This is a genomic window from Mycobacterium genavense ATCC 51234 (genome assembly GCF_000526915.1).
Taxonomy (GTDB): domain Bacteria; phylum Actinomycetota; class Actinomycetes; order Mycobacteriales; family Mycobacteriaceae; genus Mycobacterium; species Mycobacterium genavense.
In genome coordinates, this window is the sequence record NZ_JAGZ01000014.1 from 1 (window position 1) to 57,671 (window position 57,671).

40 protein-coding genes, 3 tRNA genes and 18 pseudogenes (1 of these 61 running past the window's edge) are annotated in these 57,671 nt (G+C 65.6%); 26 read left to right on the forward strand and 35 right to left on the reverse strand.

What is annotated here, in order from left to right; translation table 11 throughout:
* The 7 genes from T428_RS36230 to T428_RS32980 form a co-directional block, all read left to right on the forward strand.
* The coding region (locus T428_RS36230; RefSeq protein WP_425412070.1) for a hypothetical protein at positions 1-92 on the forward strand (92 nt) is incomplete at its 5' end.
* Positions 93-120: 28 nt separating this feature from the next.
* Positions 121-2,634, forward strand: coding sequence for a DNA gyrase subunit A (gyrA, locus tag T428_RS0121940; protein WP_025738155.1), 2,514 nt, complete (start codon positions 121-123; stop codon positions 2,632-2,634).
* Between the two features lie 129 nt (positions 2,635-2,763).
* Complete coding sequence (locus tag T428_RS0121945; protein WP_025738156.1) at positions 2,764-3,585, forward strand: DUF3566 domain-containing protein; 822 nt, start codon at positions 2,764-2,766, stop codon at positions 3,583-3,585.
* A 61-nt stretch (positions 3,586-3,646) separates the two neighbouring features.
* A tRNA-Ile gene (locus tag T428_RS0121950) sits at positions 3,647-3,720 on the forward strand.
* A 139-nt stretch (positions 3,721-3,859) separates the two neighbouring features.
* Positions 3,860-3,932, forward strand: a tRNA-Ala gene (locus tag T428_RS0121955).
* A 940-nt stretch (positions 3,933-4,872) separates the two neighbouring features.
* Entirely contained in the window at positions 4,873-5,157 is a 285-nt protein-coding gene (locus tag T428_RS35040; RefSeq protein ID WP_245605036.1) for a PIN domain-containing protein, read from the forward strand.
* 58 nt (positions 5,158-5,215) lie between these two features.
* Entirely contained in the window at positions 5,216-5,725 is a 510-nt protein-coding gene (locus T428_RS32980; protein ID WP_169733691.1) for a hypothetical protein, read from the forward strand.
* Positions 5,726-6,339: 614 nt separating this feature from the next.
* Here the strand turns inward: T428_RS32980 and T428_RS32385 are convergent.
* Both T428_RS32385 and cwsA read right to left on the reverse strand, forming a co-directional pair.
* Positions 6,340-6,501, reverse strand: a pseudogene (locus tag T428_RS32385) (excalibur calcium-binding domain-containing protein); the annotation flags it as partial.
* Between the two features lie 244 nt (positions 6,502-6,745).
* Positions 6,746-7,165 (reverse strand): cell wall synthesis protein CwsA, encoded by a 420-nt coding sequence (cwsA, locus tag T428_RS0121975; RefSeq protein ID WP_025738159.1) that lies wholly within the window; start codon positions 7,163-7,165, stop codon positions 6,746-6,748.
* A 140-nt stretch (positions 7,166-7,305) separates the two neighbouring features.
* On the opposite strand from cwsA, the gene T428_RS0121980 reads away from it, so the two are divergent.
* Positions 7,306-7,854 (forward strand): peptidylprolyl isomerase, encoded by a 549-nt coding sequence (locus tag T428_RS0121980; protein WP_025738160.1) that lies wholly within the window; start codon positions 7,306-7,308, stop codon positions 7,852-7,854.
* 10 nt (positions 7,855-7,864) lie between these two features.
* Here the strand turns inward: T428_RS0121980 and T428_RS0121985 are convergent, their stop codons facing one another.
* Both T428_RS0121985 and crgA read right to left on the reverse strand, forming a co-directional pair.
* Positions 7,865-8,299, reverse strand: coding sequence for a PH domain-containing protein (locus tag T428_RS0121985; protein WP_025738161.1), 435 nt, complete (start codon positions 8,297-8,299; stop codon positions 7,865-7,867).
* A 155-nt stretch (positions 8,300-8,454) separates the two neighbouring features.
* On the reverse strand, positions 8,455-8,736 hold the full coding sequence (gene crgA, locus T428_RS0121990; protein ID WP_025738162.1) for a cell division protein CrgA: 282 nt from the start codon (positions 8,734-8,736) through the stop codon (positions 8,455-8,457).
* Positions 8,737-8,854: 118 nt separating this feature from the next.
* Between crgA and T428_RS0121995 the strand changes: the two genes are divergently transcribed.
* Together T428_RS0121995 and T428_RS0122000 are read left to right on the forward strand one after the other, a co-directional pair.
* Positions 8,855-9,598 carry a DUF881 domain-containing protein gene (locus T428_RS0121995; protein WP_025738163.1) on the forward strand — a complete coding sequence of 248 codons (744 nt, stop codon included), beginning with the start codon at positions 8,855-8,857 and terminating at the stop codon, positions 9,596-9,598.
* Between the two features lie 48 nt (positions 9,599-9,646).
* Positions 9,647-10,330, forward strand: a complete 684-nt coding sequence (locus tag T428_RS0122000; RefSeq protein ID WP_025738164.1) for an aminodeoxychorismate/anthranilate synthase component II — start codon at positions 9,647-9,649, stop codon at positions 10,328-10,330.
* On the opposite strand, the gene pknB is transcribed toward T428_RS0122000, so the two are convergent.
* The 7 genes from pknB to T428_RS0122035 form a co-directional block, all read right to left on the reverse strand.
* On the reverse strand, positions 10,308-12,185 hold the full coding sequence (gene pknB, locus T428_RS0122005; protein WP_025738224.1) for a Stk1 family PASTA domain-containing Ser/Thr kinase: 1,878 nt from the start codon (positions 12,183-12,185) through the stop codon (positions 10,308-10,310). The two genes, T428_RS0122000 and pknB, sit on opposite strands and share 23 nt — an antisense overlap.
* A complete protein-coding gene (locus T428_RS30175; RefSeq protein WP_084298838.1) occupies positions 12,182-13,507 on the reverse strand; it encodes a serine/threonine-protein kinase in 1,326 nt (441 codons plus the stop codon). Before T428_RS30175 ends, pknB begins: the two co-directional genes overlap by 4 nt.
* Before the next feature lie 73 nt (positions 13,508-13,580).
* Positions 13,581-15,059 carry a D,D-transpeptidase PbpA gene (gene pbpA / locus T428_RS0122015; protein WP_025738165.1) on the reverse strand — a complete coding sequence of 493 codons (1,479 nt, stop codon included), beginning with the start codon at positions 15,057-15,059 and terminating at the stop codon, positions 13,581-13,583.
* Complete coding sequence (locus tag T428_RS0122020; protein ID WP_025738166.1) at positions 15,056-16,465, reverse strand: FtsW/RodA/SpoVE family cell cycle protein; 1,410 nt, start codon at positions 16,463-16,465, stop codon at positions 15,056-15,058. Before T428_RS0122020 ends, pbpA begins: the two co-directional genes overlap by 4 nt.
* Complete coding sequence (locus tag T428_RS0122025) at positions 16,462-17,982, reverse strand: PP2C family protein-serine/threonine phosphatase (protein WP_025738167.1); 1,521 nt, start codon at positions 17,980-17,982, stop codon at positions 16,462-16,464. The genes T428_RS0122020 and T428_RS0122025 overlap by 4 nt, the downstream gene beginning before the upstream one ends.
* On the reverse strand, positions 17,979-18,446 hold the full coding sequence (locus tag T428_RS0122030; RefSeq protein ID WP_025738168.1) for an FHA domain-containing protein FhaB/FipA: 468 nt from the start codon (positions 18,444-18,446) through the stop codon (positions 17,979-17,981). Before T428_RS0122030 ends, T428_RS0122025 begins: the two co-directional genes overlap by 4 nt.
* A 108-nt stretch (positions 18,447-18,554) precedes the next feature.
* Positions 18,555-20,117, reverse strand: coding sequence for an FHA domain-containing protein (locus T428_RS0122035; RefSeq protein ID WP_025738169.1), 1,563 nt, complete (start codon positions 20,115-20,117; stop codon positions 18,555-18,557).
* 223 nt (positions 20,118-20,340) lie between these two features.
* On the opposite strand from T428_RS0122035, the gene T428_RS0122040 reads away from it, so the two are divergent.
* Positions 20,341-20,426 (forward strand) — tRNA-Leu (locus T428_RS0122040).
* A 194-nt stretch (positions 20,427-20,620) separates the two neighbouring features.
* Positions 20,621-21,514, forward strand: a pseudogene (locus tag T428_RS30180) (SCO6745 family protein).
* Between the two features lie 2 nt (positions 21,515-21,516).
* Here T428_RS30180 and T428_RS30185 read toward each other — a convergent pair.
* Positions 21,517-22,823 (reverse strand): annotated as a pseudogene (locus tag T428_RS30185) (PPE family protein, SVP subgroup).
* A gap of 333 nt (positions 22,824-23,156) precedes the next feature.
* Positions 23,157-23,498 carry a GNAT family N-acetyltransferase gene (locus T428_RS0122055; RefSeq protein WP_025738170.1) on the reverse strand — a complete coding sequence of 114 codons (342 nt, stop codon included), beginning with the start codon at positions 23,496-23,498 and terminating at the stop codon, positions 23,157-23,159.
* A gap of 299 nt (positions 23,499-23,797) precedes the next feature.
* On the opposite strand from T428_RS0122055, the gene T428_RS0122060 reads away from it, so the two are divergent.
* Together T428_RS0122060 and T428_RS30190 are read left to right on the forward strand one after the other, a co-directional pair.
* Positions 23,798-25,210, forward strand: a complete 1,413-nt coding sequence (locus T428_RS0122060) for a PAS domain-containing sensor histidine kinase (RefSeq protein WP_025738171.1) — start codon at positions 23,798-23,800, stop codon at positions 25,208-25,210.
* 179 nt (positions 25,211-25,389) lie between these two features.
* Positions 25,390-25,657: pseudogene (locus T428_RS30190) on the forward strand (DUF1918 domain-containing protein).
* Between the two features lie 19 nt (positions 25,658-25,676).
* Here the strand turns inward: T428_RS30190 and T428_RS0122070 are convergent.
* The 19 genes and pseudogenes from T428_RS0122070 to T428_RS0122165 form a co-directional block, all read right to left on the reverse strand.
* A complete protein-coding gene (locus T428_RS0122070; RefSeq protein WP_025738172.1) occupies positions 25,677-27,140 on the reverse strand; it encodes a WS/DGAT/MGAT family O-acyltransferase in 1,464 nt (487 codons plus the stop codon).
* Positions 27,128-28,079, reverse strand: a pseudogene (locus T428_RS30195) (3-oxoacyl-ACP synthase). Before T428_RS30195 ends, T428_RS0122070 begins: the two are co-directional and overlap by 13 nt.
* Positions 28,063-29,166 (reverse strand): annotated as a pseudogene (locus T428_RS30200) (3-oxoacyl-ACP synthase III family protein). Before T428_RS30200 ends, T428_RS30195 begins: the two co-directional pseudogenes overlap by 17 nt.
* Positions 29,167-29,441: 275 nt before the next feature.
* Positions 29,442-31,723: pseudogene (ppsA, locus tag T428_RS30205) on the reverse strand (phosphoenolpyruvate synthase).
* A 211-nt stretch (positions 31,724-31,934) separates the two neighbouring features.
* Positions 31,935-32,069: a hypothetical protein gene (locus T428_RS35565; protein ID WP_281173989.1), complete on the reverse strand. Its 135-nt coding sequence runs from the start codon at positions 32,067-32,069 to the stop codon at positions 31,935-31,937.
* 154 nt (positions 32,070-32,223) lie between these two features.
* Positions 32,224-32,880, reverse strand: coding sequence for a hypoxia response regulator transcription factor DosR/DevR (gene dosR, locus T428_RS0122095; RefSeq protein WP_025738174.1), 657 nt, complete (start codon positions 32,878-32,880; stop codon positions 32,224-32,226).
* Between the two features lie 81 nt (positions 32,881-32,961).
* Positions 32,962-33,369 (reverse strand): universal stress protein, encoded by a 408-nt coding sequence (locus tag T428_RS35045; RefSeq protein ID WP_245605037.1) that lies wholly within the window; start codon positions 33,367-33,369, stop codon positions 32,962-32,964.
* Positions 33,370-33,374: 5 nt separating this feature from the next.
* A pseudogene (locus T428_RS30210) lies at positions 33,375-34,026 on the reverse strand (1-phosphofructokinase family hexose kinase); the annotation flags it as partial.
* A gap of 172 nt (positions 34,027-34,198) precedes the next feature.
* Positions 34,199-34,666, reverse strand: a complete 468-nt coding sequence (locus tag T428_RS35050) for an AMP-binding enzyme (RefSeq protein ID WP_025738176.1) — start codon at positions 34,664-34,666, stop codon at positions 34,199-34,201.
* A 103-nt stretch (positions 34,667-34,769) separates the two neighbouring features.
* Positions 34,770-35,744: pseudogene (locus T428_RS35055) on the reverse strand (AMP-binding protein); the annotation flags it as partial.
* A 301-nt stretch (positions 35,745-36,045) separates the two neighbouring features.
* Positions 36,046-37,272, reverse strand: coding sequence for an enolase C-terminal domain-like protein (locus T428_RS0122125; protein ID WP_156943030.1), 1,227 nt, complete (start codon positions 37,270-37,272; stop codon positions 36,046-36,048).
* A gap of 87 nt (positions 37,273-37,359) precedes the next feature.
* Positions 37,360-37,815 (reverse strand): annotated as a pseudogene (locus T428_RS30220) (DUF5709 domain-containing protein).
* A gap of 148 nt (positions 37,816-37,963) precedes the next feature.
* Positions 37,964-38,497, reverse strand: a complete 534-nt coding sequence (locus T428_RS0122135; RefSeq protein WP_051465325.1) for a hydrogenase maturation protease — start codon at positions 38,495-38,497, stop codon at positions 37,964-37,966.
* Positions 38,455-39,746: pseudogene (locus tag T428_RS30225) on the reverse strand (Ni/Fe hydrogenase subunit alpha). Before T428_RS30225 ends, T428_RS0122135 begins: the two are co-directional and overlap by 43 nt.
* Entirely contained in the window at positions 39,743-40,501 is a 759-nt protein-coding gene (locus T428_RS0122145) for an NADH-quinone oxidoreductase subunit B family protein (protein ID WP_025738180.1), read from the reverse strand. The pseudogene T428_RS30225 and the gene T428_RS0122145 overlap by 4 nt, the downstream one beginning before the upstream one ends.
* A complete protein-coding gene (locus T428_RS0122150) occupies positions 40,502-41,359 on the reverse strand; it encodes an FAD/NAD(P)-binding protein (RefSeq protein ID WP_025738181.1) in 858 nt (285 codons plus the stop codon).
* Positions 41,352-42,474 (reverse strand): annotated as a pseudogene (locus tag T428_RS30230) (4Fe-4S dicluster domain-containing protein). The gene T428_RS0122150 and the pseudogene T428_RS30230 overlap by 8 nt, the downstream one beginning before the upstream one ends.
* A 163-nt stretch (positions 42,475-42,637) precedes the next feature.
* Positions 42,638-44,019, reverse strand: a pseudogene (locus T428_RS30235) (acyl-CoA dehydrogenase family protein).
* 90 nt (positions 44,020-44,109) lie between these two features.
* Positions 44,110-44,526: a WhiB family transcriptional regulator gene (locus tag T428_RS0122165; RefSeq protein WP_025738182.1), complete on the reverse strand. Its 417-nt coding sequence runs from the start codon at positions 44,524-44,526 to the stop codon at positions 44,110-44,112.
* Between the two features lie 144 nt (positions 44,527-44,670).
* On the opposite strand from T428_RS0122165, the pseudogene T428_RS0122170 reads away from it, so the two are divergent.
* The 3 pseudogenes from T428_RS0122170 to T428_RS30245 form a co-directional block, all read left to right on the forward strand.
* A pseudogene (locus tag T428_RS0122170) lies at positions 44,671-45,438 on the forward strand (helix-turn-helix domain-containing protein); the annotation flags it as partial.
* Between the two features lie 178 nt (positions 45,439-45,616).
* A pseudogene (locus T428_RS30240) lies at positions 45,617-46,261 on the forward strand (C40 family peptidase); the annotation flags it as partial.
* Positions 46,262-46,276: 15 nt separating this feature from the next.
* A pseudogene (locus T428_RS30245) lies at positions 46,277-46,628 on the forward strand (DUF4226 domain-containing protein).
* 235 nt (positions 46,629-46,863) lie between these two features.
* Here the strand turns inward: T428_RS30245 and T428_RS36235 are convergent.
* Positions 46,864-47,037, reverse strand: a complete 174-nt coding sequence (locus tag T428_RS36235) for a DUF4226 domain-containing protein (protein ID WP_425412069.1) — start codon at positions 47,035-47,037, stop codon at positions 46,864-46,866.
* A 163-nt stretch (positions 47,038-47,200) separates the two neighbouring features.
* On the opposite strand from T428_RS36235, the pseudogene T428_RS36240 reads away from it, so the two are divergent.
* The 4 genes and pseudogenes from T428_RS36240 to T428_RS0122195 form a co-directional block, all read left to right on the forward strand.
* Positions 47,201-47,281 (forward strand): annotated as a pseudogene (locus T428_RS36240) (hypothetical protein); the annotation flags it as partial.
* Positions 47,281-48,204 (forward strand): hypothetical protein, encoded by a 924-nt coding sequence (locus T428_RS30250; protein WP_051465326.1) that lies wholly within the window; start codon positions 47,281-47,283, stop codon positions 48,202-48,204. The pseudogene T428_RS36240 and the gene T428_RS30250, both read left to right, overlap by 1 nt.
* Positions 48,197-48,481: an ESX-1 secretion-associated protein gene (locus T428_RS30255; RefSeq protein WP_245605040.1), complete on the forward strand. Its 285-nt coding sequence runs from the start codon at positions 48,197-48,199 to the stop codon at positions 48,479-48,481. The genes T428_RS30250 and T428_RS30255 overlap by 8 nt, the downstream gene beginning before the upstream one ends.
* The gene (locus T428_RS0122195; RefSeq protein ID WP_025738184.1) at positions 48,478-48,783 is read left to right on the forward strand and encodes a DUF2694 family protein; all 306 of its coding nucleotides are present in this window, start codon (positions 48,478-48,480) and stop codon (positions 48,781-48,783) included. The genes T428_RS30255 and T428_RS0122195 overlap by 4 nt, the downstream gene beginning before the upstream one ends.
* Positions 48,784-48,793: 10 nt before the next feature.
* Here the strand turns inward: T428_RS0122195 and T428_RS33330 are convergent, their stop codons facing one another.
* Positions 48,794-48,937, reverse strand: coding sequence for a hypothetical protein (locus T428_RS33330; protein WP_169733694.1), 144 nt, complete (start codon positions 48,935-48,937; stop codon positions 48,794-48,796).
* 82 nt (positions 48,938-49,019) lie between these two features.
* Here T428_RS33330 and T428_RS33335 point away from each other — a divergent pair, with 82 nt between their 5' ends.
* From T428_RS33335 to T428_RS0122215, 3 genes are all read left to right on the forward strand, one after another.
* Positions 49,020-50,486 (forward strand): DUF5631 domain-containing protein, encoded by a 1,467-nt coding sequence (locus T428_RS33335; RefSeq protein WP_025738185.1) that lies wholly within the window; start codon positions 49,020-49,022, stop codon positions 50,484-50,486.
* 187 nt (positions 50,487-50,673) lie between these two features.
* Positions 50,674-50,880 (forward strand): hypothetical protein, encoded by a 207-nt coding sequence (locus T428_RS0122210; RefSeq protein ID WP_025738186.1) that lies wholly within the window; start codon positions 50,674-50,676, stop codon positions 50,878-50,880.
* 207 nt (positions 50,881-51,087) lie between these two features.
* Entirely contained in the window at positions 51,088-51,885 is a 798-nt protein-coding gene (locus tag T428_RS0122215) for a hypothetical protein (protein WP_156943033.1), read from the forward strand.
* A gap of 333 nt (positions 51,886-52,218) precedes the next feature.
* Here T428_RS0122215 and T428_RS0122225 read toward each other — a convergent pair whose 3' ends face one another.
* Positions 52,219-52,716: a hypothetical protein gene (locus T428_RS0122225; protein WP_025738188.1), complete on the reverse strand. Its 498-nt coding sequence runs from the start codon at positions 52,714-52,716 to the stop codon at positions 52,219-52,221.
* Positions 52,717-52,973: 257 nt separating this feature from the next.
* Between T428_RS0122225 and eccB the strand changes: the two genes are divergently transcribed.
* Positions 52,974-54,743, forward strand: a complete 1,770-nt coding sequence (eccB, locus tag T428_RS35570; RefSeq protein WP_025738190.1) for a type VII secretion protein EccB — start codon at positions 52,974-52,976, stop codon at positions 54,741-54,743.
* Between the two features lie 6 nt (positions 54,744-54,749).
* Positions 54,750-57,671, forward strand: a pseudogene (eccCa, locus tag T428_RS30265) (type VII secretion protein EccCa); it runs 1,076 nt beyond the window's last position.

Here is a 57,671-nt window from a genome sequence, read left to right on the forward strand (position 1 = left end):
AACTGTTCTCCATCCTGATGGGCGAGGACGTCGACGCACGCCGCAGCTTCATCACCCGCAACGCCAAAGACGTTCGCTTCCTGGACATCTGAGCACGTCTGAGACACCAACGAGGACTACATGACTGACACCACGCTGCCGCCGGGCGACGACTCGGTCGACCGGATCGAACCGGTCGACATCCAGCAGGAGATGCAGCGCAGCTACATCGATTACGCGATGAGCGTGATCGTGGGCCGCGCGCTGCCGGAGGTCCGCGACGGCCTCAAGCCGGTGCACCGCCGGGTGCTCTACGCGATGTTCGACTCGGGATTCCGCCCGGACCGCAGCCACGCGAAGTCGGCGCGGTCGGTCGCCGAGACGATGGGTAACTACCACCCGCACGGTGACGCGTCGATCTACGACACCCTGGTCCGGATGGCGCAGCCGTGGTCGCTGCGCTACCCGCTGGTCGACGGGCAGGGCAACTTCGGTTCGCCGGGCAACGACCCGCCGGCCGCCATGCGGTACACCGAAGCCCGGCTGACGCCGTTGGCCATGGAGATGCTGCGCGAAATCGACGAGGAGACAGTCGATTTCATCCCCAACTACGACGGCCGGGTGCAAGAACCGACCGTGCTGCCCAGCCGGTTCCCCAACCTGCTGGCCAACGGTTCGGGTGGCATCGCGGTCGGCATGGCCACCAACATCCCGCCGCACAACCTCGGCGAGCTCGCCGAGGCGGTGTTCTGGTGCCTGGACAATCACGAGGCCGACGAAGAGGCCACCCTCGCCGCGGTGTGCGAACGGGTGAAGGGCCCGGACTTCCCCACCCACGGTCTGATCGTCGGATCGCAGGGGATCCACGACGCCTACACCACCGGCCGCGGTTCCATTCGGATGCGCGGAGTTGTTGAGGTAGAAGAGGATTCGCGTGGCCGGACCTCGCTGGTCATCACCGAGCTGCCGTATCAGGTCAACCACGACAACTTCATCACCTCGATCGCTGAGCAGGTCCGCGACGGCAAGCTCGCCGGGATCTCCAACATCGAGGACCAGTCCAGCGACCGGGTGGGTCTGCGGATCGTCGTCGAGGTCAAGCGGGACGCCGTCGCGAAGGTGGTGCTGAACAACCTCTACAAGCACACCCAACTGCAGACCAGCTTCGGCGCCAACATGCTGTCCATCGTCGACGGCGTGCCGCGCACGCTGCGCCTGGACCAGATGATCCGGCTCTACGTCGAACACCAACTCGACGTGATCATTCGCCGGACCACCTACCGGCTGCGGAAAGCCAACGAGCGGGCCCGCATTCTGCGCGGTCTGGTCAAAGCGCTGGACGCGCTGGACGAAGTCATCGCGTTGATCCGGGCTTCGGAAACCGTCGACATCGCCCGGGCCGGCTTGATCGAGCTGCTCGATATCGACGAGATCCAGGCCCAGGCGATCCTGGACATGCAGTTGCGCCGGCTGGCGGCCCTGGAGCGCCAGCGCATCATCGACGACCTGGCCAAGATCGAAGCCGAGATCGCCGACCTGGAAGACATCCTGGCCAAGCCGGAGCGGCAGCGCGGCATCGTGCGCGACGAGCTCGCCGAGATCGTCGAGAAGCACGGCGACGCCCGGCGGACCCGCATCGTCGCGGCCGACGGCGACGTCAACGACGAGGACCTGATCGCGCGCGAGGACGTCGTTGTCACGATCACCGAAACCGGCTACGCCAAACGCACCAAGACCGACCTGTACCGCAGCCAGAAGCGCGGCGGGAAGGGCGTGCAGGGGGCTGGTCTCAAACAGGACGACATCGTCGCGCACTTCTTCGTGTCGTCAACGCACGACTGGATTCTGTTCTTCACCACGCAGGGGCGGGTGTATCGGGCCAAGGCCTACGAGCTGCCGGAGGCGTCCCGCACGGCACGCGGCCAGCACGTCGCCAACCTGTTGGCCTTCCAGCCCGAGGAACGCATCGCGCAGGTCATCCAGATCCGCAGCTACGAAGATGCGCCATATCTGGTGTTGGCCACCAAGAACGGTCTGGTGAAGAAGTCCAAGCTGACCGACTTCGACTCCAACCGCTCCGGCGGGATCGTCGCGATCAACCTGCGTGATGGCGACGAGCTGGTCGGGGCCGTGCTGTGCTCGGCCGAGGACGATCTGCTGCTGGTCTCGGCCAACGGGCAGTCCATCCGGTTCTCGGCGACCGACGAGGCGCTGCGACCGATGGGCCGCGCCACCTCCGGTGTGCAGGGCATGCGTTTCAACGAGGACGACCGGCTGCTGTCGCTGAATGTGGTGCAGGAAGGCATGTTCCTGTTGGTCGCTACGGCCGGGGGTTACGCCAAACGCACCGCGATCGAGGAGTACCCGGTGCAGGGCCGCGGCGGCAAGGGCGTCTTGACCGTCCAGTACGACCGCCGCCGTGGCAGTCTGGTGGGGGCGTTGATTGTCGACGACGACAGCGAGTTGTACGCGATCACCTCGGGTGGTGATGTCATCCGTACCGTAGCGCGCCAGGTCCGTAAGGCCGGCCGGCAGACCAAGGGCGTTCGGTTGATGAACCTGGGTGAGGGCGACACGCTGTTGGCCATTGCCCGCAACGCCGAGGAAAGTGCGGACGAGGACGGCGAGGAACGCGTCGACGAGCCGCAGAGCTAGCCCGCCAGGGCCGCGGCCCGGGCAGTCGCCTGCCAAGGGACTGTCACCGGACAGGGGCAACTAGACTCAGCCCGACCAGAGACAGTGCACGGGCCACCGACCGGGCGGCCGCAAAGGTAAGGAGTTCCGGTGACCTCACCGAGCGAGCCGGGTGCCCCCAAGAAGGGCGACAGCCAGAACGGGGACGTTTCGGCCGAGCGGACCGGTGCCCACCCGCGCGGGACGCCCTCCCAGGCAGGCCGTAGTCCGGACGGGGGCGACTCGCCGCCGTGGCATCGCGGCGTTGCCCGGGCCGCCAACCCCGGGAATCGTCAAAGCGAACCGCCGGGCGAGGCGCGGCCGCCGGGCCCGCCCTCCGGCGTCGACGCGCGGGTCAACCGCTTCATCTCGGGCGGCAACGCGCCCGGCCGCGGCGACGGCCCCACGCACGAGGCTTACGCCAGCGAGTTGCCCGACCTGTCCGGCGGGATTCAGCGCGGCACCGCCCCGGAGCGCGGCTCGGAATCGCCGCAGCCGGCCGGGCGCTCGACGGTGACGGAATCTCGGGAGAACCGGGACAGCCTGGTTCAGGTTTCGCGGCGGCGAGGAGGCCCGGTGCGGGCCAGCATGCAGATCCGGCGCATTGATCCGTGGAGCACCTTGAAGGTGTCCCTGATGCTTTCGGTGGCATTGTTCTTCGTCTGGATGATCGCGGTGGCGTTCCTGTATCTGGTGCTCGGCGGCATGGGCGTGTGGGCCAAGCTCAACAGCAACGTCGGTGACCTGCTGAACAACACCAGCGGCAGCAGCGGGGAACTGGTCTCGAGCGGGACCATCTTCGGTGGAGCCGTGCTGATCGGATTGGTCAACATCGTGTTGTTGACGGCGATGGCCACGATCGGCGCGTTCGTCTACAACCTGACCACCGACTTGATTGGCGGCGTCGAAGTCACGTTGGCGGACCGCGATTAGTGCAGGTGTTGGGGTGGGGCGGCGATTGCGGTAATCTCGTCGCTCGGCCGTACGCGTGTACGGGCCTATAGCTCAGGCGGTTAGAGCGCTTCGCTGATAACGAAGAGGTCGGAGGTTCGAGTCCTCCTAGGCCCACAACCATGTACCCGTCTAGACGTTGTGTGAGACTTGCATTGCCGTTGGCGCTGATCGTCTTGGTGACGGCGGTGCTGCGGTCACGCCGTGGCGTCGAGGTCTGGCACGTGGCAGCAGTTGATCCCGCACCGGTTGTCGAGGGGCCTTAGCTCAGTTGGTAGAGCACTGCCTTTGCAAGGCAGGTGTCAGGGGTTCGATTCCCCTAGGCTCCACAGGTGAAATTCGCAGTTCAGGCAGTGTTTGCGCCAACAGCATCGACGCCGAATCGGACCTGTCGACCACATTGTGGCCACAATTGCCAGTTAAAAGAGCGTTGATGGTTACCCCGACAGCCTCCACATCCGACCCGTACAGGTGCCTGTACCGGTCCAACGTCAGCCCCGCGGACTCATGGCCCAACATGTTCTGCAGCTCGTAGTTGACCAAGGGTGAAGCTGTTCATTAGCGGCTCCGTCTTCCGCCGATCATTCAACGCGGCGACTACTACGAGCCTGGTCAGAGCCCCGGTATGAGGTCTCTTCGTGAGGTGGCCGCGGCCGTTCGCTAAGCTCAGAGCAGAAGGCTAGGCTTCTGTGGCTAGAGTGACGTGTGTGACTTGACGCCGTCGTCTAAAGTGCCTACGTTGTAAATACCCACCTTGTCCTCTCGTCAGGGCGGGATCTTTTCCTCTACACGCTTCATGACGATGGACGTAGGTTCATCGTCATGAAGATCGGGGTTTACGTAGACGCTTACAACCTGTACTACGGTATGCGCGCTCACTGCGGTCGCGGCACGGCGGGCTGGCGGTGGCTCGATATTCGCGGTCTCGCGAATAGCCTCTGCGGTTGGCAGGGGGCATCGGTGCACCGGATCGTGTACTGCACTGCCCGCGTAGATCCAGCCGATAGCCCTAGCGCCTACACGGACCAGGACATCTACCTGAAAGCGCTGCGAACTCACGGGACGATCGATGTCCTAGAGCTCGGCCGCTATGTGGCTTAGGCCAAGGTTGCCCCGCTGGCGAATAAGACTGCATCTGGTGGTGTGCAAGTGATCGTCCCGTCGGGCGCAGAGTCCTGGCAAGGCATACCCGTCCAATCGGCCACCGGCAGCGACGGTACCCCGCTTCCCCTCGCAACTGTTCGGGTGCGCGAAGAGAAGGGGTCTGACGTGAACGTCGCGACCCACCTTCTCGCGTATGTATTTCGCGGCGAGGTAAAGGCTGCGATCGTCATCTCAAATGACTCTGATCTGGCGCTGCCCCTGGAGATAGCCCGCACGCTCGTTCCGGTGGGCACCGTGAACCCGGGTAACAAACTCCTAGCGGGTGCGCTGCGTGGGCTGCCGAACGATGGCGCTGGCAGACACTGGTGGGGGCGGCTATCGCCGCGCCAGTACTACACCAATCAGATGCCGGATACCGTCGGCCGTTGGACTAAACCAGTCGACTGGTGACCCGAAAGGCTCACGCGGTGCGCTGAATTGGTTGCGTGATCGACCAATGATCGGCCGCGTGGATCCGCGCTTGTCGTTCAAACCTAGACTGCTGCGGACGGAAGACGGCGGCCATCATGAGCTGGCGGTGTTCGTAGTCGGCGCGCGCGGCGGTGGCGGCGCGGCGGCGGTTCCGGCGGTCGACCCAGAGGGCGCGGCGACGATGAGTACCGGGATGAAGATCCACGGGTACGCCAGCGTGACGCTGACGGCGGTGAACATTGTCGGAACCCCGAACACCGTCGCGCAGAACGGATGCCGATGCACCCAGCTCTGCCGGCCGGACTCGTCGAGCTCGAACCCGCACCACGGGCACCAATGGTTAGTCATCTGGCCATTTCATCGTCAGCTGGGCCTTATCGGGGTCGGCTATTCCCTGGATGGCTTTCGCCAGTTGCGCCAGGCCCTCGGCGAGTTGCCGGATCTCGGTGTTCTGGGCTTCGGATCCGAGCTTGCTGAAGCGCTCATTGGCCTCGCGCGCTTCCTTCCACGCATCAATCATGTTGGTGAAGCTACGCCGGGGCACTGACAATGGACGTATTCTGACCACAATTTGACCACAGTTACAGATAACTACCGTTAACTACGGTTGTGCATTTCCGCATGTCGATCAGGCTGTAACCCGTTGAACGGCGGCGCGATTCGCCTTTGCAAGGCAGGTGTCAGGGGTTCGGTTCCCCTAGGCTCCACAAATCAAGAAACGCCGCCCCGGTGCTAGGCGTACCGACTGAATTACCGACTCCTGCTTAGACATTGGCCGCCGGCCCGCGGAGCCAAACCCACTCATTTGCTACGTCCAGGTAAACTCACTCGGCCGGCAAGGCCACAGCCACAGTATTAGCTGTATCGTGCCGCTCATGATCAAATCAGCGCGGGTCGCCGGAACCGTGACGCTGGGAGCGGCATTGACGTTCGGCGGAGTCGGAATTGGCATCGGGCTGGCTCCGCCAGCATCTGCGGGCTGTCAGGGCACCCTCATTCCGGGCGAGTCCTACTGCGACAAGCCGCCGGGCCCGAACGGCGTCTACGAGCGGTGCCACCAGGCCCCCAGCTACCCGGTCTTCGGTGGCCGCGGTGTGATCGAGGACGTGACGCCGCCGCCCGAGTGCTACCCGGTTGACCCGTCGCAGCCGATCCCCTGGGTCAGCCGCCGAACCACATCGACGACTGACGCCGGCGCGGCGCCGAGTGGGATTCGCAGGCGATACCGTCGATGTCCCGGTCTAGCCATTGTCCGTAGGCCGGGTCGCCTCGCGGGATGTTGTACCGCCCGTCCTTCGCGGCCGCCTTGCAGTTCGCGTACGGCCACCAATCCCGTGTGCCGAGTTCCCCAGGCGCACAGGACTTTCGGGCCTCGCCGGGGAGTGACGCGGCGAGGTCTTACTGGGTCGTGATTTGTGTGGGCGCCGGAGCGTCGGCGCATCCCGTGGCCGTCGCCGACAGCACGGGAGCGATCAGGATCGGCGGCCTAACGCCAGTTAGCGGGATGATCCGGGACAACGGATCGCGAACGGGCACAATGCAATCGGTAAATTTTGAGCGGCGGGCGTCAGGGCCGCTGCTGCACGTCCACGCTGGGTGGTCGCGGCGACGGATCGGGGTTGTCCCGATTGGTCGAACGCCGGACGATGCTGAATGCTGCCGCACCGCCGGCCAGGACCACGACGGCCACTGCCGCGATCAGCAGGGGGCGCTTGCTGCGGCGGCGCCGGGATTTGCGCGCGTCCTGCAATGCCTGCGGCAGGCACGACACCACCTCCTGCGCAGTCGTTTCCTGTGCCGCGGCGATATCGCGAGAAAGTTGGCCTTGACGGTAGCGGCGACGCAACTCCGCTGCGGTCGCCTGTACGGTGTCGGCCCCCAACCCGATGACACCGCGAGTGACGTCGACCGGTCCCACCGCCGAGTAGGCCAGGCCCCGGGACAGTCGCTGCCTGGGGGTCAGCCGGGATTCCGCCGTCGCGTTCATCTGCCGCCTTTCCGCGCCGGGTCGTGGAACCTACAGACTGCCACCATAAGAACACCGGCGTGCCGATTGCCGCGCGGCGGCGGGATTTTTGGCGCCGGGTCCCCGTCGAGCGACACCCGGTGCGGGCGCGGCCGCGGGCAATGGCAGACTCTGGTGTCGTGACCAACAGCCCGTATCAGACTGCCATTGCCACACTGCACACCAACCGCGGCGACATCAAGATCGCTTTGTTTGGAAACCACGCGCCGAAGACTGTCGCCAACTTCGTTGGCCTGGCGCAGGGCACCAAGGAGTACTCGACCCAAAATGCGTCGGGCGGTCCTTCCGGTCCGTTCTACGACGGCGCGGTCTTTCACAGAGTGATCCAGGGCTTCATGATCCAGGGCGGGGACCCGACCGGCACCGGCCGCGGCGGGCCGGGCTACCAATTCGCCGACGAGTTCCACCCCGAGCTGCAGTTCGACAAGCCCTACCTGCTGGCCATGGCCAACGCGGGGCCGGGCACCAACGGCTCGCAATTCTTCATCACCGTCGGACAGACGCCGCACCTGAACCGGCGTCACACCATCTTCGGCGAGGTGGTCGAGCCCGAGTCGCAGCGGGTGGTCGACGCGATCGCCACGACGGCGACCGACGGCAACGACCGTCCGACCGAGCCGGTCGTCATCGAGTCGATCACGATCTCCTGAATCGGTTGCGCTAACCCGGCTCGCCGCCGCGTCGACCGGCATAGCCGGCGTCGGTGAGCGCGTCGAGCACGCCTAGCGGCTCGGTGCCGAGGTCCCAGCGCGAGAACAGCACCAGGCTGTCGTCGGCCGTTTCGACTTCCAGGAAGCGCACCTTGCGCCCCATCCGGCGGAACTCGGTGATCCGAATGATCTTGATGTCGGCGTGCCGCAATACCTGCGTCCGGAACCATCCCCGGATGACCAAACCGGCGGGGGTAATTGCTAGCTTTGGGCGTGCGCGCCACGTCGCGCCCGCAAACAACAGCAGACCCGCCCCGGCAATCCCCACCATGACGCGCCCCGGCAGGTCTGTGACCACGGTCACACTCGCGATAGCCATAAACAGCCCGCCGAGGCCACAACCAGCAACTCCCGCCGCACGCGGCTCCCATTGCGTTTGCTGCACGCCGTCCTTAACCCCTCCCACCACCGCCGATACAGTTATCCACATCAGCTATCAACAGTGGGGATAAATCACACGCGTGTGATTGGGTGCCCACAAGGTTGCTGGCGCAGCCAGGGAACGGCTCCAAGATGAATTCATTCCGAATTTGATCTTGGTTAGTGCCAGCGCATCGTGAGCAACAAACCGGTGATCATGAAAGCGAACGCGATCGCGTAGTTCCACGGGCCCAGTTGCGCCATCCAATTCAGGGCGGTCGGTGCCTGGCTTCCGACGGCCGCCAACTGGAACACCATCAGCCAAACAAGACCGATCAACATCAGTCCCACGAACAGCGCGACGAACCACACGCTGGAGGGCCCGACTTTCACCTTCACCGGCGTCCGGCTAACCGCGCTGACGGTGAAGTCGTTCTTCTTGCGGACCTTGGACTTGGGCATGACTACCTCGGGATCACAATGAGCGGGACGGGGTGCAACGATAGTGGTTGTAGCTACCCGCAGGACTTGGCTACGAGATTAACCCACCTGGCCCCCCGACCAGGAAATTGGAGACTCGATGATCCAGACCCGCCGGTCACCATGGCGCTTCGGGGTGCCACTGGTTTGTCTGCTGGCCGGACTGCTGCTGGCGGCCACCCACGGGGTGTCCGGTGGCGCCGAGATCCGTCGCAGCGACGCGCCGCGCCTGGTCGACTTGGTGCGTGAGACGCAGGCCTCGGTGAATCGCCTCAAGGCCGAGCGGGACCAACTGGCAGGCAAGATCGACTCGACGCATCTTCGGTCGTCCGATGCCGCATTGGCGGCAATGCTGCGGCGCTCGGCCGAGTTGGCCGCTGAAGCGGACACGACCCCGGTCCACGGGCCGGGGCTGGTGGTGACGCTGGACGACGCCCAGCGCGACGCCAACGGCCGTTTCCCTCGCAATACCTCTCCCGACGACCTGGTGGTCCACCAGCAAGACATCCTGGCCGTCCTCAACGCCATGTGGAGTGCCGGCGCCGAGGCGATCCAGATGCAGGATCAGCGGATCATCGCCACGTCGGTGCCGCGCTGTGTCGGCAACACGCTCCTGCTCAACGGGCGCACCTACAGCCCGCCGTACACGATCACGGCGATCGGCAACCCCGCCGCCATGCAAGCCGCCCTCGGCGCTGCTCCCCTGGTGGTCCTCTACAAGCAGTACGTCGTGCGGTTCGGCCTCGGCTACCACGAGGACGTCAAGCCCGACGTGCAGCTCGTCGGCCACACCGAGCCGGTCCAGATGCATTTCGCGCAGCCGGGCGGCCCCGTCGACTACTGAGGGGCCACGGAGCCGGCCCCGACGTTCGGCGGGCGGTAACCTGACACGATGCGGATCCTGGTTGTCGACAACTACGACAGCTTCGTGTTCAACCTCGTGCAGTACTTGGGGCAACTCGGCGTCGAAGCTGACGTGTGGCGCAACGACGACGCCAGGCTGTCCGATCAAGCCGGCATCGCCGCGCAGTTCGACGGTGTGCTGCTCAGCCCCGGGCCGGGCACCCCGGAACGTGCGGGTGCCTCGATCGACCTGGTCCGGGCGTGCGCCGCAGCGGCCACCCCGCTGCTGGGCGTCTGTCTCGGGCACCAGGCCATCGGGGTGGCGTTCGGTGCTACCGTCGACCGAGCACCCGAACTGCTGCACGGCAAGACCAGCAGCGTCCACCACACGAATTCCGGTGTGCTGCAAGGACTTCCGGATCCGTTCACGGCGACTCGTTACCACTCGCTGACCATCCTGCCGGAGTCGCTGCCGCCGGTGCTGGAGGTGACGGCCCAGACCCGCAGCGGGGTCATCATGGCCGTGCGTCACACCGAACTGCCCATCCACGGTGTGCAGTTCCACCCGGAGTCGATCCTCACTGAGGGCGGTCACCGGATACTGGCCAACTGGCTGGCCTGTTGCGGGTGGTCGCGCGATGACACTTTGGTCCGCCGGCTGGAGAACGAGGTCCGCTGCGCGGTGCGGCCGTATTTTCCCGACCCGGGGGCTACTGACCGAACTTCAGCGTGATGATGCCGTCCCGGTTGACCCCGGCGCCGGCCGGCGGGTTCTGGTAGACGACCTTGTGGGACTGGGAGCCGCCGGCGTCGACGTCGGCGCCCTTGTCCAGCACGCCCGTCCAGCCCAGCGCGCGTAACCGTGGCTCGGCGTCGGTCCAGAACATGCCGGTCAGGTCGGGCATCAGGAACTGATTGCCCTTCGACACCTGCAGCTCGACTATCGAGTCAACCGGAATCGTCTGTCCCTTGGGCGGATTGGTGCCGATCACCTCACCGGCCGGCCGGGGGCTGTCCACCGAAGTCTCGGTGATCTTGGTGAAGCCGTAGACCGTCAAGTTCTTCTGTGCGACGTCGATGGTCTGGCCCGCGACGTCGGGAACCTGCTTGGTCTCGGGGCCGGACCCCACGATCACGGTGACGACGTTGGTGATCGCCGACGTCTGGTTGGCGGGTGGATTGGTGCCGACCACCTTGCCCAGCAACTCCGGCGTCGACGGCGAGTTCGCCTGCTTGAATTTGGTGAACCCGGCGGCCTTGAGTTTGCTGACCGCGTCGGCGTAACTCATCGAGGACACGTCGGGTACTTCACGTTGTTCCGGTCCGGTCGATACGTTGATCGTGATCTCGTCACCGGCCGCCACTGACGCGTTCGCGCCGGGATCGGTGCTGATGACGTGGTCGGGCGGGATCGACGAGTCGGGCTTTTGCAGGGTGCGGGTCTTGAAGCCGCGATTCTGCAGCGCGGCAACGGCATCGGCAGACACCTGGCCGCGCATGTCGGGCACTTGCACATCGCGGGTCGATCCGCCGAACGTGTTGAATGCGATCACGACGACGATCGTGAGCACCGCCAGCACGGCGACCGCGACGACCCAGCGACCGACCGGACCGCCCATCCGTTCGGGGTCGGTGTCGCTAAAGTGTTGGCGCGGTAGCGGATCGGTGCGCGAACCATGGCCTGGACCGGTCGAGGCCAGCAGTGAGGTGCGCTCGGCATCGGTGAGTACCTTCGGCGCTTCCGGCGGTTCCCCGTTGTGCACCCGAACCAGATCGGCGCGCATCTCCGCCGCGGTTTGGTAGCGGTTGTCCGGATTTTTGGCCAGCGCCTTGAGCACAACGGCGTCGAGGTCGGGGGAAATGCCCGCGTGCCGCTTCGAGGGCGCCACGGGGTCCACGCGAACATGTTGGTAGGCAACCGAAACCGGCGAATCGCCGGTGAAAGGTGGTTCACCCGTGAGGATTTCGTAAAGCACACAGCCCAGCGAGTAGACATCGGAGCGGGCGTCGACGGAATCACCCCGGGCCTGCTCCGGCGAAAGATACTGTGCGGTCCCGATTACGGCCGCGGTCTGGGTGACGCTGTTGCCGCTGTCGGCGATCGCCCGCGCGATGCCGAAGTCCATCACCTTGACCGCATTGGTCGTGCTGATCATGATGTTCGCCGGCTTGACGTCGCGGTGGATGATGCCGTTTTGGTGGCTGAAGTTCAGCGCCTGGCAGGCGTCGGCGATGATCTCGATCGCGCGCCGCGGCGGCAGGGGCCCGTCGTTGTGCACGATGTCGCGCAATGTGACGCCGTCGACGTACTCCATGACGATGTAGGGCAGCGGGCCGGCGGGGGTTTCCGCCTCGCCGGTGTCGTAGACCGCGACGATCGCCGGGTGATTGAGCGCTGCGGCGTTCTGCGCCTCGCGACGGAACCGCAAATAGAAACTGGGGTCGCGGGCAAGGTCGGCGCGCAGCACCTTCACCGCGACGTCACGGTGCAAGCGGACGTCACGGGCGAGGTGAACCTCGGACATACCCCCGAAACCGAGGATGTCGCCCAGTTCGTAGCGGTCGGACAGATGCTGCGGGGTGGTCATTGCGGTGTCTCGTGTCGGGCCGGCGAAAGGCTGGGCGTCAGGGGGGTGGCCCAGCTCAGTTCGGGTGGCCTGCCGTGAAATCCAGAATTACCTATCGCGCCGCGATCCGTCCAATCCGGGCGCCAACCCGGCGCGAAACCGCTCGGGGTCTTGGTGGCCGGCGGCGCGGTCGCCGGCGGTGTCCCGGTGTCGGTGACCGTCGGGGGCGGCGGCTGCTGGTTGTCACCGCGAGAGTTGATCACGATGAGCACCGCGATGATGATGGCGAGCGCCCCGAGCACCCCGGCGGCCCACAGCAGTGCGCGCTGCCCGGAGGAAAAGGTGCGACGGGCCGGCGGTGGGCGGCGACCGCTGGCGGCCGGCCGCGATCGGCTGGCCGCCGCGCCCCGCGCACTGGGCGCGGCGGTGGTCCGGGTCTGCGGGCTCGACGGAATGGCGGCCGGCGAGGCGCGTCCCGGCGGCGGTGACTGGCTAGGCCGCGGCGGACGTCGCCCGGCGCGAACCGCGGCGACCGCGTCGGCGAACGGCCCACCACTGCGGTAACGCATGCCGGGGTTCTTGACCAGCGTGATCTCGATGAGTTCGCGCACATTGGGCGGAAGCTCCTGCGGCAGCGGCGGGGGCGGTTCCTTGATGTGCTTCATCGCCACCGTCAACGCGCCGTCGCCGGTGAACGGGCGCTTGCCCGAAACCACCTCGTAGCCAACGACTCCCAGCGAGTACACGTCGCTGGAGGGGGTGGCATCGTGGCCCAGCGCCTGCTCGGGCGCGATGTATTGAGCGGTGCCCATCACCATGCCGGTCTGAGTGACGGGCGCGGCGTCGACGGCCTTGGCGATACCGAAGTCGGTGATCTTCACCTGACCAGTCGGGGTAATCAGGATGTTGCCCGGTTTGACGTCGCGGTGGACCAGACCGGCGGCATGGGCGACCTGCAGCGCGCGGCCCGTCTGCTCGAGCATGTCCAGCGCGTGGCGCAGCGACAGCCGGCCCGTGCGCTTGAGCACCGAGTTCAGCGGCTCACCGTTGACCAGCTCCATCACCAGATAGGCGGTGCGACCTTCGCCATCCAGCTGGCTCTCGCCGTAGTCGTGCACGGCGGCGATCCCCGGGTGGTTGAGCATCGCGGTCGTCCGCGCCTCGGCACGGAACCGCTCGATGAACTCGGGGTCCTGGGAGAACTCCGCCTTGAGGACCTTGACGGCCACCCGCCGGCCCAGCCGGCTGTCGACGGCCTCCCACACCTGGCCCATGCCGCCGGTGGCGATGAGACGCTGTAGCCGGTACCTGCCCGACAGCGTCACTCCAACTCGGGGGCTCATGGCTTGTCTCCCGCACGCTCCGGTCCTCGCGCGTTCCGCGCTGCGATCCTCACGCGCGCTCGCCTGCGCGGGCTCATGGGCCCCCCTGCAATGCGGCCTGGATGACGGCCCGCCCGATCGGCGCCGCGATAGCCCCGCCGGTCGCCGACAGGCGGTCGCCCCCGTTCTCCACGAGTACCGCCACCGCCACCTTCGGGGCCTGGGCGGGGGCGAACGCGATGTACCACGCGTGCGGCGGAGTGTTGCGCGGGTTGGCGCCATGCTCTGCGGTACCGGTCTTGGATGCGATCTGCACGCCGGGAATGGCCCCTTTCTGCTGCGCAGCCTTCTCGGCACCGATCATGAGCTCTGTCAGCTTAACGGCGATCTGCGGTGATACCGCGCGACGCTGCTGATAGGGCGCAGTCGTGCTGATGTTGGCCAAGTCCGGTCCCTTGAGGCTTTCGACCAGGTAAGGCTGCATCGTCACGCCGTCGTTCGCGATCGTCGCGGCGATCTCCGCGTTCTGCAGCGGGGTCAGCGCCACGTCTTTCTGCCCGATGCTAGACATCCCGAGAGCGGCGGCATCCGCGATTATCCCAACAGTGGATTCCGCCACTTGAAGCGGAATCACGCTGGGGTTGCTGTCCATGCCGAACGAATGTGCCATGCTGCGCAGGGCCTCGGCTCCGGTGAGGATGCCCAGCTGGACGAATGCGGTGTTGCACGACCTGGCGAAGGCCTCGCTCAGCGAAACGGTCGGCTGGTCGCCACACGGCAGGCCGCCGTAGTTCTCCAAGGTGGCGGTGCTGTTGGGCAGCGGGATCGTGGGCGCCGCCGTCAGCTGCTCGTCGTCCTTGGCCCCGGCCTGCAGTGCCGCCGCGGTGGTGATCACCTTGAAGGTCGAACCGGGTGGGTAGGTCTCCGACATCGCACGGTTGGTGAGCGGGCTGTCCGGGTCGTCGCGCAGCCGCTGCCACGCCTGCGCCTGCACCTCGGGGTCGTGGGAGGACAGCAGGTTGGGGTCATACGACGGCGAGGACACCATGGCCAGAATTTTGCCGGTGGACGGCTCCAGGGCCACCACGGCTCCCTTGCACGGCGGCCCGCCGCAACCCTGCTGCATCGCGTCCCAGGCAGCCTGCTGCATCCGGGGATTGATCGTGGTGTCGACGTTGCCGCCGCGCGGGTCACGGCCGGTGAAGAAGTCGGCCAGCCGGCGCCCGAACAGCCGCGCGTCGGAGCCGTTCAGCAGCGAGTTCTCCGCGCGTTCCAGCCCGGAGCTGGAATACCGCAACGAGTAGAAGCCGGTGATCGGCGCATACACCGTGGGGTTGGGATACACCCGCAGGAAACGAAACCGGCTGTCGGTGGCCACCGAATAGGCCAGCAGCTGGCCGCCCGCGATGATCTGACCGCGCTGGCGCGAGTACTCGTCGAGCAGGACGCGCTGGTTGCGCGGGTCTGCCCGTAGCCCGTCGGCGGCGAACACCTGCGTTATGGTGGCGTTGAGAAGGAGCAGCACGATCAACGCCATCACGGTCATCGAGATGCGACGGAGCGAGGTGTTCATACCTTCTGAATCACCTCGGTGCCGGCCGCCGCGATCGGCGACGTGTCGCGCGTGCGGGATCGCAACGGGCGTCGGGCGCTGTGCGAGACGCGCGCCAGGATGGCCAACAACACGTAGTTGGCCAGCAGTGAGGACCCGCCGTAGGACATCCACGGTGTGGTCAGTCCGGTGAGCGGGATCAGCTGGGTGACACCGCCGACGACGATGAACAGCTGGATCGCCAGGGTCGATGCCAGGCCCGCGGCCAGCAGCTTGCCGAAGCTGTCGCGCGCCGCGATCGCCGTGCGCATGCCCCGGACGATGACGATGGTGTAGAGCATCAAGATGCTGGCCAACCCGACCAGTCCGAGTTCCTCACCGAATGCGGCGATGATGAAGTCGGTGGAGGCGGCCGGTACCGTGTCGGGCTGGCCGTTGCCCAGACCGGTGCCGAAGATGCCTCCGGTGGCAAAGCTGAACAGCGACTGCACGATCTGATAGCCGCTACCGTCGGGGTCGGAGAAAGGATCCCACCACATCTGCACCCGGGTCCGCACGTGCGCGAACATGAAATACGCCGCAACGCTTCCCGCGGCGAACAGCGTCAGCCCGATGACCACCCAACTGAAACGCTGCGTGGCCAGGTAGACCACCACCAGAAACGACGCGTAAAGCAATAGCGAAGTGCCGAGGTCTTTTTCGAAGACCATGACGACGATCGAGATCACCCACGCCGCCAACAGCGGGGCGAGGTCTCGCGGGCGGGGCAGCGTCATCCCCATCAGGTGCTTGCCGACGCTGGTGAACAGACCGCGCTTGGCGACCAGCACCGCGGAGAAGAAGATCAGCAGCAGAATCTTGGAGAACTCGGCGGGCTGAATTGAGAAGCCCGGCAAGCGAATCCAGATTTTGGCGCCGTTCTGCTCGGACAGCGAGGCCGGCAGAACCGCGGGGATGGCCAAGAAGACCAGACCGGTGAGCCCGAAAATGTAGCCGTAGCGCGCCAGCTGCCGGTGGTCTTTGAGGAAGGTGACGACGAGTGCGAACGTGGCGACGCCGACCAGGGTCCACAGCACTTGTTGGGTGGCGCTGGGGTGATGACGACCGCTGAGCTCGTTGCCGACGAGGTCCAGGCGGTGGATCATCACCAGGCCAAGTCCGTTGAGCAGCGCCACAATTGGCAACAGCAGCGGATCGGTGTAGGGCGCGAAGCGCCTGATGGCCAGGTGCGCGCTTCCGAACAGAGCCAGAAAGCCGAGCCCGTAGCTGGCAAGCGCCCAGTCCAGGCCGTGCTCCTGGTTCGCATCGACGATCAGCAGCGCGGCGACGGTGATCACTGCGGCGAAGCACAACAGCAGCAGTTCGGAGTTGCGTCGAGTCGGCAGCGGCGGGGTGACCGTGACCGGAGGTTGGACCTGCGTGGTCATGCAGCCGCCCGGCAGTCGATGCCCGGCTGTGGTGGGAGTGGCGGGAGCGTGGTCACCGTCGGGGAAGGGGGCGGGGCCGACGTGGTCGCGGGCGCAGCAGCACTGGTACTGGTACTGGCTGGGTCGGTGCCGACAGGCGAGCTGTTGGGTGGGGTGCCGGTGGAAGGGGCGGGGGGCGCGGTGACACTGGGCGGAGTCGCCAGGCTGGTCGCCGGGCTCGGCGAGCCGGGCAGTGACGTCGCCCGGGGCGGCGGGCACGGTGGCAGCAAGTTGTTGGCCGACAACTCTTTCAACTGCGCCTCGGCCTCGTCGAGAGTCCCGGCGGGAAGCCCGGCCAACACTTGTGCGCGCGCGGCGGGGCGCAGGTCCTGCAATTGCATGAGGCGGCAGTCGGGGTGCCCACCGGATTGGCTGAAGCCGATGATCGATAAGTCGTTGCGTGCGTTGAGACAGCCCACCAAATAGGGTTCGTGCAGCGACACTCCCAGCAGGGATCCTTGGATCCCCTTCATGATCGACACCATGCCGTCGTATTCGGTGACGTAGTAGTTGCTTCGGATGATCGCGCGTCCGATGGCCAGGCCCGTGAGCGCCAGCAGCACCACCAGCGTGGTGACGATGAACATTCGCCGCCAGGCAAACCGGGGCCGGGGCACGGGCTCCTCTTGTTGCACAACGCGTTTGGCGGGCTCTTTGCGGGGACCGATGGCAGAAGCCCGCCCGGCCGAAGTGTTGGGCAACGTCAGCTGGTCTTCTTCACCGGAGACCGCGCCGGCCAGAATCGGCTGAGTCTGGCCATAGTCGTAGTCGACGACGTCGGCGACCACGACCGTCACGTTGTCGGGCCCGCCGCCGCGTAGCGCCAATTCGATTAGGCGGTAAGCACTTTCAGCAACGTCGGGTATCTGGAGTGCTTCGTGGATGGTCTCGTCGCTTACCGGGTCGGACAACCCGTCCGAGCAGAGCAGGTAGCGATCACCGGCGCGCGCTTCGCGCATGGTCAAAGTGGGCTTGACCTCGTGGCCGGTCAGTGCCCGCATGATCAGCGATCGTTGCGGATGGCTGTGCGCCTCTTCCTTGGTGATTCGTCCTTCGTCGACCAGGGTTTGGACGAAGGTGTCGTCCTTGGTGATCTGGGTCAGTTCGCCGTCGCGGAGCAGATAGCCGCGTGAGTCTCCGATGTGCACCAGCCCAAGACGGTTGCCCGCGAACAGGATTGCGGTAAGGGTGGTGCCCATCCCTTCGAGGTCGGGCTCCATCTCCACTTGGGCGGCGATGGCCGAGTTGCCGGCGCGCACTGCCGCATCGAGCTTGGCGAGCAGGTCGCCGCCGGGTTCGTCGTCGTCGAGGTGTGCCAGCGCGGCGATCACCAGCTGAGACGCGACTTCGCCGGCGGCGTGGCCGCCCATGCCGTCGGCCAGGGCCAGCAGTCGAGCGCCGGCATAGACCGAGTCTTCGTTGTTGGTGCGCACCAGGCCGCGATCGCTGCGGGCGGCATATCGCAGGACCAGGGTCACGGGCGCAGCTCGATTGCCGTCTTGCCGATCCGAATCGGCGTCCCGATTGGAACTCGTACCGCGGTGGTCACCTTCGCCCTGTCAAGGTAAGTGCCGTTGGTCGATCCTAGATCTTCGACGTACCATTCCGAGCCGCGCTGCGACAGCCGGGCATGCCGCGTCGAGGCGTAGTCGTCGGTCAGCACCAGCGTCGAATCGTCCGCGCGTCCGATCAACACCGGCTGCCCGCTGAGCGTGATGCGCGCACCTGCCAACGCCCCTTCGGTCACCACCAGATAGCGGGCAGCATGGCGGCGCTGGCGCGACGGCAGCAACGTGCCCCGCAACACCAAACCGCGGCGGACCATGACCGCACCGGTCGGTGCGTAGATGTCAGTCTTCAAGATCCGGAGAACAGACCAGATGAACACCCATAACAGCATCAAAAATCCGGCACGCGTCAGCTGCAGTACCAGTCCCTGCATCTGGCGTCCTTTCCGTCCTGGCGCCGCACCTCATGAATCCAAGCAACGTCACGATACTTGGAGGGCGGTCGACGCGGGGCGAAGTACGGCAGCTTATGCCCGCTGCGTTCAGTGGATCCGAACGATAATTTCCGAGTGGCCCAAACGGATCACGTCGCCATCGGCCAACTGCCACTCCTGCACCGGCGCGTTGTTGACCGTCGTGCCGTTGGTGGAGTTGAGGTCGGACAGCAGCGCGACCTGTCCGTCCCAGCGGATTTCCAAGTGGCGCCGGGACACACCGGTGTCGGGCAACCGGAACTGGGCGTCCTGTCCGCGACCGACGATGTTGGAGCCGTCGCGCAGCTGATAGGTGCGGCCGCTGCCGTCGTCGAGCTGCAGCGTGACCGCCGTCCCGGCCGCGCCATAACCGCCCTGTCCGTAACCGCCGTAGCCGCCCCCGGCCTGCTGGCCGTAATCGGGCTGTTGGCCGTAGTCGTATTCGCGATGGGCGGTCTCGGGGTAGCCGCCGCCTGCCCCGGGGCCGTACCCGCCGGCCGGAATGTTCTCCGCGTACTGCGTGTAGTCCCCGCCGCCGTACTCCGGCCGGCCGCCGTAGCCCTGGCCACCTTGCTGGTAACCCTGGTCGTATCCGCCACCCTGCTCGGGGTAAAGCGGCCGCTGCGGTTCGGGCACTCCCGGTGCGTAGCCGCCCTCCTCGGGACGCGCGGGCCCGCGACCGTACTCGCCGTAGCCGCCGCCGTAGCCCTGCTGGACACCGCCGGGTGGCTGCCCGCCGCCAGGCTGACCGTAACCGCCGCCACCCGAGCGGTAGCCCTGGTCGTAACCTTGCCCGGCGTGGTCGTAACCCTGGGCGCCGTAGCCGCCGCCACCGGCGGGCGGACGCTGCTCATACGACGGCGGGTAAACACCCCGACCCTGATCGGGGTAGCCGCGCCCCTGGTCCTGGTAGCCGCGCTGGTCGGGGTAGCCACCCTGCTCCGGGTATCCGCCGCGCTGCTCCTGACAGCCACCCTGCTCGGGCGGACGGGGCGGTTGGTATCCGCCTTGGGGCGGGTAGCCGCCCTGTTCCGGCGGATATCCCCCGCGAGGGTCCGGTCCGCCCTGCAGGTCCTGGCCGCCGCGCTGGTCGTCTTGCGGACGCCCGTAATACTCGTCGCCGGGACGCCCCTGCCCCTGACCGCGGTAGCTCGAGTTGTCAGTCATCGGTGGTACTCCTGGTTCTGCGCTGAACGCCTGATTTGATTGTGGCGGGGCGGCATCGTGGACTTTCGGGCGGGCCTCGACATCTGGGTTGACAGCACCGCGGGCGCGAAACTGTCCGGTACGCAGGTTCGGCAACTGCTCGAACCGAACGACGACATCACCATACGTTTCCCACCCCTGTTCATGGATGTAGTCGGCCAGGTATCTACCGAATGCGCCCGACGTCAGAGCCGGATCGGCGCGCACCTTCTCGAAGTCGTGCACACCGAGGGTAATGACGTATTCGTTGGGCGCCAAAAGGTAGTTTCCGCGAAGCGGCCGCAGGCCGTCCTCGGCTTCCCGGCGCAATAGCGCCTCAACCTCTTGAGGCACGATCGATCCGCCGAACATCCGGGCAAATGCGTCGCCGACGGTCGATTCGAGCTTGCGCTCGATCCGGGCGGCAAGCCCCCTTTGGCTACCCATGCTTCAGCGCTCGCCCGCACTTGTCGAGGTATATCGCCGGGGCAAGGCAAACGTCTTGCCCGCGTGTCGCATCACTCATGCATGTTATCGGGACACCGCGACGCTGCGGCACCGTGAGAATTCTGAGAATCGAATCCACGCTGGTCACCCTCGGTCGCGCCGTCGACGGGCACGGTTAGGGCGCGGGGCAACTAGAGTGATATGGTCCTTTGGTTGTTTCCCCGGGCGAGTGGCGGAATGGCAGACGCGCTGGCTTCAGGTGCCAGTGTCCTTCGGGACGTGGGGGTTCAAGTCCCCCTTCGCCCACCACTGTGATGAGTCGCGTCATGGGTTACAGATTCCCCTGCCATGTGTCGGGGTTTTGTTTTGGTTGCGCCAGTAGTTTTTGTCGGGGTCGATGTGGTGGCTGCTCAGGACGTGGCCACGAACTCTACGAGGTGTCGTGGCCTTATCCATCGCCATCCCGGCACCGGGATTGGCCGCGCCGGTGATTAACTGCAATCGTGCGCAGACAATCTGAGCTGGCGCGGCGCTTCTACGACCGATTCGAACCGGTGCACGCGGTGACTTACTTCGCGCCGGAGGCGCGGGCCGCACTCGACGAGCTGGGCTACCGCGGCTTCTGGATGGGCTACTTCGCGGCCCGCTCCGCCCCGCTGGGCATGGCGCCGCCGGAGCTGGTGACCGCCATCTTCCACAACTTCGCCCCGCATCGCGTCGCCAAAGCCTTGCCGACGGCATGGCAGATCGCCGGACCGGACGCCGCCTTGCGGGCCAGGCAGGACTCAGCGGTGGCTGCGCTGCGCCGCTCCGGCCTGGACGACGACGAAAACGTCATCACCGCAGCGGAATTAGCGAAAAAGGCGCATGTACGGCACCCGTCGACGGGTGCCCGCTGTTCGCCGCCAACCGCGCGCTGCCCTGGCCCGACACTCCGCTGGCCGCCCTCTGGCATGCCACCACGCTGCTGCGTGAGCACCGCGGCGACGGCCATGTGGCGGTTTTGACCGCGGCCGGCATCTCGGGCCGGGAGTGCAACGTGTTGCACGCCACGGCGGGTCGCGTCCCCCCGCGATTACCTCGCCCGCACCCGCGATTACGACGAGACCGAGTGGCGCCACCACGAACAGCGGCTGGCCGAGCGTGGACTGCTCAACGACGACGGCACGCTCACGGCAGCCGGCGCCGAACTCAAGGAACGCGTCGAGTCGAGCACCGACGTGCTCGGACTCTCGGCACTCGACGCGCTCAGCAACGACGAGGTCGAGGCACTGTTCCAACCACTCACGCCGCTCACGCGTGCGGTGGTGAAAGGCGGAGACGTTCTTGCGGTCACTCCAATGGCATTGCGGTGCAATGAATTACACGACGCCAGTGCACACTTGAGCTCTGTTTAGCGCTACGGGTCGCGGGGGAGCAAGCGCTGCTTCTGCTCGATGAACTCGTCTTGGGTGAGGATCCCCGCATCGCGCAGTGAGGCCAGCTCACGCAGCTCGGCGGCGATACTGGTGATCGGACCGCCCAACGGAGCCTGTTGCAAGTCGGCCGGCGGCTTGTCACCTTTTTGCCGGGCACCCCGATTCGTTCCTGGAGTCTTGCGCCGCCTCCCCCGGTGGTGCCGGCCATCGCGCGCCCGGCCATGCTCGCCAGGGCCATCTGGCTGAACAGACTCCCGCGCTGGAACCGGTCGCTTGCGCGGCGGCGCCGACGGTCGCGGCCGGCAGCGCCGTCGTCATCGCGCGCAATTCCGGGGCCGCGGCCGCCCAGGCCGGTGGCACCGACAGCCGTCCGACCGAGGGGGCGTGGCCAAACCAAGCGGACACCGACGCCGCCGGATTGGTGACGACTGGAAAGGTCGTCGGTGGCGTCGGCGCATTGCCCGGCCACGGTTCTATCCCCGCCCAACCGCTGACGATGTCGTCGGTGTGGACACCGGTCCAATATCCGCCCACGTCGTAGGGAAGAGCCGTGACCCCCAGCGAGGTGTCGGCGGCAAGTCCGGCCGCACCGATTTCCGGGTCGAGGAAAACCGCGCTCAGGTCCGCGAGCAGGCCGAGCAGGTCGCGGCCGCCGAACCCGAACGCGTCGGCCGGACTGGCCAGGTTGGTTATCGCGGCGGGGACAGCAGTGATCGCCTGCTGGACGGTCCGCTGTGCGCTGCCGGCAGAGGCGCCGGCGGATTGTGCGACCGCCTCGGCTTGGAACGCGGATCCGTCGCTGCTGGTGCTCGGCGATGGCGACTGGAACGGCGTCAGCGACGTCGCCGCCGCCGAGGAGGTCGCGTAGCTCTGCATCGCGCCGGCATCCTGCGCCCACATCTCGCTGTATTGCGCTTCGGTGGTCGCGATCGCGCTGGTGTTCTGCCCGAAGAAGTTGGCCGCGATCAGCGCCGCCAGCAGGGCGCGGTTGGCGGCGACCACCGGCGGCGGCACCGTCTCCGCGAACGTGGCTTCGTAAGCGGCCGCCGCGGCGATCGCCTGGTTGCCCGCCTGCTCAGCCTGCTCGGCGGCGATGCGCAGCCAGGCCACATACGGAGCGGCGGTCGCGGCCATGGTTGCTGCGGCAGGACCCAGCCACGGCCCTGCGGTCAGCTCAGTAATTGCCGACTGGTAGGAGGTTGCCGTCGAGTACAGCTCCGCGGCCAGCGTTTCCCACGCCGACGCCGCGCGCAGAGTTGATCTCTGGCGGCAGTGCTCCGAAGTCCACTTTTCCCTCCGATCGAGCAGGCCCGGCGCTGGCCGCCGTGGTGAACGGCAAACCAACGCGACGCCATCGCCCGGCCTGGTCGCCCGAGCCAATCATTTTGCTCACGGAGGCTGTGGGTTAGTTGGGAGGTCCGCCTACCACTGCCGCCGCTAGGACGCTTAGCAACGGGAGTGCCCGATCTACCCAGCTGCCCTGCGATAACACGTTAAGTCACGCCGCATTGTCCGCCGAATCGTGTTACCGGACAACCACACGGGAGAGATTTAGCTGTCCCATCTGAGCGGCGGTACCAGAGGATCGCCTCCAGTAAAGCCGTCGTCGACCGACTGCTGACTAGCCGGCCGGTTGGGTCTGCACCCAGGCCCTGACCTCGACGGTCGGCGGGTCGGTGAGCTCGTCGAATTCGGGATGCTTCTTGAGCACCGTCTGGACCATCGAGCACACGGGCACGATCCGTTTGCCCGCGTCCCGCGTCTTGTTCAGCGCCTCCTCGACGAGGATGGTCGCCAGGCCGCGTCCGCCGTAGTCGGGGTCGACGACGGTGTGGTGGAAAACGCGCTGTTCACCACGGTCGGCGTAGTCGGCGTGGCCGACGGTCTTGTCCTCGACGGCGATGGTGTACGTCTGATGCCCCTCGGTGACCGTGGTTTCTGCGCCGGTCTTGTCGGTGGTCATGTGGTTCCCTTTCCCTTCGGTCGGTGCGGTATGCGTCTTCGCCGCAGCCGGGTGGCGGCAACTCTCCCGGCAAGCTGGTCATCCGCCCCACCCCTGCGACTCGTGAGGCGTGGCAAAGATGGTGTGGCCGATATTGCCAGTGGTGGGGACTTCGATTCTCGTTTGACCTACCGTCCCAAGGGGATTGCGAGTTCGCGGATCTGTATCCACGTTACGCTGCTGCGTCCTAGGTAACGCCTTGAGTCAAACGGTAGCATTTTCGCAGGTGAAGCTTGGGTGACGAGAGAGGGCCGGGCGCGATGACATCACCCAGCGCTGAAAGCTACCTAAGTGCGACGTTGCTCAACAAAGGCCTTCGCGAACGTCTTTACGACGTCGATGCGGTGGTCGACGCGATTACCGATTATGCGATCGTCCAGCTCGACGCGAACGGCGACGTGGTCCGCTGGTGCCCGGGTGCACAGGCGATGTTGGGTTATTCACCGGCTGAGGTCCTCGATCGGCCGGTGTCGATGCTTTACATCGACGAGGACCGCGCCGCCGGGGCGGTCGAACGCGAGCTAGCCGCCGCCCGCAGCTCGGGGCGGTTCGAGTTCGAGGGCTGGCGGGTGCGCAAAGACGGTCAACGGTTTCGGGCCAGTATGACGTTGACCCCGATTCACGATGAAACGGGCGCGATCACCGGGTTCACGAATGTGATCCGAGACCTGACCGCCGAGCATGAGCGGACGGAGACCATGTTCCATGACCTCCTGGAGTCAGCACCGGACGCGATGGTCATCGTCACCTCGGACGGGCGCATCATGCTCGCGAACGCCCAAGCCGACCGCATGTTCGGCTATCGGCGCGAGGACCTGATTGGCCGGGAAGTCGAAATCCTTATCCCGCAACGGTTCCGAGACGCCCACAAGGGCCTGCGCAGCAGTTTCTTCGCCTACCCTGCGCCGCGTCGAATGGGGATCGGGCTGCAACTATGGGGAGTTGATTGCAACGGTAACGAGTTTCCCGTCGAAGTCAGCCTCAGCCCGATGCGCACCACCCATGGAGTGCTGGTGTCGGCGGCGATGCGCGACATGACCCATCAGCTGGCGATCCAGTCGGAGCTAGCCCAAGCCCGCACCGAGGCCGAAATATTCGCTGAACGCGACCGCATCGCGGGCGAACTGCAAGACCACGCCATCCAGCGAGTGTTCGCCGTCGGGCTCGCGCTGCAGAGCACCATCCCGCGGGTGCGATCGACCGAGGTGCAGCAACGCCTGAACGACGCGGTCGATGATCTGCATGGAGTGGTCCAAGACTTCCGCACGGCGATCTTCGGCCTGCGCCGCAAGCCCAGCGATAGCATGGGGCTACGCCATCGTCTCGACGAGATAATCGGCCAACTGTCAGGGGATCTGGCCACCACCGTGCAGTACAAAGGGCCTCTATCGGTGGTTGAGGGCCCGCTGGCCGAGCACGCCGAATCCGTCGTCGCGGAAGCGATCAAGAACGCAGTACTCCACGCCCACGCCACGAAGCTTTCGATCGCCATCGATGTTGCTGACGAGCTGTGCATCGACGTCGTCGACAACGGCAGGGGCATCCCCGACGACATAAACGGAAGTGGCCTTATCAGCCTCCGGCAACGCGCCGAAGCGGTCGGCGGTACCTTCACCGTCGGCGCCGGTCCCGACGGCGGCGTCCGGCTGCGATGGGCGGCTCCCCTCCACTAGACACGCACTATGGCCGACGCCCGCTCGCCCCTGCTGGAAGACGCGGCTGGGACGGTGCACTCCTGTTGCCTCGGTTGACTTTTGGCCCAGACGGTTAGTGGTGTATTGCCCTTCTCGGTACGCCATGGGCATCCGCACGATGGAGGCGGACCGACAACGACGCAGGCGAGGAGATGGCAATGGACGCGACCGTGGGCGACTGGTTTGGTCATCAAGGGACGGACATTGGAGCGGCCAGATCGGCGCGGGATCATCACCGAAGTGCACTCACAAGACGGTTCGCCGCCCTATATGGTGCGTTGGCTCGACGACAATCGCGAGGCCCTGGTATTCCCGGGCCCCGACGCGGTGGTGGTCACCCAAGCAGAGCAGACAGCAGCCGACGAACATGCCCGGTCACGGTTTGCGGCAGTGCAGCGTGCGATGCATAGGCCCGACACCAAGTAAGAGCCAGGGCCCACGGGTCCTACGCCGTCGTTCGGGCGCCCGGTGGTCGGCGGGCGTCGGTGCGGGATGGCTTCGAAGGCTGCCCGCCATCCGACTTTTTCGGCCGGCGCGGCTTGCGTCCGCGCGTATCCCCAGACGCGCGGCTGGCAGCAACCAGCTGCGCAATCCCAGTCTCGATCCCCGTGACGAGCGCGTCGATGTCGGGCGCGGTGTCGTAGTCGGCCGTAATGCCGAATACGAAGCTGTCGGCATAACTGATCATCGCGATGCCAGTGCGCAATCGAAGGGCGATCGGCGGGATCGGCCAGACTTCCAGGACCGGACGGCCCATCAGCCGCAGCCACCTTCGTGGACCGGGAAAGTTGGTCGCCAACGCAACAACAGCTCGTTGCTGCAACCGCATCAGCACGCGAAGCGTCCACGTCGAGAATGAAAACGGGATGCTTTTGAGCGCCGAGACCATCGCGGCGCCACCTTCGCTTTGACCACTCGCCTTGGCTCGGTTCAGTCGCTTGTGCACCAGCAACAGCTGCCGCACCGAGTCGGTCTTATCGACGGGCAGCAGCGGCAACATCGCCGACACTTGGTTGTCAGTCGCGTTGAAATGTTCGGCCGTTCGGACCGAAACGGGAACAAGCGTGCGGAGCGAGTTGCGGCCGGGCTGTTCACCGCGGCCGAGCAAGACCCTGCGATAACCGTCGGTGATCGCCGCGAGCGCCACGTCGTTCAGCGTTACGTCGAACGCTCGAGATACCTCTCGCATGTCAGCCAACCGAACCCGGGCTGCGCTATAGCGACGCCTCGTCGTGACCGGTCCATTCAGTGAAGACTCGGTGGGCCGACTCAGCAGATCGGCCGCCAATTCAGTCGCGCCCACAGCTAGATGCTCGGCGGCGAGCACACCTTGCCCAATCCCGCCGACCCAGCGCAGCGGGTTCAGACCTATCTTTGCCAGCCCCAACGCATTCGAGTGCGGCTTCTTGCCGACACGCGGGGCCCAGTCCGAAGTGTCCGCGCCGTTGTCACTGAACTTCGCCAACACCTGTGTCGTCGCGATGCCATCGGCGATGCAGTGGTGAATCTTGGTCAGTACAGCCCACCGGTTGTCGGCCAGCCCCTCGATGAAGCAGCAGTCCCACAGCGGACGCTCGCGGTCCAGCCGACGCTCCATCAATGTCGCGATCATCTCGAACAATTCGGTATCGCCGCCAGGGTCAGGCAGCGCCAGGCGGTGCAGGTGACGCGAGATATCGAAGTGGGGGTCGTCCACCCAATGGGGTGGACGCAGGTCGAGTGGATGAGTCCGCAGTACCTGCCGGCAGCGCGGGATACTTGACACCCGTTCGGCGATCACCTCAACGAACTTGTGGTAAGTCGGAGCCGGGCCCTCGATGATCGACACAGCGCCCACCGCCAGGCTCACATGCGGATCCGAGTCCTCGACCTCCAGGAACCCAGCATCCAGCGGTGTCAATTGTTCCATTTCGCCACCATTCTTTGTCGCGCGTTCTCTCGAGGGCCACGCATTCTCGCGGCCGGTGGCGGCGGGCGGTACACAGCGGCGCCGGCGGTGACGCCCGAACCGGCGACGACGAACAGCAGCTGGGCGGCGTCCCGGAGCCGTTCGGCCTGCCGCTCGAATCCGGCTGCCAGCGCCGCGGTATGCATGCGCTGATCGTCAGCGATGGTGATCTGGTCGGCCGGCACCCCAAGCCGGCTGCTTAGGGCGCTGCGGTACGCCTGCCGAGCAGGCGCGGCGATAATCGCAGCGATTTCGGAAAGCCGCACGGATTGCGCATCCAGACATCCCTGCACTGCCTCTGCTGCGACCTCGGCGTACTCCTCATCCATCGTGCCTGATTGAGTGAATCTGAGGACATTGCGCGCATCAGCGAATCCCACTGTCGCAGAGAATGTCTCGACACCGTGCGTCGTACCGTCGGCATTCACCCAATGCACGTGATCGAGGCCATAATCGTCGTCGGTCCACCGGCACAGCAACGCCGCCCCGGTAGCCGAGAACGGAAACCCCTCGCTCATGCCGCGGCCCGGATCCGCATCGCTGGTAACGACAAGCGCACGGTGAATGATGTGCGTCCGCAAGAATCCGTCCACAATCTGTAGCGCCGTGAGCACTCCGCAAGCACCGTTGGATATGTCGAAGTAGAACGTGCCGTGGGCGCCGGGGTGCGGATCCTCGGAGTTGGCCTCGATGTCGTCCTGAATCAGTGCGGCCAGTGCAGGCTCCCCTAGGTTGCGGTCACGGTAGATCCCCAGCGTTCACGACAAGATCTAATTCGTTGGGATGGCATCCGGCCCCTCGCAGACAGTCCTTTGCGGCGCTGACGGCCAGATGCAGCGCGCTGTGCCGGTAACGCCACCGCGGGTGCGCGATTTCGATGCGGTCAATGACCGTGCCCATAGCGGCCCACCAATTCCTCATCCACCGTCAGCAGCACTACGCCGATCTCTAGTCCCGAAGCCAACGCGAGCAGCGCGACCCGTTCCCCAGGCTCGATGCGACCGGCTTCGAGTTCCTCGACGAGGGCCACCGTATGGGTGGTCGATGCCGTGTTCCCGTAGCGGTCGACGGTGATCACCGCGTCGTGCTTGGGGCGGTCACCAAACGACACCGACATCCGGGCCATTCCCTTGCGGATGGCGCGAGCCGAGGTCTGGTGTGTGATCACATGGTCGATGTCGTGAATCGAAATCCCCACGGCCTCAAGAACTTCACGCAGCAACAACGGGGTGTCGGCGATTGCGGCCCGCTGGATGGCCCCGGAAATTCGTGAACATCCGCGCACCGGGGTCGTGGCCCCGCGGATACGCCAAGCAGAGTCGGCTGTAGTCGGCCACCGTGGTGAACCCGGCCAGGGTGATACCCGCAGAGCCCGCGGGAGCCCGCTCGAACAGCAGGGCCGCACCGGCATCCCCGAGCGTCAGGCAGGCGAGTTCTTTGCTCATGATGTTGCGGATGTGGCGCGCCGCGTTGTGGCTCAGCTGGGATATGTACTCACCGCTGACAACTAGTCCGCGCTCGACAATGCCCTGGCGGATCTAATTGTTCAAAATCGTTACCCCGGTGAGCATTCCGGCGCACGCATTCGATACATCGAAGGTCATCGCGCGTGAAGCCCCGATCCCGTGGGCAATGACGCTACTCATCGACGGCTCCAGCCATTGCGTCAGGCCACCACGCAATTTCGTGATGCTGCAGCTGATGACCACGTCGAGCGCGCCCGGGTCCTGTTGCGTGGTGGCCAGACAGTTCAGCGCCGCTGCGACGGCAAGAGTGTAGGAATCCTCGGCCCCACCGAGACCCGGCGCTCGCGGATTCCGGTCAGTCGTTGCAGATCGATATGAGTGCGGTGGCGCGTCGTTGCCATCAATTCGTCTGTCGTCAGATGCGTTTCAGGCAGATGCCGGCCGGCGCCTGCCAGACGGGCGACGAACGGGGCGGCGGACCCCTGTGCGGCTGTCTCCATGACCAGCCAGTGCGGGGCCATCAGGGCGACTTCCCTTCGGGACACGCCGTAGGGATCGGTCCACAGCCGCGTCGTCCTCGACAACCCCCAACCTGGGTACCAGGCGACGTCACTGTCATCTCAACCACCGAACCGAGTCTGCGAATCTCGCAGTCTCAGAAAACATTAAGGATCTTGCATCGTCGGTGGACAGAGCCGTTAGTCCTCAAACACCCGGAGCATTCGACTCCACACGTCAAACCAGAGTTGGGTACGAACGCGCCAGCCGGCGGGTAACACCGACGAACTGACGACGGTTACGTTATGTGCTCGGCGCGCGCTGCCTCCAGCAGCAACCGACGTTCGGCGGCGGCAACCGCCCGCCGGGTAGCCGAGACCGCGTCCGGGTTGACCGATACGGAGGTGATCCCCATGCGGACCAGGTGCTCGGCGAATGTCGGGTTGGTCGACGGAGCCTGGCCACACAGGGAGGAGGCGATGCCGTGCTTGCGCGCGATCGCCACGATGCGGCCGATCGCATCAAGCACAGCCCCGTCGGATTCGTCGAACAGCTCGGCGCAGATATCAGAATCGCGGTCGACTCCGAGGACCAATTGCGTAAGGTCGTTGCTGCCGATAGACACTCCGTCGACCCCCAATCCGATGTACTCGGGAAGCCAGTACGTCACCGACGGCACCTCGGCCATCACCCAGCGATGCAGTCCGCGCTGAGAACCCAGCGGACTCGCGTCTACAAGAGAGAGACAAGCCTCCAGTTCCCATCGGGTACGTACGAACGGAATCATCAAGTGCACGTTGGGATTCTGCTCGCGCACCCGGGCCAGCGCCTGGAGCTCCAGACGGAACAGCTGCGGTTCTTTGATGTAGCGGTAGCACCCGCGGTACCCGATCATGGGATTGTGCTCGTTCGGCTCGTAGGCTGCACCACCGCGTAGGCCGCGGAACTCGTTACTACGAAAGTCGGTGGCACGGTAGATGACCGGACGAATTCCGAAAGCCGAGGCGATGCGATCGAGGGACGTCGCCATGGCGTTGACCAGCTCGTCCTGCTCGCCGCGTGCGACAAGGTCGTGGGGGTGCCTACCTGAAAGCGCCTGGGTCAGCATGAACTCGGCACGTAACAAACCCACCCCGTCGACGTCTTGCGCAGCGACCGCTTCGGCTGCATCAGGCATGGCCAGGTTCACATAAATCTTGGTGCCGGTTGTTTCACCACTACTTGTCGTAGCCGCGGGCGCCTCGACGGTCGCGACCTGCAACCCTGAATTCAGGCTTCCGGCGCTGACGCTGCCGCGGGCCCCGTCAACGGTTACCGTTTGGCCGTCGTGCAGAGCTCTTGTCGCATCGCGAGCTCCCACTACGCACGGAACTCTGAGCTCGCGTGCCACGATCGCCGCGTGGCGCGTCATACCCCCGGTCTCGGTCACCAGCGCCGCCGCCCGGCGGATCACGGGCAACCAATCGGGATTGGTCATCGGAGCGACCAGAATCTCGTTGTCGAGCAACCGCTTTCCCTCTTCCGGACTATGTAGCACTCGCACCCGTCCGGACGCCGTGCCCGGGGCAGCGGGCAGCCCGCGAACCAGGACACCGGTCCGCTCAGAATCATCAGAAGTGTTGGTGGCCAACGTCGTGATGGGTCTGGCCTGCACCAACCAGGTCTCGCCGGAGGCGATCGCCCATTCAACGTCTGCGGGCACCCGTGATGTGCTTCAACGGCGATCGCCAGTTCGGCGATGCGCCGCAACGACATGTCATCAAGGGCACGCGCCTGGGCTTGCGCCGGCGCCAATTCCACCACGACATCGTGGCCGTCGGACCCGCGCTCAACCTTGAATGCCTGGTAGCCGACCTTGGCATCCAGCACTTCTAACGTGTTCTTGTCGACGACGTAGGTGTCGGGCTGAACCTTTCCGGAGACCACAACCTCGCCTAGACCAAGAGCGGCTTCGATGACGACACGATCCCGCTCCCCCGTGCTGGGATCAGTGGTGAATGCGACTCCGGATTGCTCGGAGGCGATCATCTCCTGGACGACGACGGCCATCGCGGGATCGGCCGCGAATCCCCGACTGGCCCGGTAAGTGATGACTCGGGGGGTAAAAAGCGAAGCCCAGCATGTCTTGACGGCATCGACGAGCGCGTCCTCGCCGGTCACGTTCGTCACGGTTTGATTCATCCTGGCGAATGAAGCATCACGGCCATCTTCGCCTGTTGCCGAAGAGCGCACAGCCACAACGCAATTCGATCCGAGGGAGCGGTATGAGGCGAGTAGCTGGTCGCGAACGTCCGCACTCACACCGGCCTTGGTCACCAAGTTGCGCATGCGTTGGCAGAGTTCAGACAGCCGAGCGGTGTTGTCGACCTCCGTCATTGCCTGGCGGTGAAGCGCAGCCAGTTCCAGCGCGACTCCACCTCCCTGCATAGAGGCCAGATAAGCGCTGCGCATCAAAACGAAGCCCGCCGGCACCGGAAGTCCGGCGGCGACCAGCTCACCCATGTTTGCGCCTTTGCCACCGGCCTCCTCGGCATCGGAAAGGCGCAAAGACGCAATGTCCGAAACATAGGTTTTGATCATGGCTGTCGTTGACATATCAATTCCTTATCCATCAGGATCGAGCGCCAATTGGCAGGCCCCGCGCATAGATAGCGCGGCACCAGACAGGAGCTGCCGGCGCGGATTTCGCGTACCCGCTGTGGTCACTTCAATTCTCCTTCAGTCATCGAAAACTCTATTGGCCGAGCAGTGTTCGATCATGAGGCTTTAGTCCCTAATGGCCCGGCAGCAATCAATTTCCTTGCGGCAAGGACGACCGTGCGTAGGGTGCGTCAAGATCGAGATCCGAACCGATCTCGACAACCACCTGCAACGGCTGTTCCGCTTGATCGCGCGCCGCCGACAACTCGTCGAGTTGCTTGTGCATCCTGCAACCGGCCGTCCGGCCGAGTCGCACCCGTCGCCGGCCACTGATGCCGACGGCACGTGTCACGCCGACGGGTTAGAAGAAGCCCAAGCCGGTCGACAGTCCGGGTCTGAGCGCCGCGTCCTTGTGGACGGCGGGTGTTCTGTGCCGTTGGTTACATATCCGTGCTCGGCGGTGCAGACAGTTGGTCCAACTTCGAGGCGAACACCGCTGCTTGGGTGCGCCTTTCCATGCCGAGTTTGGCCAGCAACCGCGAAACGTAGTTCTTCACCGTCTTCTCGGCAAGAAACATCCGCGCGGCGATCTGTCTATTGGTCAATCCTTCGCTGAGGAGCCCCAGCAGGGTTCGCTCTCGCTCGGTCAATCCAGACAGCGGATCATGGTGCTCGGCGGCGCCGCAAAGTTTCGTCATCAGTGCCGCGGCGGCCCGGTTGTCCAGCAGCGATTTGCCGGCGCCCACATCCTTGATCGCCTGGGCCAGCTCCATGCCCCGAATGTCTTTCACGACGTAGCCGCTGGCGCCGGCCAGTATCGCCTCGAGCATCGCTTCATCGGAGGTAAACGACGTCAACATCAGACACCGCAGTTCCGGGAGTTCGGATAGTAGGTCGCGACACAATTCGATGCCGTTGCCATCGGGAAGGCGCACGTCGAGAACGGCGACGTCGGGCTTCGCCGCGGGTATTCTCACCATTGCTTCGGACACCGAGCCCGCATCGCCGACGACTTCGAGGTCGGGATCGGCTGCGAGCAGATCGGCGAGGCCACGACGAACGACTTCATGGTCGTCGACCAAGAAAACCGTAACCATTGCGAGTCCTTCCTGCTGGCCGTCGAGGCAAGAATCGTGGAACGCTGAACCCAATATTCCACATTGTCATAGCCGCCGATTTCACAAATGTTGCCGATTCACGATGAGCAGCGAGCAGTCGGCGTCCTGCAACACGGCGCCGCCGACCGGTCCGATGAGTTCCTCGAGATGCTCGCGGTTGCAAGCGCCGACAATCACCAGCTGCACCGTTTTACAGTTGTAGGTCAGATACTCCATGAAGGTGCCGTGGATTCCCACCGACTCCACCTCAAGGTCCGGATAGCTATGTCTCCAACGAGCCAGCCTGCCATCGAGGTCGGCGAGAGCCCGGCGATCCCCTTCGCCGGCAACCGCCGTATCGTCCGACCCCGTGCGCCGACAGACGACCGCCTCGACGCTGGCGTTTCGCAGCCGGGCTTCTTCCATTGCGACGCCCAAAAGCACATCGTCGTCGGGAGACCTGTCGACGTCGACGACGATCCGATGCACCGGCAGGCGGCGAACTGCTCCGCCTCGGTAGTCAGCGGGAGCCCGACGCATTCCCGCAGTTCCCGGACGCTGGCTTTAAGCAGATACACCCCGGAGGATGATGTGCTGCAAGCCGCCACCAGAGGTGTCCAGAATAAGGCGGGCATCCAGCTGCCGGCACATCTCGGCAACACGCTGGTAGTAGTAAGGAGGTACACCCGGCGGCAGGCTACCGCTGACCACCACGAATTCGGCTGACTCGGCCGCTATCCGAAGTTGGTCCAGGCATTGTGCTTGCTCCGCGAACGTCAGCCGTGGCCCGGGAAGAACGAAGCGATACTGCTGGCCGCTGCTGTTCTCGTTGACGGTGAAGCTCTCACGTGTCGCCCCGGCGATCGCGACTGGCCGATATGGCACTGCCGAATCGCCCAGCAGCGACATAACGAGGTCACCGGTCGGTCCGCCGGCAGGGAACACGGCCGAAACCGATCCGCCGAGCACGTGCGCAACCCGGGCCACGTTTATGCCCCCGCCGCCCGGATCGTAACGCGTTGTACCGCAGCGCAATTTATCGGTCGGTCGCACCGTGTCAACGCTTGTCGTTATGTCCAGTGCCGGGTTCATGGTCAACGTGGCGATTTGCGCCCGGCTTGCCGTCGTCTCGGCTGGTTGCACCATCATTCGTTGATTCCGCTCGCGGTTGGTCATACTCGCGATGTTTATCCGATCAAGTAGTCAGAATCGCCGGAAGGGACTGAAGTCCCGGCCTTATAGGCCGTTCGTCAGCACTCGCACCGGCGGCTTGCTATCCGGCTGCGGCCGGGGCGACCCAGGTCGGCGGGGCCGCTGATCAGCGCGCTGCACCCGGGACATGCCACACGCCGGCCTCGTCTTCGATTGATTGGTTACTCAGCAACCGTTTGAGCACCTTCCCGCCCGCGTTGCGGGGCAGCGCATCGACAAACAGCACATCACGAGGAACCTTGAAGCGCGCCAAACGATTTCGCACGTAGTCTTTGACATCGCGCTCGGTCAGTGATGCGCCAGGTCGAACCACGATGTAACTGCGCAGGCGCTGCCCGAACTCCTCGTCGGTTATGCCGACGACCGCGACGTCGAGGATGTCGGGATGATGGGCGAGTGCCTCTTCGACCTCCCCCGGGTACACATTCTCTCCGCCGGAGACGATCATCTCGTCGTCGTGGCCGTCGATGAACAGCCTGCCGGCCCGATCGAAATGACCGACGTCGCCGGTGGACATCAGGCCCTGGATCGACTCCTTCGTGCCACCGCCGGTGTATCCCTCGAAGGCCAGCACATTGCCGACGAAGATCCGCCCGACCGTCCCCGGGGGAAGCCTCGTGTCGGTCGGCGGTGAAAACCTTGACGACCGATCCGCGCACGACTCCCCCGACGCACCCGGGCGCGGCGTCCAGATCGGCGGGCGTGGCGATGGTGGCGTAGGCGACCCCGGTTGACCCGTACATGTTGTAGACCACGGGCCCCAGCGCCTCGATCGCGCGGGTGGCCAGCGCGGCCCCAAGCTGGGATCCGCCGACGAACACGATGCGCAATGCCGACAAATCGTGCTCGGCGAAGGCTTGAGAACCCAGTTCGAGCATGCGCCGCAGCATGATCGGCACGACGATCACGGCCCGATGTGCGGCCACGCTGGCCAGGGTCCGCTGGGGATCGAACTCGCGGCGTAGCACCAGCGTCGAGCCCAGCACCATCGCTATCATCGCGTGACTGAAACCCAGCGAGTGGAACAGCGGCACACAGCATTCGGTGACTTCTCGGCCGCGAAACGGCACCTTGCCGAGCAGGCTGCCGACTGGTATCAGCGAGTTAGGCTCCGAGCGCACCGCGCCCTTCGGGACTCCAGTGGTCCCGCTGGTCAAAATGACGATCTTGGGCCGACCACCGGATTTGGGCGGCGGGCTGGTATCGCCGCGCGCTATCAAAGCATCGAGGGTGTCGAGCGCGGCAGTTTGGGTCCACGCCCGAATCCGACCCAACCTCGGGTGAACGTCTTGGGCGGCGGCACCGTACTCCTCGTCATAGACCAGGAGGTCGACGCTTTCGCGGGTCATCATGTCGGCGAGTTGCACGCTGCCAAAGCCGGTGTTGAGCAGGACCACACCGGCGCCGCACTTGCCGGCAGCGTAGACAGCTTCCAGGAAGCCCCGATGATTTCCGACCAAAATGGCCACATTGGCACCCGGACCAAGCCCGCGCCGGTGCCACTCGTTAGCCAACGCGTTGGTCCGGTTGTCCAGATCGCCGAAACTAAGCGCGCCACGCTCGTCGATCAGTACCAACCCATTGCGGTCTCGAGCGGCAGTGATCACCGTCGCCGCCCCTAATAGGCCGTAGCGGTCGAGCGCGCGCAGCACCGCGAGTAGCCGACCGGCCGAAACCAACCGCTACCCCCCGGACCGCGAAAACAGCAGAAGCGACCAGGCTTACAATCCGAGGCGTCTGACCATTTTCGCCACCATCGTCTGCACTCTTCTTTCCGCCCTGATCGCCTGTCGCCGGTGATGTTGACATGTCGATGCTCCGCCAGCGCCCAACCCTTCATAAGGGCGCAATGCCACCGTCGCCAAAGGTCTTTGGTCACCACGCTGCAGGAGGCGGTCACTGGCGCAGCACCTGGGTGGACGTGTCTGTCGAATTCGTTTGCTCAGTTTAGTTTTAGCGTGAATGCAGTGGTGCGACGGCTTCGACAGCGGTCTCGGGCAGCCGGTGGTCTTCGATGTAGTCCCACTGAATCGTGTAGCCCAGGCCGGGTGCTGAAGGGATGGTGACGTATCCATCAGCATCGAGCGGGTCGCACGCTGCCCTCAGGTACGGCGGTGGTGCGTCGTAGTCAACGCCAGGACCGACGAGACCGCGTTCGTAGTACTCACACACGTCCTCACTCGTTGCGCCGAGAACCTGGAGGTTCCCGAAACCGCTCATGTGCAGCTCGCAGCGCAGCCCAAATGCCTCGCATGTGGCTGCCATCTTCATGGCGCCGGTGATGCCGCCGCGCAGCACTTCGATCCTGTTGATGTCCGACGCATGTCGGGCGATCCAGTTCGCACGTGTGTAGATGCTGCCCTCGGCGATTTCGGGTGAGCAGATCGGGATATCGAGTTCGGCTGCAAGGCCCACATACGACTCGGTCTGGTATTCGCTCATGGGATGCTCGTACCAATAGAAGCCAAGCCGTTCGAGCTCGCGTCCGACGCGCAGGGCCTCGGCGTAGTTGTAGGCACCCCACGGGTCGAACATCAAGACCATGTCGTCGCCGACCGCGTTGCGGACGGCTCGACAGACCTCGAGATCCGCGTCGACGGTCGCGGGCTTCGGCAGCGTCGGCTGGCGCGTCACGGGATCCCAGGCGAAGTAGGGATGGATCTTGTACGCGCAGTAGCCCGCACGCTGACAGGCCACGGCATGGACGGCGTAGTCGTCTGGCGTGCCGAGGTTGTTGAAGCTACTTGCGTACGCCTCGACCCTCTCGCGGGCAGCACCAAGCAGCTTGTGCACCGGTAGTTTCAACGCCCGGCCGGCGAGATCCCATAATGCGAGATCGATTACGCTGCAGACGTTTTCGGGCAGCGTAGCCGCCCACGGCTGTTGCCAAATCCTTTCGCGGTCGAACGGATCGTTTCCGGCAAGGATCGGGCCGAGGAACTCGGCGATAAGGGCGCGGTCGCCGGGCAGGAGACCGTCTTGATCGCCGTGGAAGTGACCGCCGAAGTAATAGCCCTCGACCTCCTCATCGGTACCGATTCGGGTGACCGTCTGGACGATCTTGTGATCGACCAGAGGCGCGCCAAAGAAAATCCGCGGCGCCGGTACCTCGAACGGAACAACCTCGATGCTGGTAATCTTCATCCCAGTCCCTTCGTCGTCAAAACCCTTGCTCCCCAACGATCATCGTCACCGCAAACGCGCGGTGGGGCCGAAAGTTCGTCGTCCGGTGCCCTCGAAAAAGATGCCCGAACGGCGCGAGCAGAATTAGTCTCCGTTGGCGATGATGTGAACAGCGGCTTCTTCGGCAGATGCTGCGCCCCCGCTGATACCGGTGTCCTCGGCTACCAGTTAAGCCCCCGTGTCTTCGCCAAATCCCCTGTCCGGTGCGACAAGTCGCCCCGCTCGGACCCGCCCAGCCTCGCGCCGCGGCGGGAACTCGATGTCACGCTCGGCTTCGTCGGACCGCCACTGTTCAGCTGCGTCGAGCACGTTATCTAGTCGCGACACGGGGCCTTGGTCTTCCTCAGCTAGACGCTGTGCGATGGTTTCCCGCGGCCCGAAGGCTCCGGGTCCGTAGGGTTGCTCGGGCGGCGAGTAGCCCTCGTCGAGCATGTCGTCGACGCCGCGGTCGATGAGGGTGTCCTCTGGCTGAAGCTGGTTGTCGTCCTCCACGCTGTACTCGCCCGCGGCCGGTCCCGTGCCGAAATTCCGAACGCTCATGACTCAGCAACTCCTTTCACCGCGAACCGGTGGCAACTCTGGGCATCTCGCCGTCAACGTGTCCCCAATCGGCGCTCGATACGCAAGGGCCCAAAGGCACCTCGGTGCGCGGCGTTGGTCCCCGCGCTGAAAGGCGATCCCCGATGGGTTACCGCGATGCTGGGCGCCCCGATCGCCGCGGTGGACCCTGGCGGCGGTTGATCTCGTCCACCGCCATGCCGACGACTTGCGGCACGGCACGTGCGACGGGTGGGCTCAAGCCGACGCCATGACCGGTGGCGGCGACTTCGATGGTGAACACCACAAGCTCGTCGGGTACTCTGCCAAGCGCCCGACCCAGCCCGTGAGTGCGGCCGATATCGACGCTGTGCGAACTCAACCCGTGCGATGCGGTAACCACGTCACTCAAGGCGCAGCGACGAATGCGGCCCGGGCTGGAGGGAATCACCTTCGTGGCATCGATCACCACCGCCAGCCTGGCACCCGACCATGCCTCAAGCAGGCTCATTGGCTCCACGACACCAGTCACCACGCGAACGCGGGGCAAGGCGAGGTCGTCTAGCGCCGCCGCGGCTGCAACACCGACACCGTCGTCGTTGCGGTAGCTGTTGCCCAGACCAACGACAACTATCTTATCCGTCACCGCCCCTGCACCGTGACCGTCAAGAAATGCGTCGAGCATGAGATGCACGGGTCGTAGCTGCGAATGAGCTGCTCGCACAAGGTGGTCAGCGCGGCATCATCGAGAGCGAGATGATCGGAAATTACACGGGCCAAATCGGTTTCGATGGCCGCTTGGTTCTGAGACGTGGGCGGTATGATCGTCGCCGCTGCAACCAGTCCGTCCTCGTCGATCCGGTATCGGTGATATAGCAGGCCGAGGGCGCTTCGCTGACGCCATGTCCAACGCCGGCACGGGCGGGAACGTCGACGAACGGGTGCGACGGCCGCTGGTAGTCGGCGATGATCCGCAACGCCTCTTCGATCGCGTAGACCACCTCGACAGCACAGACAATGATGCTGCGGAAGGGGTTTCGGCACTCAGAGGACAACCCTCCGTTCGCAGCGGCCTGGGCGGCGATTGGCGACAGCGCCGACGAGTTCAGCGAATACCGCGCCAGTGGCCTGGTCAAGTGGCGACCGCCATCGAGTGACGTGTGCAGTGCGGTGGAGTGCGGCACCTGCGATTCGGCGATGTGGGAGGTGAAATCCGCAACGGGGAACGAGGAACCGGCACTGCGCGCGATGGCGCCGTTCTCGATCGGGTAACGTCCGGGTGCGGTGAGGGCCAAGAACTCGTGCTCGAGTTCGAAATCGGGGAACTCGAACCCGGATACCCACTCGACGGTCGCCAGGGCATGGTCCAGCGCCCGACGTAACTGTTCGGCGATCGGCTTGAATTCCAATCGTGTTGGCAAGGAATAGAACCCGCCCAGGCGTACATTGACGGGGTGTATCGCGCGTCCACCGACGAACTCGATCAACTGGTTGCCGGTCTTCTTCAGCGCCAGTCCTCGCTCGACCGCTGCGGCATGTTCGCGGGCCATGCCGACGATGTCGGGATAGCCCAGGAAATCAGGCGCGTGCAATAAGTACATGTGCAGGGTGTGGCTGTTGATCCATTCGCCGCAGTACAACAACCGCTGCAGCATGACGAGATCCTCATCCAGCCGCACGCCGCACGCGTCCTCCATCGCGTTGCAGGCGCTGACTTGATAGGCGACCGGGCAGATTCCGCAGACTCGCGCGGTAAGGTCGGGCGCCTCGGTGTAACCCCGTCCACGCAGGAATGCTTCGAAAAATCGGGGCGGCTCGTAGATGTTGAGTTGGACACTTTCAAGCGCGCCGTCCTTGAGCGTGATGTGCAGCGCGCCTTCGCCGTCCACCCGCGCTAAGGTGCCAACGCTTAGTGTGCGTGCCGACGAAGTCACTGCTTGCTCCGTTCGGCGGTGAAACTGGCGACGTTGAAAGTCGAGAAGACCCGATCGACATCGCCATCGGACATCCCATCGCGGCGTAACAGTGGGAGCAACGTCGCGGTCTGGGGCACCGCAGACGGGTCGAAACAGCCATAGCATCCGCGGTGATGCCTCGGACACAGTGCCCCGCAACCGGCGTGGGTGACCGGACCAAGGCACGGAATCCCTTCGGCGACAACCACACACGTCGCGCCGCGGAGTTTGCATTCGGTGCACACCGTCTTGGCCGGCAGCCGCGGTTTGCGTCCGATCAGCAACGCCGCGAGCGTATCGAGCAACTGGCAGCGGTCGATGGGGCAGCCGGGCAGCTGGTAATCCACCTTGACGTGTGCCGACGCCGGGGTAGAGGTTGCCAGCGTGTCGACATATTCCGGTTTGGCGTACACAACGGAGGTGAACTCGGCGATGTCGGCGAAGTTGCGCAATGTCTGCACTCCCCCGGCGGTCGCGCACGCGCCGATCGTGACCAGCAACGTGGATTGATCCCGGATTTCGCGGATGCGTTGCTCATCATGTCGGGTGGTGATCGAGCCCTCGACCAGCGACACGTCGTAAGGGCCGCCAACCGCCGCGCTGAAAGCTTCGGCGAAGTTGGCGATCTCCACTTGCTCGGCAAGGGTGAGCAACTCATCCTCGCAGCCCAGCAGGGTCAGCTGGCAGCCATCGCAGGAGGCGAACTTCCACACGGCCAGAGTGGGTCGGCTCATCTAAAGCTCCTTCACCCGCAGCAGCGGTCCCGCTACGTCGTAGCCGACCACCGGCCCGTCGCGGCACAGCAGCAGCGGCCCCAGCTGACAGTGTCCGCACCAACCGATTCCGCATTGCATGTTGCGTTCCAGTGAAACGCGAATATTTTGGGCGGCACCGCCTTTCGCCGCTAGTGCTTCGGCACCGAAGCGCAGCATCGGCTCCGGCCCGCAGAGGAATGCCGTGGTGCGGTCGGCATTCAAGTCCAGTCGGCTCAGCGGCGCGGTGACCAAACCGACCTCGCCGTTCCAGCCAGGTGTGGGGGAGTCGACGATCAGGTGTAATTCGATCTGCGGTTCGTCGGCCCACTTTTCGAGCTGGGCGGCGAAGACGAAATAGGCCCGTGAACGGGCGCCTACGATGAGCGTCACCTTGCCGTAGCACGAGCGCTTCGCCAGCGCGCCCAGCACCGCTGGGCGCAACGGGCACAACCCCACCCCGCCGGCGACCATGACCAAATCCCGACCGGCGGCTTCGGCAAGACCCCAGGTGGTGCCGAACGGACCTCGTACCCCCACGACGGTGCCCGGCTGGGCATCGTGCAGGGCCCGGCTGACCGCGCCGACCGCGCGCACTGTGTGAGTGATCGAGCCGTCGGTGACGGTGGGGTACCCGCTGATCGAGATCGCTACTTCGCCCACCCCGAACGCGTAGAGCATCATGAATTCCCCCGGTTGCGGGGTCCGCAGGGCTTTGTCGAGCGGCATCAGAGTCAGCGTGGCCGAGTCAGGGCTTTCCACCACGCGACTGCGCACTCGATACGGAACGGGCGCCATTGCGGACGCCGGTGCAGCAGGGCTGATCGCGCTGTCAGTCATTGCCGGCCATCTTGTTCATCTCTGCGGTGATGTCGATGCCAGTCGGGCACCAGGCGATGCATCGGCCACAGCCCACGCAGCCGGACATGCCGAACTGGTCATGCCAGGTGCCGAGCTTGTGGGTCAACCAATGCCGGTAGCGCGACGCGCCGGATTGGCGGACGCTGCCCCCGCCGTGGATGAAGGTGAAATCGACCTCGAATACGATGCCCACTGCTGCCAGCACTCGGTGTGCTCACCGGTAAGGTCGCTGACGTCTTCGGTGCTGGTACATGAGCAGGTCGGGCACACCATCGTGCAGTTGCCGCACGTCAACCAGCGACTGGCCACCTCATCCCACTGCGGCGACTCGCGTGACTCGGTCAGCAGGTTCCGAAGGTCCGCGTCCGGCATCCGGCGGCCCATTCGACCGGCCGCTGCCTCGACATCGGCCCGCGCGTAACGGATTTCCTCGTCATCGGCGACCCGGTGGGGCACCGCCGCGAGCACGTCGGCACCCTCCTGGCTACCGATATCGACAAGGTATGACGCGGTGTCACCGTCGAGCCGCTCGGTGAGGGCTAGGTCGTAACCCGGTCCGACGGCAGGGCCGGTGCCCATCGATGTGCAGAAGCACAGCCCGCCCGGTTCGGTGCAGTTCACCGCGACTATGAAGGCCTGCCGCCGCCGCGTGACAAAAGAGGTGTCGGGGTACTCGGAACCGCCCAGCACCCGGCCAGGGTGGCGATCGCGGCGAGGTCGCACCCCCGCACGCCGAGGAAGGCATACTGCGGGGCCTCCTCTTCGGATTGATCGTCGCTTGGCCCATCCCGTGTACCTGCCCACACTCGCTGCCGTGGCGGATGAAGGAACTGTTTCCAGGACTGTGGCCCGGCAGAGTGCCCGAATGCCGCCCCGTCGCCGCGGCGGCGCACCCGGTAATGACCCGGATTCACGTCGACACCCCAGCCGCGTGGTAGATCGGCGGCCGACTCGAGTTCAGCGAGGACAATCGCGGTGTCCCGCAACGTCGGACCGATCACGCGATAACCCCGCTCGATCAGCACCTCGACTAGCCGGTGCAGCCCGGCGGCGGCCAACCACGCGACGCCGGAATCTTCCCCGTATCCGGTCATCGCCACATCATCCGCCGATTCGTGTGCGCCCGCATAGGGGCATTAGGCACGTAGCTGCTGCCAGAGGTCCTACGACCCTGTCACATCGCGGGTCTACGGGGAAGGTAGATGCCGACCGCTTCCTTGCGGGCGTGATATGGCGACCGCATCGGCGGCCACGGGCCTACCTGCCCGGCGGCCGCAGCATTCGCATGGCCACCCGCATGATCGGTTCCGGGATTTGATCCTTGGCCGACAGGGCGGCGTCGGCGGCGCGGGACCGCAGTGGGGTGCCCCGGCCGAAGATGCGGTTCAACGGCCCGCCGAACGGCTCGAGTACGACGTGCAGCGGCGGGGTGCCCACCGCGGCGCCCAGCGCATTCGAGATGACCATCCGCTGGATCTCGCTGGTGCCCTCAAAGATGGTGTAGAACTTGGCATCTCGATATCACTTCTCGACGGGATGATCGGTGATGTAGCCCCAGCCGCCCATGGTCTGGATCGCGCGTTCGGTGGCCTTGACGGCGACCTCGCTGGCGGCGAGCTTGGCCATCGAGCCTTCGCCCCGCTCGAACGGGACTTCGTTGGCGGCCATCCAGGAGGCCCGCCAGGTCAACAGCCGGGCGGCGTCGATCTGGGTGGCCAGGTCGGCCAGCGGAAACGCGATGCCCTGGTTGTCGATGATCGGACCGCCGAACGCTTCGCGTTCCGTGGCATATGCTGTCGCGTACTCCAGCGCGGCCGCGCGATACCGATCGCCTGGGCGGCGACCATCGGGTAGGTCTGTTCGAAGGTGCCCAGCGTCGCCGAGCCGGAGTGTTGTCCGCCGGCGACAAGTTCGCGCGCCTTGGCGAGTTTGTGCTCGAGCTTATCTTCTCCCCCAAGCAAATTGGCGCCCGGAACCCGTACGCCGTTGAACCGCAGCTCGGCGGTGTGCGATGCGCGGCAGCCCAGTTTGTCCAGCTTGCGCACCAGTTCCAGTCCGGGGGTGCCGCCGGGCACCACGAACAGCGCCTGGCCGCGGTGGCCCAGCTCCTCGTCGACCATGGCGTTCACCACGTGCACGTTGGCGATGCCGCCGTTGCCGATCCACATCTTGTGGCCGTCGATGATCCAGTCGTCGCCGTCGCGTCGCGCCCGGGTACGCAGATTGCGTACGTCGCTGCCGCCCTCGGGTTCGGGGATCGCCAACGCTGCGAGTTTGAGATCGCCTGGCGCGCCGAAACATTCGGGCGCCCACTGCAACATCTGCTCGGGCGATGCGGCCTGACCGATGGCCGACAGCGCCAGCGCCGGCATTACGATGGCCAAACCGATTCCGGCGCAGCCCCAGAACAGCTCCTCCATGAACATCGGCAGCGACGGGCCGGTGGGATCGCCGATCAGGTCGCGGTAGAACAACGGACTGTAGAAGCCTTGTTGTGCGGCCTCCTCGAGCACCGGCCAGGGAAACTCCTGGCGTTGGTCGTAGTCGAGCGCGACCGGACGGATCACGGACTCCGAGAAGTCGTGCGCGCGCCGGGCAAGATCGTGCTGCGCTGCCGTCGGTGTCAGGTCGAACGTCATGGATGCAACTCTTCGACGGTCTTGTGTTCCGTCGCGGTCGACTACCCCGTCGACTGGGTGAACAAACATTCACACGGCGCGGCGCACCGATCAGGCGGCGGTACGCGGACCCAGCTGTGCCATCGGAAGATGCAGCATCACGGCCGACGTCGGGATGGCCTCGTGCTCGCTGCGGGCCAGCAACGCCGCGTTCTCGGGTAGCTGTCGGGAGTTGATCTCGCCGGCGGCGATGCGCCGCAGGATGTCGTGGGCCCGGGCGAGCTGGTCGCGCTTGCGGTACTGGCCCCCGGGAAGCTTCACCCCCGCCCAGACGCCGTACTCCTCGCGATGTGCGATGGCGTATTGAGCGCAGCGGCGCTGCTGTGCCAGCGGGCAGCGGCGCAGGCATTGGATCCGCGCCGCGGTGGCCGACCGCTCGTAGGCACGGGCCTTGGCCGCGCCGTCACCGCCGTCGTCATCGGGGTAGCCGAACCACAGTTCCGGGTCGGTTGCGCAGGGGTGGCCCATGTCAGTCTCCTCGCCTGGATCGAAACGTAGACGAACGCGTATACACAAGCACCGCTCGTCCGCAAGCGAAACGTGACGAAAACATATATGCATAGCGATAGCGGTGCTGCTGTGTAATATCCGGCCTATGGCCGGAACCAGCGGGTGAGCCGTGAATCGGCAGGTGCGGCCATCCGTGCAGTGCGCGAGTCGCGGGACTGGTCCCTAGCGGACCTGGCAGCGGCCACCGGGGTCAGCATCATGGGATTGAGCTACCTGGAGCGCGGCGCCCGCAAGGCCCACAAAAGCACTGTTCAAAAGGTTGAGAATGGCTTGGGCCTGCCGCCCGGCACCTATTCGCGGCTGTTGGTGGCCGCCGATCCGGACGCCGAGCTGGCCCGGTTGATCGCCGCGCAGCCCCCGGAAGCGATGTCCCCGCCACGGGCCGGGGCGGTGGTCGTCGACCGGCACAGCGACACCGATGTGCTGGAAGGATATGCCGAAGCCCAGCTCGACGCGCTCAAATCCGTGATCGAGCGACTGCCGGTGACGACATCAAACGAATATGAGACGTATATTCTGTCTGTGATCGCGCAGTGCGTGAAGGCCGAGATGCTCGCCGCCATCTCATGGCGGGTGGCCGTGAACGCGGGCGCGGACTCGACCGAGCGGCTCATGGAGCATCTGCGAGCCCTGGAGGACACCCGCAGCGCGCTGCGGGAGCGGATGCCGACCAGTTTGAGCGCGCGGTTCGACCGGGCCTGCGCGCGGTCGGCGTTACCGGACGCGATCATCGCGGCGCTGCTCGGGGTGAGCGCCGACGAGGTGTGGGACATCCGCAACCGCGGGGTGATCCCGGCCGGGGTGCTGCCCCGCGTTCGCGCGTTCGCCGAAACCATGGCGCCGACCGGACCAGACGGCACAGACGAGGGCAGCGTCGAGGGGACGAATGACCGAAAGCGACATCGGGCCGTTGAGCCGCGCACACCAACTCTTCGCCGGTACCACCTATCAGCCGCCGCTGCGGCCACCTCAGCCCGCCCGGCCCACATTTGCGGTGAATAGCATTGTGGGCCAAGGTAATTATTGGGCCAGGGTGAGCCGCAAGCAGCAAGCATTGCTTTCGGCGGTGCGCACCGCCGCCGCGGTGGCAGCCGTTATCGCCGGCGCTCACCGTGATCGGGCCGAAGCCCGTGAGCTGACCAAGCACGTCCTGGACGACGCCCGCGCCGACGCCGCCATAACCCCGCTCACGCCGATGGCCCAGCGCGAGGCCATGCGTCGCCGCGCCGCGAGGCTTCGCGCGCAGCGCGCACACGTGTTGGCCGCCCGGGTGCGGGCCCGACGGCATTCGGCGGCACTGCGCGCACTGCGCTACCGCATGCTGCACCACCGTGGACGGCGACCGCCGTCGCCGAGCGGTCGTGCCGGTATTGCGGTGCGCGCCGCGTTGTCCCGGCTGGGCCGCCCCTACGTGTGGGGCGCGACCGGCCCCGACAAGTTCGACTGCTCCGGCTTGGTCCAGTGGACTTACGCGCAGGCCGGGATTCATTTGAACCGCACCACGTATCGGCAGATCAACGACGGCATCCCGGTGCCCCGGTCGTAGGTCAGGCCCGGCGATCTCGTCTTCCCGCACACCGGACACGTGCAGATGGCGATCGGCAACAACCTCGTCGTCGAAGCGCCGTATTCGGGCGCCTCGGTGCGGATCAGCCGGCTGGGCAGCTACGTCGCGATCCGGCGGCCGCTATGAGATTGGGTTGAACCTATGTCGGAACAGACCGGCCCTTCGCTAGCCGCCATTCGCGCGCGGCAATCGGTGATGGCGACCAAGCACGACTCGGTCGCCGAGGCAGACCGTGCGCTGATGAATGTGCTTGCCAGTGCGCATACCGCGACGCGGGAGAGCATCAGGCGTCTGGATACCGTCGCCGACGAAATCGAGCGCGCCGTTCCGCGGCATCGTGGCCTGGCCGTCGACACGCCGATGGGCGCCCCGGGAGTTCCAGAAGTTCCTGGTGGCCAAGCAGCGGGAGATTGCGGCGGTGGTCGCGGACGCGCGCGACCTTGACCGCGCGAAAAGGGCTGTGCTGGAAGGCTTGCGGGCAGCCTACGGTTAGCGAGCGGATATTATCCACAGCCGTGGCGCGGTGAATTGTCGGCAGCTGCCGGCCTCAGTACTGTCACCCGGCATGGAGGGGTCGCGACACCGCCCGCGTTGGGGCGCAGCGTCGTTGGGCTAGCCGATGTCGACCTATGACGAGCTCCTGGCCACGGTCGAAGTCGTGCGCGACCGCACCGGCGATCCGAACGCATGGCAGGCGGGGCTCACGCCGGCCGAGCTTGCCGCCGTGGTCACCCCGACGACACGGGCAGCACAGCTCGAGACGATTCTTGCACGGCGGCCTCGATTTCGCGCTGCAAGGCACTCAGCGCATCCGCGCCCTCGACGGTCTTGAGGTGCGCGTTCATGATCGCCGAAATGACCTGCAGATCCAGCTGAGAGCTCGCCGAATTCTGGTGTGCCAAAGCCGCTTCCGCACCCGCTATGGCCTCGGCCGCGGCGCCTTCGGAACGCCGCGGGGCGGGCCCAGCGGTGCCGTGCCGGGGTTGAACAGGTCCGGATGTTGTTGGCGGATCTTGGCAAACTCGATCGGACTTAAACACCCCGGCGGGGGCCCGCGACTTCCAGCGGTTCCTGATCGGCAAGCTCAGGGACATCCGCACGGTGGTCATGACCGCCACCTGGACGATACGTCGAAGTCAGCGCTGATGGCCGCGTGGACATCGTTGTACGACGCCTCGAATAGCCCGCCGGGTGTCGCCGCCGAGACCCGGCCGGCGGCGGTTGCCACGCCCGCGCTGGATCCCGCGGCCGATCCGCTGCTGGATTCGCTGCTGGCCGAGGACCCTGGCCTGCTGGCCGGGGATCCAGGTCCGGCCGAGAGCGCGCCGGCGCCCGCGCCGCCGTCGGCGCTGCCGGGAATCCCCAACTTCGGCATGAGTTCGGCACCCGCGCCGGGTTCGATGGGCGGTTGGGGTACGCCGGGCGGCCTGGCGATTCCCGAGCGACGAGAGGGCGGCGACGCCGATCCGGCACTCGACGACGACGGCCTCGAAGCGGACCCGGCCGACCCCGAGCCCGACGACCGCGACGAACACCAACAGGAAGAGGATGCCGGCGTGGCAGCGGCCGACGCGCCGCCGGCGGGCCCGACGACGGTGACCCTGCCCGACGGTGAAACGGTCACGGCGGCCAGCCCGCAACTGGCGGCCGCGATCGAGGCCGCGGTTGGGGGCGCGTCGATCCCGGATGCTTTCCGGCAGCAGGGCATCACCATTCCCGCACCGGGAACCGCGGTCGCCAGCCCGATCGATCCGCTGCAGGTTGGCGCCCGGAGATATCGGCATCTTCACCGATCGCCATGCGCTGGCCCTCGGCCACACCAAGGCACTTCTGGATGGCCAGATTCAGCACATCGCCACCGTGAGCGGGCCGAGCTTTCTAGGCTGGGAGCATCCGCCGGTCGCGACGACCGCGACCGCGCCGGCCACGACCGAGGCACCGACCCCGACCCGGCCGGCGGCCACGCCGAGCACTGGACAATAGTGAACTCGCCGGGCCGCCCGGCGGCGCAGGAACAGGAAAAAACGGATGGCAAAACGAATCCATGTGGAGCCCGCGTAACTGCGTGAAGCGGCCGCGCACCACCAAGAGACCTCCGACTACCTGCGCACCGTCCCGTCGTCGCACGCCGCCATCCAGGAAAGCCTGGACTCCTTGGGGCCCATCTTCGGTGAGCTACGCGACGCCGGACGCGAACTGCTCGAACTCAGGCGCCGGTGCTACGAGCAGCAGGGCGACGACCACGCCGACATGGCGCACAACCTGACCGTGTCCGCCAGGGCATGGGATCAACACGAACAAGAAGCGGCCGGCGAACTCGGCCGCATTGTCGACGGCGGTCGATGACCGACGCCAATCCCGCGTTCGACACCGTTCACCCGAGTGGGCACATCCTGGTCCGCTCGTGCCGCGGCGGGTACATGCACAGCGTCGCGCTGAGCGAAGAGGCGATGGATACCGACGCCGCGACGCTGGCTCAGGGCATCCTGTTGACCGCCGATGTGTCGTGGCTCAAAGCATTGCTGGAAGTTCGCCAGGAGATCGCGGCGGCCGGACACACCCCGTCGGCGGAGGTTCCGACCCACGACGACCTCAACGCGGCGATCGAGAAACTACTGGCGCACAAATTGCGCCGTCGCGCGGATTAGCCGACCGCGGCTAGATCAGCCAGGTTTTGGCGGCGTCGGGATCCGGCGCAATATCGGCCGGTGGCTCGATGGGGTTGGCGCCGAACAACTCTCGTGCGCGGCGGAGCAGGGTGCGCATCTCGTCGAGTTGCTGCTGCAGCGCAGAATCAACCATGGCTTTACGCTACCGACGCCCTCGGCCCCGCACAATTCACCATCGGTAAAGAGCGTGCGGAATATGTCGGTAGTCTGACGCGGTGGCGATCTTCGGTCGAATGACGGCGCGCCAGCGCCTCCGGAGAGCTACCCGGGAATCATTGTCGATGCCGGCCTTCAGCTCTCCTGTCGATTGCACCCCGTGGGTGATCGGTGGGGTTTGGCCTGCCGAATTGTCGACGGTGACAGACGAAACCGCCACGCTCGCAGAGTATCTCGAGAAAGACCTGCAGCGAATCGCCGGTAGTGCCAACAAGCAGTTGGGCATGGTCAAGCGCGCGGGACTCACCGATGTGGGCCGGCGCGCGGCGGAAGCCCGCGTCATCGACGAAGCCCGGGCCCGCACCGTGCGGCGAGTCGAATCGACGATTCGCCAGCTGGAGATGATGAAGGCGCAAGCGCGTGCGCGACGCCAAACCGCGCAGGTAGCGCGACGGTTCAGCACGGCCGACCTGGAAAAGACGCAAATCATTCCCGCGGTCCGGGCGGCGGAAGCCGATGTCGCGCCGACGATCGACGAGACCCAGGTCATCTCGGCGGTCCCGGCGGCACAGCCCGACGCCGGCGCTCGGCCGCTCGATCAAACGCAGGTCATGCCGGCTGTCACGGCAGCCGATCGCGCGGTTCCCGCTGCCGCGCTGGCCGAGGTTTCCGCCGAGGACGAGGAAGAACGCGAAGCCTCCGGGGGCCGGCATCGCGCACCGTCCGAGGACGCCGCGATTTCGGGGCAGCGAGAATTCCCGGAAATCCCGGTCGACGCCGACGCCGAGACCGTACAGTTGACGATGCCGGTCCCGTCGGAGGATAGCGGTCCAGAGCCCGAGCCCGAAGTCGTCGTGGAAGCCTCGCCGGCCCCGGTGAGTGCGGAATCCGAATCCGAACGACTGCAGCGGCTGTTGGCGATCGTGGTCCGCCAAGAACCCGGACTGAACTGGGCGGTCGGCGACCTCGCGGACGGCACCACGTTGCTGGTCACCGACCTTGCCCACGGCTGGATTCCGCCGGGGATCACGCTGCCGGCGGGCGTGCGCTTGTTGCCGCCCGGACGTCGGACCGGCAAAGCCGTCGCACTGCTCGGCGAGGCGGCTCGCACCGCGACGTACACCCCAGGCGACCGAGTAGGCAGGGCGACGGATTTCGCGGCAACGGAATCGTCGGTGCAGCCCCGCGAGCTGCCCGCGGTCGAGGATTTCGGATGGGAGCTGGGCCGGGTCACGCACTGGCGGGACGGTCTTCCGCGCCTGGTGCACACCCTGTCCAAAGCCGCCACCGCAGGAACCGGCGTCGTGCAAGAGGAGGCCGACCTGCTGCGCGTGCATCTCGACACCGCCCGCTATCAGCTGCTGAGCCAATACCCGGATGTCGCGCCCGCCTTGCTGCTCAACTGCCTGTTGCTGGCGGCCACCGACAGCAGTGTCGCCGGCGATACGACGTCGGCGAACTATCACCTGACGTGGTTCCAGAAACTGGCCGAACCGCCGGCCAGCCGGTGGAACGCCGAGACCTGACGGCAGCGCAAGCGCTCCTCGCGAAAGAACAGGTAGTGCACTACGCATGCGCTCGATACCGATGACTTCCTAGATTTTGATCGACGGCCGGAACCACCGGACGCAAACCTAACTCAGGTGATCGAAATGCCAGTCATCCCGAAAGCAGCGGTGCTACATCGTGATACCGTCGGCGCCTTCACAGCCCGTGCTCATCACCGAAAGCCAGGTGAAGTTCGCGACGGTCACGGCCCTTTCAGCGCCGGCGCCCGGTTCCGCCCCGCATCGCTGGTCGTCCGCGCTGCGGCAACGGCTGGTGCAGCGCGCACAGCGTCAGCCGCGCCGGCACTACCCGCCACGACGGTTGAGCTACTTCGAGAATGCGGCGACGGCTCGCGAGATGGACCGACTGTGAACGAACTACTGATGGTCGCAGAAGGCGCGGTGCTGATCGTGGTCAGCATCGCGATCCACCACCTGTCCGCATGGCTGGAGCGCTGGGATTACGAGCGCCATTGCGAAGACTCAGGTAACCGCACACCGCGTCGCCGGCGCTCCGCACAATTACTCGGCTCTCCAAAAGCCGCGTTAGCCAAACTCAACGTCGAGCGTGGAGGCGACCATGTACAGACTCCTGTTGGCACGAGCGGTAGTCATCGCGCTCGGATTGATCGCCACGGGTGTGGTGATCGGCGCGGTCGAGGTGCGGGGCGCCTTCAGACCGAAGTGGACGCACTACACGTTCGGGGACCTCGGATCCGCCATTGGCGACGTCAGGTCGGCTTTTCCGACGGCGCTGCAGTGCAACCTCTGGTGGATCGCCGCCTATGGCACGGTGTTGGCTGGTTGCGCGCTGTTCTACCGCGCTCGCGCGGGCTCCAAACTCGGCGGCCAACCGGCCGACTCCATCGGTGCTGCCGCCCTGATCGCGGTGGCGGCAAACCTGATCGAATGCCGACTCGTCTCAATCATGTTGACCAGCGGAAGCGGTTGGCGCACCGCGGCCGCCGCCGCGGCCACCGTCAAATTCTGCGCGATCGCCGTGGGCGCCTTCGGGGTCGTTGCATTCTTCGCAATCCTGCTGCGCGACGCGTTGGGCACCTGCCGCCGGACCTGGACGTGGCGGCGCACTCAGCAGGAATCGATCCCCGAGATACTGCGATCGCTGCGCGTATTCCGATGGATGGGACTGGGTCCAACCGAGGCACCTAGACCGCAGCCTTGGTGGGATAAAGTGTTGGCGCCCAAGGCGTTACCGGAGCCGACCGAAGACCAGGAGGCCGTCAAAGAGGCGATCAGAGACTCCGGCCAGGCATTCGCCGCTGTGCTCAAGAACCAGCAGAGCTGGCGGCGGGCCTACAACGTCCCGGGGTGTCACGACGGCGCTGAAACACCGAACGGAACCGCTTCGCGCACTTAGCCTTTCTGGCGGGGGTGTGCGGTCGGCGTGCGTGGCGATGGGCGCCATGCAAGTGTTCTCGAAACCATCCAGCGCGACCGAACCCGCGGCGAATTCCGGTACCGGTGACGCCCCAGCGCCAACCTTGTTGGACGGCCTGGACTACGTGATCTCGGTGTCGGGCGGCGGATACGCCGCCGGTGCACGGCTACTGGCGGTCCAAGGCCAACTAGTGGACCCCAATCAGAAGCGCGAAAAGCCCGGCCGGTTGCGGCCGAAGCGGAACATCGCGAACATCTCGCAGCGGTTCGAAGACGGGGCGGCGGAGTTCGACCACATTCGGCGAGGATCGAGTTATCTCGCCGATTCGCCACTCGGGCTGGTCCGGGCGCTCACCGAAGTGCTCAAGAATCTGGTGGCCTCGCTCGCGATAATTTTCAGCGTTCCCGTTATCGCTGGGTCGGCGGCCGGTTTTCTGCTGGCCGACGTCCCGATCGCCGCCTTCCCGCCGGTGTCTGACAAATCCACCGCCGCCGGCCCGGACACACCGTCGTCGGCGTCGCTGGTCGCCCACCCGGCCGCATATTGGGCACTGGGAGTATTCGCGGTCTTCGCCGTCGTCTGTACCGTCTTCGTGCTGATCACCGAGTGGCGATCGAACAGTCGGTGCAGCGAACGCCGGATGGCGCATGCGCTGGGCATGGCCCGCGCGAGCGCCGTATTCGCGCTGGTGATCTTCACGCTGACGATCGCTTTGCCCGCATTGATGCGGCTCTGCTCGGCACCCAGCAACCACACACCCTCCAGCGCGGGCAGCGCATTCGCCGCGCTGTCCGGTGTCGTCGGCGTCAACTACGTTGCGGCGCTGATCGCGATCGTCTGGCGCGACCGGCACAAGCTGAAAAGCGCCGGCGCGCAGTCGACGCCGCGACTGCTGAAACGTCTGTTACCCCCGGAGGTCATCTCGCTGTTGCTGACCCTGGCCACCTTGGCCCTGCTCGCGGTGGTGTGGCTGGCGCTGCTGGGCAGCTTCGCCGCCGGCGCCTTCCAGTACTGCACGCAAACCGGCTGGGGCGAGCACTTCCTCAACGTGCCACCGGGTTTGGTGGTTGGGCGGTCTGGCGCTGGCCTGGTTGTTCCTCGGGTTTGCCGACGTTACGTCGCTGAGCCTGCATCCCTTCTATCGCCGCTGCCTGGCCCGCACCTTCGCCGTGCGGCGCGGTCCGGACGGGGCCGTGCGGTACGACGACGCCGAACCCACCTGGCTGCACCTCTACGGCCGGACGACCAACGGCCCGAAGTTCGTCTTCGCCTGCTCGGCCGCCATCTCGGGCCCGGACAAGCCCGCGCCCGGCCTCAACGCGGTTTCGTTCGTGATGAGTGCGGACTACGTCGGTGGACCGGAGCTCGGCTGGTTCCACACCGACAACTTGTTCCAAGCCGCGTCGCCGCGGATCCGCCGGGACCTGACGGTGGAGGCCGCGGTCGCCGTGAGCGGAGCGGTGTTCGCCTCGGCAATGGGACGCCAGAACAAGGGTGTCGAGAAGTTGCTCGCCGTGTCCGGCGCCCGCCTGGGAACCTGGTTGCCCAACCCGAACTTCGTTCGCCACCTTAAAAACTCCACCAGCTCGACCGGTTTGGCATCGGATCCGCGCCCTCGGGTATGGCCGAAATCGCTGCCGAACATCCGGGGCGGGAGCTACCTGTATCGGGAAATCCTCGGCATCAACGACCGCGACGCGCGGCTGGTGCAAGTCACCGACGGCGGCCACTACGACAATTCGGGCCTCGTCGAGGCGCTCCGGCGCCGCTGCAGACTGATCATCGTGATCGACGGAGGAGGCGATCCGCCGCCGCTGCCCGTCGGCCTCACGGACGCGCTTCGGTTGGCGAGATATGAACTGGGCGTGGTGGTTATGTTGAACCGCACGGCCATCCTGGCAACCCACAAGAGTGCGACGTACGTGTTCTGGCACGGGCAGCGATCCCGCATCGACCCGGCCGACCGGTCGGTGACCTTCAACCTCGGCCTCGACCCCGGTGTGACCTACCCGATCGAAATCTCCAACGCGTTGTTCGACGCGATGCCCTCGACGGAACCCATTGTGCTGCCGGTCATTCCGGGCCGTGGTACGCCGTCGCGATTGCTGCCCGGCTCCATCGTGGGCAGGGTGCTGCAGACACGCGACGCGAGCGGCACCGTCAACGGCTTGTATGTGCTGTTGCCCGTCGGCGTGCAGAAAATCACCAGCTTCGTGGCGGACCTGCTGCGAACCGCGGATTCGGAGGGCTCGACCACGCCGACCCTGGTCGCCCCTGACAAGCTGATTCAGATCTCGGTGGTCGACGTGCTCGACGTCGACTACTACCCCTCGGAGAAACTGGAATTCGTCGACACGTCGGCCAACCCGGCGACCTGCGTGGGCTGGGAGAAGCAAACCGGTGACCCCCAGGCCAGGATCACGATCCTCAGTGGCCGAAGGTTGCCGATTCCGATCGGCATGGATTCCCGGGTCGTTCGGCTGGTGCGCGACGACCGAGACCCCAATTCCGCTGAGGCACAACAAACGTTGCTGCTACCGAGTGCGGCGAACTTCGTGACGACCACCAGCGGCGTCGCGACGGCCGACAGTCGCGAAAGCCTGTATTGGATTTCGCCGCAGGGGGTTCGGTACGGAATTCAATCCGATCACGCCACTTTGCAGGCGTTGGGCCTGGATCCACGGCTGGCGGTGCAAGCACCGTGGCCGATCGTGCGTACCTTCGCACCCGGGCCCGCGATCGGCCGCGACGCCGCGCTGGTCTCGCGCGACACCGTCTCGGGTAGTGGTGCGGTGGCGCCGATTCCCGATCTCAACGATTTGGCAGGCGGGGGTTAATAGAACATGTCCAAACGAGGTTTTGTCCGGGGCGCCCGCCAGGCCCCGCCGAATGTCCCGCCGGTGCGCATCGCGGTCGCCGCGCCGTTGGCGCTACCCGAGCGTGAACCGCGAAACATCCTGCTGATGATCACGATCCCGGCGCTGCTCGTCGGAATCATCGGCACGCTGATGTTTCGGCGGGCGCTTGGGACGCGGTCGCCGCATCAGCTGGGGCGAACAGGAAAAACAACGCCGCGCCTATCTACGCCAGCTCGACGAGGACCGCGACGAAGTGCAACGCGCGGCACATGAGCAGCGACGCAGCCAACTCTTCGTGCACGGCGACCCGCAGCAGCTCGACACCGTCATCGGTGGGCCGCGGATGTGGGAACGGCGCCCCGCCGACCCGGATTTCCTCGATGTCCGGCTGGGGATCGGGATTCAGCAGGCCAGCGAATCGGCGGTGTCGCTGCAGTGGCCCGACGTTCCGATCGGCGAAGAGCTGGAGCCCGTAACCGGCGGTGCGCTAAGGGATTTCATCCTCGAACAGAGCAAGATCCGCGGAATCGGCAAGGTGGTGAGCCTGCGGTCGAAGCCCGGCTTCAGCTTCATCGGCGACGATCCGGGCGAACTGCACAGCCTCGCCCGTTCGATCCTGTGTTCGCTGGCCGTCTACCACAGCTCCAGCGACCTCAAGATAATGGTGGTCACCCGCCATCCGGAGCTGTGGTCGTGGCTGGTGTGGCTGCCGCACAACCAGCACGACGAGATGTTCGACGCATGCGGGCTGCGCCGGTCGATCTTCACCTCCCCCACCGAGCTGGAAGAGGCGCTCGACGCCGAGCTGCACCGCAAAGGGCGGAGACCCTGAGCGCCGCCGGTCGGCATGAGCCCGACATCGATGCCGTCGCCGATGGGGTCCGGCGCCGGTCTGGCGCTGGGACCGCACTGGGTGATCGTCGACGACAACGTCGGCACCCCGGAACAGTGGGAGGGGGTGACCGGGCAGAAGGGTATGGCCGGCATCACCGTGTTGCGGCCGGCCACCCGGGCCGGGGTGGGTGTGGGATTTACCGACGACAGCGAACGTTTCACCCTTCGCGAAGGCAGGCTGGCCCACCGCGGCACCTTCTACACCGTGGCGGACATGCTCGCCGAAAGCACCGCCAACCGGTATGCCCGGGCTATTGTCCGGTGGGCCCCGATGAGCGCCGGAGAGCTGTCGGAGACCGACAGCCAGGGCGGTGAACTGCTGCGCGCACTCGGCATCAGCGATCCCCGGGAGCTGGACGTCGACCGGCTCTGGGGTGAAAGCCGCGGCCGCGGCGACCACAAATGGGCGATGGTGCCGGTGGGTGTCAAGCAGGGCGGTGAACTACAGCAGATTATTCTGCGCGCCAAAGACTTTGGTGGCTTCGGGTTTCACTCCGTGGTGATCGGGACGTCCGGCTCCGGCAAGTCGGAGTACTTCCTGTCGCTGTGCACGGGTATCGCGTTGACGCACTCCCCCGAGACGTTCATCGTGATCTTCGTCGACATGAAATTCGAGTCCGCGGCCCAGGACCTACAGGGATTCCCCCACGTCGCGGGTTCACTGTCCAACCTGGGCAAGGACGACCGCCATCTGGCCGAGCGCATGCGTAAGGCCGTCAACGGCGCTATCGCCCGGCGATACCGGCTTTTCAACCAGGCCGGGGCGCGCGACGCCAACGAGTACGAAGAGATGCGGCTGGCCGGTCGCGACGTGGAACCGGTACCGATTCTGATGGTGATCATCGACGAATACCTCGAGTTGTTCATCCACCATCCGGAGTGGATCGATCTGGTCATCCACATCGGACAGGAGGGCCGCGGCTGCAACGTCTTCTTCACGCTCGGAGGTCGGCGGCTGGATCTGTCGTCGCTTAGTAAGGTCAAGAGCAACATCGCTTTTCGGGTGGTGCTGCGCGCGGAAACCGCGGAGGACTCCCGCGACGTGATCGGTAGTGACGCGGCGCTGCACCTGCCGTCGAAGGAGAACGGTTACGCGTTGCTCAAGGTCGGGCCCCGCGACTTGGAGCAATTCCGCTGCTTCTACGTATCCGCTCCGTTCGTGGTGCCCAAGCGTGTGGTCAACGTGAACAAAACGGTGGCCATGAGCTTTTCGCAGCCGCGCGCGTTCACCTGGGCCTACCAGCCGCTCAGCGAAGCCGACAGCGAAGCGTTGGCGGTCGCCGACGAACCCGAAGAGCCCGACGAGTTTCTGTTCCATGCCGACGGCTTCCGGAAAAAGAAGCTGGTCGACGTGATCCGCGAGTCGTTGATGTCGCACAGTGCGCGCCCGCCCCACCAAATATGGCTTCCGCCTTGGAAGTCAGCGAGACGATGGATGTGCTGGTGGGCAGCTGGCGGCGCAAGCCGTGGTATGTCGACTACGGGGACAACCCCGGCTTGGTGTTCCCGGTCGGCGTCGTGGACATCCCCGAAGACCACGCGCAGCGGGTGCACGTCATCGACGCCGAGATGGACAACATCATGGTGGTGGCGACCGCTCAGCGCGGCAAGTCGACGACGTTGATGTCGTTGATCACCTCTGCGGCGTTGATGTACCGGCCCGAGCGGGTCACGTTCTTCTGCATCGGGGCTTCGCTGTACCCCGTCGAGGACTGCCGCACGTGACATCCGTCGTCAGCCAAACCGACAAGGAAGGCGTCTCGCGGACCGTTGCGTCGATCGAGGGTTTGATCCTGGCCCGCGAGGCGGCGTTCAAGCAGTACCAAATCGACATCTCCGAATTCCGGGAACGACGATACGGGACCGAGCGGGAAGGCGACACCGATCTTGCCGACAAGTTCGGCGACGTCTTCCTCGTCGTCGACAACTTCAGCGACCTGTACGACAAGGATTCCGCGATGGGGGATCGCCTGGTCTCGATCGCTCGCCAGGGCCTGTCCTACGCCGTCCATG

Coding starts and splice junctions, on each gene's coding strand:
- T428_RS30250 (WP_051465326.1), top strand. CDS start 47,281: ATGGCCGCGTGGACATCGTTGTACGACGCCTCGAATAGCCCGCCGGGT.
- dosR (WP_025738174.1), bottom strand. CDS start 32,880: ATGGTTACGGTTTTCTTGGTCGACGACCATGAAGTCGTTCGTCGTGGC.
- T428_RS0121995 (WP_025738163.1), top strand. CDS start 8,855: ATGATCCAGACCCGCCGGTCACCATGGCGCTTCGGGGTGCCACTGGTT.
- pbpA (WP_025738165.1), bottom strand. CDS start 15,059: ATGAACACCTCGCTCCGTCGCATCTCGATGACCGTGATGGCGTTGATC.
- T428_RS0122215 (WP_156943033.1), top strand. CDS start 51,088: ATGTACAGACTCCTGTTGGCACGAGCGGTAGTCATCGCGCTCGGATTG.
- T428_RS0122030 (WP_025738168.1), bottom strand. CDS start 18,446: ATGCAGGGACTGGTACTGCAGCTGACGCGTGCCGGATTTTTGATGCTG.
- T428_RS0122165 (WP_025738182.1), bottom strand. CDS start 44,526: ATGGGCCACCCCTGCGCAACCGACCCGGAACTGTGGTTCGGCTACCCC.
- T428_RS0121980 (WP_025738160.1), top strand. CDS start 7,306: ATGGCAGACTCTGGTGTCGTGACCAACAGCCCGTATCAGACTGCCATT.
- T428_RS0122070 (WP_025738172.1), bottom strand. CDS start 27,140: ATGGAACAATTGACACCGCTGGATGCTGGGTTCCTGGAGGTCGAGGAC.
- T428_RS0122195 (WP_025738184.1), top strand. CDS start 48,478: ATGACCGACGCCAATCCCGCGTTCGACACCGTTCACCCGAGTGGGCAC.
- T428_RS0122000 (WP_025738164.1), top strand. CDS start 9,647: ATGCGGATCCTGGTTGTCGACAACTACGACAGCTTCGTGTTCAACCTC.
- T428_RS0122035 (WP_025738169.1), bottom strand. CDS start 20,117: ATGGGTAGCCAAAGGGGGCTTGCCGCCCGGATCGAGCGCAAGCTCGAA.
- T428_RS33330 (WP_169733694.1), bottom strand. CDS start 48,937: ATGGTTGATTCTGCGCTGCAGCAGCAACTCGACGAGATGCGCACCCTG.
- pknB (WP_025738224.1), bottom strand. CDS start 12,185: ATGACCACCCCGCAGCATCTGTCCGACCGCTACGAACTGGGCGACATC.
- gyrA (WP_025738155.1), top strand. CDS start 121: ATGACTGACACCACGCTGCCGCCGGGCGACGACTCGGTCGACCGGATC.
- cwsA (WP_025738159.1), bottom strand. CDS start 7,165: ATGAACGCGACGGCGGAATCCCGGCTGACCCCCAGGCAGCGACTGTCC.
- T428_RS0122150 (WP_025738181.1), bottom strand. CDS start 41,359: ATGACTGACAGCGCGATCAGCCCTGCTGCACCGGCGTCCGCAATGGCG.
- T428_RS0122055 (WP_025738170.1), bottom strand. CDS start 23,498: ATGACCACCGACAAGACCGGCGCAGAAACCACGGTCACCGAGGGGCAT.
- T428_RS0122020 (WP_025738166.1), bottom strand. CDS start 16,465: ATGACCACGCAGGTCCAACCTCCGGTCACGGTCACCCCGCCGCTGCCG.
- T428_RS0122145 (WP_025738180.1), bottom strand. CDS start 40,501: ATGAGCCGACCCACTCTGGCCGTGTGGAAGTTCGCCTCCTGCGATGGC.
- T428_RS35565 (WP_281173989.1), bottom strand. CDS start 32,069: ATGCACAAGCAACTCGACGAGTTGTCGGCGGCGCGCGATCAAGCGGAA.
- crgA (WP_025738162.1), bottom strand. CDS start 8,736: ATGCCCAAGTCCAAGGTCCGCAAGAAGAACGACTTCACCGTCAGCGCG.
- T428_RS30175 (WP_084298838.1), bottom strand. CDS start 13,507: ATGAGCCCCCGAGTTGGAGTGACGCTGTCGGGCAGGTACCGGCTACAG.
- T428_RS0122135 (WP_051465325.1), bottom strand. CDS start 38,497: ATGCTCGACGCATTTCTTGACGGTCACGGTGCAGGGGCGGTGACGGAT.
- T428_RS0122060 (WP_025738171.1), top strand. CDS start 23,798: ATGACATCACCCAGCGCTGAAAGCTACCTAAGTGCGACGTTGCTCAAC.